Below are 46,857 nucleotides of genomic sequence, written 5' to 3'. Positions count from 1 at the left end.
GAGTCCACACCGGAGAGCAAAGAACGGGCGAGGGACACCTGATCATCGGAGAGCACAACGAATTTGATGGTGGTTGGCGAATTGGGAATTTCTCATTCAAGTTGGTTGCGCCAGATGGCACCGAGACCACTACGCACGACTTTTCGCTCGATCGCCATGGCCGCCTGATTTACACCGGCACCGGCAATCCCTGGGACATGGGCACACTCAAAATTGAGGTTCATATCTCAGATCCGAATTCTCCCGATGGCACCCGCGCCGTTACCCACACAGTCGTTTTGGGATATCGGGAGACACTTCCGCAAACACAGCAATCCGATGCAAGTCTGTCTGGTCCGCAGGAGTTGACCGTTAACGGCCAGGAAGCGAGTTCGGGAGGCGGCCGGGTCGTCGGAGAAGGTTTTCAGGTAACCGGTGCCGGCCAACAGATCACGATCACCAACACGCACAATGAGCAAGCGGAAGAACAAAGCAGCTACGGGTACTACCGCAAGGATGAAAACGGCAATCCCGTCGACGGCAAGATTATCTGGAACAATGTGCACACGACCCGCGGCCAAAAAATGGCGCTCGAAAATTTCGATCCCGACAAGTACGGGTTCTTTATCATACCGGATGGCGGCCGCCAAAACCCGGATGTTGAGAACCATACGGAAGTCAAGTTCGTCAAAGGCGAGAACGGCGAATGGGTGCCGGTCCTTGCCGACGGAACTCAGCTTAAATCCGCTGATCCGACAGGCGCAGCCTATTTTGACGATCCCAAGCTGAACCCGGAAGGCAAGGTGCATAATCGGGGAGGCAACTGGGAAGACCTGCCGCCCGAGAGCAGCGACGAAGATTACAACGACGTCCAGGTGACGATGCAAACTGGGCCCCAGCCCGTTACCTTCACTATCAAGGTCAAAGGTCCGGACGGCTCGCTGACCGTCACAAACGATTTCCACGTCAACGAAAAAGGCCAGCTCATCTACACCGGTGAGGGCAATGCCTGGGATCACGGCGAGCTTGTCATTGAAGCGACAACCGCCGACGGCCAGACCGTCAGCCGGAACGTCGATGTAAAGTACCAAGGGGCCACCCCCGCCGTTTCTGTCGACGAAAACACCTACGGAGCTTCCTTCGATGCTGCTAAGGTTCTAAATTCGGGCGGCACGGCCGGTTACACTTACCGCATCGTTTTCGGAAACGAGGACGGCAAATTCAAAATCGACCCACAAACCGGCGAAGTAACGGCCGAGGGCTTGGATTTTGAACAGGCCTCGTCGCGCACACTGGTTGTGGCGGCCACGAATGGTGGCAACACCAGAACGGGTACATTTACCGTCGCGGTCAATAACGAGAACGAAGGCATTCTCTTCTCCAATATCGGCGGTGTGGTATCGGCGAAAAAGGACGCCCCGGCAGGCACGACGCTGGGCCGCGTGGATGCCCAAAGCCTGGATGGCAACGAACTTACTTTCGGTCTGAAATCGCCGAGCGACGACTTCTCCATCGATCCGAAAACGGGTGAGATAACCAAGAAACGGTCCGGTGCCTACGAAGGTGGCTATCAGACCGTGGTGGTCGTCGTAAGTGATGGCACATCGAGCCGTGAGATCGCCTGGAAGGTCAAATTGGGCGACGAGGCTAGCCCGCTGTTCGACACCGACAGCAATTTCCAGGTCACCGAGAACGCGGCCTCGGGAACAAGGGTTGGTACGCTGACACCAAGGAACGGCGGCGATGGTACTGTAACGCCGCAATTCGCGATCACCGGCGGCAACCTGGATGGCGCATTTTCCATCGACAAGGACGGCAATATTCAAGTCTCTGGCGACGTTGACTTTGAACGGAGCCCGGATGGCAAGCGGGTTCTTGAAATAACCGTTTCCGACGGCTTCAACGCACAAAAGGTCAAGGTCACCGTCAATGTCCAAAATGTTGAAGAAGCTCCTGAAGTGGTTGTCGACCGGAGTTTCGAAGCAAAATCCGATGCTGCGGCCGGGGACAGCCTGTTCAAACTCGAAGCGCGCGGAGAAACTGGCAGGACGCTGACCTATTCGATCGAAGACAACAACTTTGATCCTCTTTTTGAGATTGGCGCGGATGGCACGATCAGGGCGAAGAGAGACTTCAAGGCATCGGATGCCGGCAGCCACTCTATCATTGTCGAAGTCTCTGATGGAACAACGAAGGTAACCCGAACGATCAACATTGAAGTTGGTTCAGGGCGGACGCTTTCTACCGACAAGCAGCAATTGCTCACAGGTCAAGGTTTTGATCAGGCAGGTGGAGCCGTCATCGGCAAGGTTGAGGCGTCGACTTCAGACAGTGCGTCAGGTCCGATCGACTATCAGATTGTCAGCGACACATATGGCGGTGCGTTTACGATCGACCCGAAGACCGGCGAACTTAGCTCAACCGGTTCAATCATACCTGGGCTGTTCAAACTTAAAGTCCGCGTCAAACAGGGCGACCAATTCCAGATCGTTACTGTTCTTGTCAAAATGAAGCCGCAAGAGGACCGGAAGCCGGACGTAATTGGATCGCAGGCGGTTCTGTTGGGCGCCGGCGATACCACCTCCGATGGCCAGGTCCTGGGGCAGGTCAGCGCGTTCAACTACGACGGAACACCACTGGAATTCGAAGTTACGAAGGGCGACGAAAGCAAGCTGACCGTCGACAAGAACACCGGTCAGATCATAGCCAAAGGGTCTGATGTCCCAGAAGGCGTTTACGAAATTACCGTTCGCAACCCGCGCAACGGACAGACACAGACAGTTTCGCTTTATGTAGGAAAAAAACGTGAGGCGGCCTGGAGCCATGTTTCTGAAAACGAAGGCAAGACCATAACCGGCAACCTGACCGGAACTGAAAACCTGTTCTTTGGCGCGGATGGCAAAGTCATCAAGGACGAATTGTCGACGAAAGCTTCCAAAGCGTTTGAAGCACTCGGCGCAGAAGAAAAACCGGAGCCGAGTACCGCGCGAAAACAATGGGACACCATGATTTCGTCGCTGACGACACTCGCCAAGGAAAATCCGCAGCAATTGCGGCAGATTCTGCAACAGGCCTATCCGAACGCAAAACCAGCTCAGATTGATGACCTGATCAAGCGGATCGCGTCTGGCGACGTGCCTGTGCCGGCAGCCTTGCATACGGTGAATTTCGCAGCCGGAAGCACCACTCAGGGCGCCTACACGAAAGAAGGCGGTGGCCAGATCTTCATCAGCCGCAAGCTCAAGGACCCGGATGAGATCAACAAGGTTCTGATGGAGGAACTCGGTCATCACTTCGACGCCTTGCTGGGCACTGACGACAGCCCGGGTGACGAAGGCGCCATCTTTGCGCGCGGCGTCGCCAATGGTGGACCGATCAGTCAGGGTCAGTTGAACCAGCTCAAAACGGAAAACGACCGGGGTACCTTGAACGCCTTCGGTCAGGAGCTTCCTGTTGAATTTGCAGGAGAAACAACGCTGCTGCTCGAAAGCATCGTGAATTCGGAACAGTTGTCACGGAGCGGCGCCGGGAAACTGGGTATTCGCGCTGCGCGTGGCTTGATGCGCGCGGGTAGCACCGTGAAAGACTTTTTCAGCAACCTCTTGAGCCGCGCCAGCTCGGCCAGCAACACCGCAAGTGCTGCTGAGGAAATCCCGTTGATCGAACAGGGCAGCAGCAGTGTTCTTGAAGGGTTTGAGGGAGCAGGTGCCGGACTGGAAGGTCTGGGAGCGGGTGCCGGTGGCGCTGGCGGGATCACCATCTTTGGCACGCAGGTACCAACTTGGGCGGCCGTCGGTGGAGGTGTCGTGGTCGTCGGTGGCGGTGGAACCGGACTGTTCTTCGGAATTCGCGAGGCTGTCAGAAAATCCTATGGCAATACACCGGCAGACTTCGGCAGCGCGCCATCCAGCGTCTCAATCAACCCCGCCGATATCGATGGCAGCACGGACATCGACGGCAGTTTCTCGGCGAGCAAACCATCCTACGCGAGCGGACCGGTCAGTTACCACTTGACCGGTCCGGATAAGGACAAGTTCACGTTCGAGGACGGCAAGCTGGTTTACATCGGCTCAAAAGACGATGTCGGCAAAACTCTGCATGTAACGATCGTTGCGGAGCATGATGGCTATGATGCGCCGCAAACAGCCTCTCACCCGGTAACCGTGAGCTTCTCCAACGCAGCTCCAGCCTTTTCCGGAAATCCGCCTTCATCCGTCGCCGTCTCGGTGGACGATATCAGGAAGGGCAACGTCAATATCGGCCAACCTTTCCAGGCAACCGATGCAGACGGAAACGTGGACGGCACAGTTACGTTCACGCTCAAGGGGCCAGATGCGAACAAGTTCAGCATCGTCAACGGGCAGTTGAAGTACATCGGCACGGAAGAACAGCTCAAGGATGGTCTTTCAGTTGCCGTGACCGCAAGCAGCGGCGAAGGCAGTAGGGCCACAAGCACTGACCATGTTGTGAAGGTTTCGCTGGGCAACACCGCACCGCAATTCGCCGACGACACGCCAACCGATGTTGGAATATCGGCACGTGACGTCCTGCGAGCGCCGGAAGGTGGCGTCAATGTCGGGGCACCGTTCCGCGCAAAGGACAAAGAAGCCGCAGAAGACAACCCCGTCACCTATTCGGTGAGCGGACCGGACAGCGACAAGTTCAAGATCGATCCTGCAACCGGGCAGTTGAAATACATCGGCACGCTAGAACAGCTTGAAGCTGGTCTAGCGGTCACCGTCACCGCCAGCAGCGGGGAAGGCGAACGAGCTGCCAGCACGGACTTTGTCGTAAATGTTTCCATTGCGAACACCGCACCAAGGTTCGCAGAGGGCACGCCGACACAAGTTGCGCTGACTGAGTCCCAGTTTGCAGGTTCGCCTTCAGGCGGCGTTAACGTCGGCTCACCGTTCCAGGCAACGGATGATGAAAATGACGAGGTGACGTATTCACTCACCGGCCGCGACGCCAATAAGTTCCAAATCGGGGCTGACGGGCAGCTGGTCTACATCGGAACCGAAGATGATCTGAAGGAGTCGCTTTCCGTAACTGTCAGAGCCAGCAGCGGCGAAGGTGAGCGGCTTAAAACCACCGACCATGTCGTTACCGTCACGCTCGGGAACACGGCGCCAAGATTTGCCGCCGGTACGCTGACCCAGCTCCCGATCTCTGCCCAGGAGATTTCCAAAACCGCGATTGGAGGCGTCACCGTCGGCGCACCGTTCCAGGCTTCGGACGCGGAATCTGAGGAAGACAACCCGGTCACCTATTCCGTCCATGGGCGGGACAGTGACAAATTTGAGATTGATCCCAAAACGGGTCAGCTCAGATACACCGGCTCCGTAGACGAATTGAGCGACTCCCTGTCGGTGACCGTTCGTGCCAGCAGTGGAGAAGGTGACCGTGTTCGTACGACCGATCAAACTGTGACCGTTGTGCTTTCAAATGCGGCACCCGTGGCAGTCGCCGACCCGCAATCCCCCAACTCGGCACTGGTCAAGGATCCGAGCATGGATCAGCGGATAACGTTGCCTAACGGGACAGAAGTTACCGTTCGATACAACGCCGCAACAGGCGACTGGGATGAGACAGGCGTAACCACCAACGCACGATCGTTCATGCTGCTCCCAAGTGGTCGGGCGTTCTCGATACCGGATCCGTCAGAACTCAACGATTCATTCAGTCTGCGCGAACTTACCGACGCCTTGAACGAGGATCCGCAGAAACTCGACGCCATGCAGGATGAGTTGCTTGTTGCACAGCGTCTCCGGAACGAGGCCGTGATCGTCAATCTAATCCATGACTTGCAACAAGGCGGCAACCCGGAAGCGATTCAGGCACTGAAGGACCAGCTGGTTGGTCCGTATGGTCTGACCGAAGAAGAGTTCGCCGAATTCGAACGGCAGGCGCGCGAACTCCAGAAAGAGAGCACGACCGAATGGCGCGGTGAAAACAACGAATTGTTGGGCTTCAAAACAGCATCAGGAAAATACTACAAGTATTATCCAGGGTTCGGTCCGAACTCGGCAGCGCAGCATTTCTACCAAACGGATTCTGACGGAAAACGTACAGACCATGCGGTTTATGAACGTGATGCGAACACCGGCGAGATGTCGGCTGTCGGTCAACCCGGCCTGGCGCCTGGAGGAGCCGCAGGCGGTTCTGGCGGAGGTGCCGGCGACGGTGGCGATGGCGACCGTCCAACGACACCAACCACCACCACGACTACAACAACAACAACGACCACCACAACGCCACCCACTGAGGACGGCGGTGAGCACAACGAAGCCTTCGAAATGGATGTCTTAGGCTTTGACCTTGAAACGGGCGAGATGCGAACCATTCAACGTTCCGAGAACCCCGGCAATCAACAACCTTCTTTACCGGAAGCTGTTCGAAATGCAGTGAGCTCTGTCGGTAACTATTTTGCCCGCCGCAGCAGAAGGTCTGAATTCGTAGGTCAGAGAACCCAGTTGGCGCAAGACTCTGCACACACGCTAATGCACAACATCGCGACCGATCCTGAATTCGACAGTATTGTCGCAGAGATCAGAAGCGGGTTGAGCGGTGCGGAGCTTGAAGAATTCGACAAGCTCGTGAAAGAACTGAAGGAAGCTGCGCAAGAAGACGTAACGGCAAACGACCGCGCGATGGCGTTCATGCACAGGTGGGCGGAATACGGGTGGCTCGACCCTAGATGGCTAACAGAGGTTCGATACAATCTGTGGGGTAGTCATACCACGGCCAATCTCGCACGATCCGCCTTGGCAAGTTTGGTCGTCGGTGGCGCTGGAGCAGCCATACAAACTGCTTCTCTCTACATCCTGCAGGCAATCTACAAAAATCGGACCGATGAAATTCCACAACGCTTGATAGATCAGGCGCTTGGAATCAATAGGGAGACGCCGTCAACGGAGCCAACCGATCCGCAAACGCTGGATTTGGATCAAATGGAAACCGACGCGACACAGCTGCTGGACGAAACCTTGCAAAGCAGCACGCCACCCATAACTCCGGAAACGTCAACTTTGACAGAGGAATGGGAGAATATGAGTGATGACGACCGCACGGTAATTGCCACAGTTGCTTCGTTGGATGAAGAGACAATGACCGATTTGGCGGCAACCTTTGCGATGTGGGACGATTTGACCCCAGAGCAGCAACAAGCGGTGATTTCATCGCTCGCCGTTCCCGGCAATACCTATGTTGACGAACGCACTGTCAGCCTTCTGGCCAACTATTTGGTCGAATTCTTCGTAGGTACAATCCGAGGAGTTGCTCTCTCGTGGGCCGACAGCAAAACTGAGGTTCAAAACAGAGCGGATAAGCTGAAAAAGGCGATCGAAGGTGTGAAAGCTGATGCCAAGTCCAACCTCACGCAAGGTTGGGAAGCTTTCAAGAAGTCTATTGTCAACCAGGTTAAGGGTGGAACTCTCTCAGTTATCGTTTCGCTCGCGGCAATTGCGATAGGCGATAGCCCGGCAAAAGTTCTGGCGGAAACTCCTAAAACAATAGGGTTCGCAGCACTCAGCGGCTTAGTCAATGCGATTGTCGACGGAATACGATCCAGCTCCGCATGGGCTCGTGGTTTGAGCGCTGAAGGATCACTCAAGTTCAAGGCATATCTCAAAGTCGTCGTGCGTACAGCGATACAGTATCTGAAGGAAGTGGTCTCCATTGGGTTTAACTCGCAGAGAAGCTGGAATGAGATGGCTACATTGGCGTTGCAGATGAAGGTCCTGTTGGCTGGGTTAATCAGTGGTGGATACAAAGAATTTAACAACTACGTCACTCAGAGGCTCACCCAGGGTAATCTTCCTGACACGGAGCAGGCTGGTCAAACGCTCGCCAAGGGGTTGAAACTTTTCTGGAAATTCCGGGACCATCCAGCGGTTCAAGGTAACGATCAGATGAATGCCTTTTTGGATCGGTTCGCTCAGCCAATGAACGACAATGTCAACGCTGAAGACAACGAGCAATTCAGGCAGGACTTCGATGCCTTCCAACAAAGGATCAGGGACTATCAACCAGCCGACAATGACAACCAAGCTGGCGATACAGAGACCCAGTTCGAAGGGACCATCAATGCCTTTAACAACGGAACCCAGGTTGTTCCGGGAGCCGTACCGGAGCTCGGACCGAACGACAGCGTCGAAGTTGAAGGAGCAGTAGGCGACGCTTTCTACGTAGAGTTTGGGCAGCTCATGTACCGACAGAACGAAAACTATGCGGACTTGCCAAGCGCAACGATCGTTCTCGTGATCACCAGACGAGACACACCTGACGGGCCTGCGCGCGAAGAACGGCGGACCGTCACCATTAATGTGGCGCAACAGGCGCCTCAACAAAGGAGGAGAGCGAATGATCAACAGCCGTAAGGCGAGATAAAACCACACAAAGTATCTAACAACTCCTGAGCAAAACTATCCCCGCCGGATTTCCGGCGGGGATTTCGGCGTTTCAGCTCCCTCGTTGTTGGTTTCTTATAGTGCGTGTGTCTCGCAACTTAGGGTCAGATCATTCGCTTTCCATCCCGCTCGAGGTCGCGCGCACCAACCGGTAGACAAAACAAGAGTGACTCTCGCGAGCCTGATCGGGCTTATCGATCGGGCACGATTGTTGGAGCGGCAATTATTCGGTCAAGGTGCGGGAGCAGCGTCCGCAAACACGAAGGGCTGGAGGATCAATTTCGGAGAATTGGTCGACAAAAGACCAGGCTTCGGAAAATTGCGCAGCTGTCGTGCCAGACGAAGCTGAGCGTTTTCTCGGGAAACGGGTGTTTTTCAAGGAAATCAGATCGGCAAAATGCGGTTATATTTGTGTGGCCGATCTGTACTTTTGAGCAATTTCAACAAGATCGCTAAGGCCCATTGCTTTCGTCTTGCGTTTGATATTTGCGCGATGGGCTTCAACTGTTCTTGCAGAAATATTGACGATTGGGGCGATCTGTTTCGAGCTCAGCCCTTTCGCAACCAGATGTAGAACTTCTAGCTCGCGCTGACTTAGTCCAAACTCGTTGTCGAATACGTTTTGGTCTTCGATGACCAATTCTTCCTGGTGTTGAACTTCTGTGCGCAGTGAAGGAAACTCCTTGCTCAATGCCATGGCTTCGGAAATTTCCCGCGAAACATAAAATCCCCCAAATCCCACGGCGCGGATGGCGACGCTGTATTCTCCGGAGGATGCGTTGTCACCAAGCACGGCGTCAACGTTCATGGAGAAAAGGTTTCTGGCAACGGCTCCGTCTGTCGGTGTCCTGGAACTGATAACCTTGATATCCGGGTACTGCAGCTTGGTTTCTTTCGGGAGCTGAAAACCCGACCCGACCATGACGTCGTAGGCTGCGACGATCACGTCCGGCATGACTCTGGGAACCTTGTTCAGCAAATCTTCAAATGTCGGGCAGCTGTACACCAAGAAAATGTGCGCTTCCGCGTCCATGAGGTCTTTGAATTGATTGGAAATTTGTTCAGACCCATCGCAGAGCGCAACAATGGTTGCACCTTGCTTGCGCAGATGCTGGGCTCTTTCGTTGGGCCCCTCTGTCAAAGGGGGATTTTTAACCAGAGTTGTCTGTGACATGAATCTTGCTTCGTTTCACCAACCTAAACTTTCACCGATTCAACCCGAAAGCGGGCCAGTCCTACCCTAAATTGAGCTGCCTTAGCATTTTCTGCGTACAGAGCATTGATTCCACAGGCTTGTTTCAACTTACAAAATAGCAAGGCTGAGTGAAATAAAAGAGCCGTATTTTTTACCTATTGACCTAGGGGCAGCATATTCAAAGACCAATTCCCGAGGTGAATTAGCAGCTGTCTCTGCCATTTTTTATTCAGCCGATTGTAAGTCTATGCCTCCCTGCAGATATGTTGCAGCGAGGTGGGATAGGTCGCATTGCAGTTCGGAAGCAGCTTGAAATCAGGTAGGTGTGGGGACTGAGACTGGAGCAAGGTGAAGCTTGAACTTCATGTTAAGATTGCACCTTTGGATCCGATTGCGGTTCGCGCCAGAACCGAATTGAAGTTCAAATCAAACAATCCGGTTCTGGCGCGAAACACCAAATTCTGCGGTTGACACCGAAGGTCACCGTTTTTGTCACTCAGGTTTCGTCCGCTTCATAGGCTGGATTGTCCTGACCTTGCATAGCGTTCATCTCGATATCTTGTTCAGGTGGGTTGGTTTGTCGTCGCGCTTGCAACATATTTCCACCCATTGAAGCGAGGTGTATCGAGCCAAACCATAGCGTCAGGAACGTTGCCATGCCGGCTGCCGCAACCTGATCTGCCGTATAGTAGTTCTCACCGTTCTCGCCTTCCGTGCCGGACATTTGTTTGGACACGGCGGTTGCTGCAACCATACCAAGCACACCACCGACGATTTTTCCAACCTGCTGTTTGAAGGCCTTGCGCACGTCGGACCTTACGTTCCAGATGTCCTTGAAAGCGTCGACAATTTTTCGGCCAAGAGATTCATTGGAGGGCACCGTGTCCTGCCTTTCGTATGACTCCGTCATAACAGCTTGTACAGCTTCAGTCATGGCTCCCTGCAACAATCCGCCCGCCCATGATTGGGCACCATTGAAGGCCTTCTGGACCCAGAGGTTGTTTGCATAGTCCGGTGGCAATTCAACGCGCACGGCCGATCCACCGGCATATGCGGCGATAAAAGCAGCAAAGACTGGAATATCGACGGCGGCTATTTCTGCAAGTTCAGCTGAGCCTCCTTGCCGGAGCGCGGCATTGGACGGTCCACCTAGCGCGGCCTTGATTTTCTTGCTGATTTCAGAGCCAACCGCTTGGTGAAAGAAGCCGACAGCTATTCCGCCGAAGACGCCAGAAACATAGTCGGCAATTTCCTTTTGGTCTTCTTCCGACATGTTCAGGTCCAGAGATTGGATAACTTGCGAAACAACGGCCTCGACCATTGGCTTGATGAACCCGAAGGTTGCGCCTGTTGCCAGCATTTGCGCCAGGGCTGAGATCAGCAGGTCTTTTGCTCTGAATTGCCTTGGGCCTTCCGCCGCAGCGGCAGCCCCGCCCGGCTGGGCAACCTCCACTTGCTGGTCGGTCTCGACCTGTTCACTTGAGCGGGTTTCATCCGGCGCATCCTGCAAAGACGGCACAGAACCTGAGGATGAGCCTGACTGGGAGTTCTCTCTCGTGGCGGCAGCAACTTCAACAAGTACCTTTAGACCGGCGAGCAGAGCTTTGGGGGCGTCAGTGAAACCGGAAATTGAGAGAAGGACCGAAAGTGACCATCCAAGATCGTCGTCCCGAACGAGTTTGAGATAGCTTGAAAAGGCCTGCCTTTCTTCGGGACTCAGTTTCTGAAAGACAGAATTGATCTTCGAACGATCCGCATCGGAAAGATGGTTGATTTCATTGAGGAACGGGGCCTGTTCCGCCGGTGCCTGCTGCGCGTCGTTCCTCACCTCTGGCTCAACCGAAGCCGGCTTTTCCAAAACGACTTCTTGCTGTTGTGATGTCCTTTTCGGCACCGCGCCAAGGTTTCTCGGCGGTTGTTGATCCTGTTGTTGGGTCGGCGAAGCAGCCCTCTGCTGCGCCACCGCAGGATTTGGAGGCGTCTGGGGCCTCGGAAAGGACCCCGGTTTGGATGTCTGAACCCTTGGGGGTGGGGGAGAGGGCCTCGGTTGGGGCCGAGGGGGAGAAGGTGTTCTGGTTCTAACTGGCCTGAGCATTTCAGATTCCTCCAATAGAGTGATCTGACCCAGAGGTTCTGCATATCGCTCGGGAATGAACAGTGTTGATTTGTACGAACGCGTGCGAAATACCTACCAAATTGAATTGAACACCAGATTTGTCAGGTATGGATACTAAGTAAAAAACACGAACGACCCAGCAACGACGAAGAGTATAGATGGGAAATTCAGGAAATATATTTTTGTATTGAAATAACTATTTGGTGATCTGGTAAAATTTTTGGTATTATCGGTATGTATAAATAATGTCTAATTCAGATTATATTAGGTAAATTTGTGTTTTATTGTTAAATTGAACAGTATAAATTGATGTAGATTCGAAAAAAAGATATAATTTTTGCTATTATACTATAAATCATTTTTGTGGTCTAGGTGAAATTTTCTCATTGCTCCAACGTCTGCGGCTGCGGCAGCGGCGTGAATTTCGACCTAAGTAATAAATACCAATTTTTACTTTTGGCCACTTAGTAGAGGCTCTCTACGTGGCATTTGCTTGTACAAAAAAATGCAGCGGACTCGAAATCGGATCTGCATGCATCGTAAGCAAGAGAGGATTGGACCGTGACAGCTATTGATCAGAAAAACATTGCTTTGCAGTTGGTGGTTTCGGTGCAAAGCGGAGGCGTGAACAGTCTTGCCAGAGATGCGCTTCTCAAATTGCTTCACCATAGCAGCCAGCCGCAACGCGAACGCAAGGAGAGATCCGGGTCTGATTGCTGGAAGGATTTTTGCCTAGGATCGCAAACGGGTCGTCTGCAATTGGGCGATAAAAAAGATAACGATCTCAAGGGGACCAAGTACGGCGACATTCAGTTCGGTCGTGCCGGCGACGACATAATGAGAGGGTTTGAGGACAAGGACATCCTGGTGCCCGGCAGCGGAAGCAATTATGTCGACGGCGGTGATGATTACGATATTGCGATCTTTTCCGGGGAGAAGGATGAGTATGAAATCCGGAAAACCAATTCGGGTTACATCGTTGCCCACAAAAAGACCGGCGATACGAACATCATTAAAAACATTGAGCGTCTAATGTTCGATGACGAGTCCGTCTCCTTGCCTCTGGATGACGATAAGCCGTCTCCGTGTGAGAAGCGGAAACCCAAAAAATGCTGATCCCGGCTGCGTTTGGGCGAGGGCAGGTCAATTGATTTGGCTTGCCTGTCCAGGGCGCAAGAACTTGGGCAAAGCGTTTCCTTCGCCAGCTGTTGACGAATATGAACCTTGCAGCTGCGAACAAAGATACCTTCAGGTCTTTGCTTGATACAGCGCTGATTTGCGCAGGTTTCCCAGGTTGTTCAATTGGCCGGGGATATGCGTGTTGAGACTGAGTTTCCATATTTTTGATTTGAAACAGCCGGGTGAATGGAAACCCAAAAAGGCGCTTCCGCGGCAATGGCAGACCTTTCCGACTGAGCCGGATTGCATTTGGCTTCCAGTTGCTCAACAATGTTGCCCATACCTTTGGAGGTCATCAAGAAACGCATCCTGCACTTTCGCTCCTGACACGAACTGACCGAATAATTGCTCACGTTGAGGCGACCATCATGTCGATGTCATTTTTGATAGAGAGTACGATCGCGTTGATAGTGGAAGTGTCAGTTCCAATTCTTGCTGTGGCAACGATCGTTGGTCTTGTAATTTCTATTTTTCAGGTATTGACCCAAATTCAAGAGCAAACGTTACCTCAAATCGCAAAAATAGTTGCTGTGATCGCGTTTATTCTACTGTTTGGCTCTGTCTCAGCAGTCAAGTTTGTTGTCTTTATGGAGACAATGCTTGAAGGTGTTGCAAGCGTTTGAAAACTGACGCCATTCGAATTTGGCGTATTTGCTGGTTTTTGAAAAAGGGTTGGTCGATTTGAAGCTTGGTCGCCGTAGTTATTCTTCTAGCTGAAGTCAAAAGGGGCGTTTTTCCGCAGAACCGAAACGGTCAAGGATCTTTTGCGCTCGCAATTCCAAAAGCCTTCACACCGTTTTTCCGTGCTTTCTGACCAATTTCAAAAATTTTCTGTTCGGTCGCGCTCGATATTGAAAATGCGGCGGCGTCGCGTTTGGTCAAGTCCCGCCTTCCCAGCAGAGCGCCGACAAGCAATAGATTGTGTCTGTGCCGCAACTGCGCATCTGGTGAGAACGCAACTTCCCTCATAATTTCATAGGCTTCAGATTTGCCTTGAAGCGCCATGGACAGCGCGAGGTTGTTTCTTGCCGCTAGATTTCGTGGGTGTTGCCGAATTATTTGCCTGTAGATGGTGTCCGATGACTGATAATCCTGCATTCCATCGGAGGCGATGCCCTTGATCAGGTAATTTTTGCTGGTTCTCTGATGTGTGATGCTGCGGTCTGCAAGAGACAAGGCGTCCTGATATTGACCCAACGCCAATAGCGAGTGTGCGTAACCAACAAGAGCGTAGGTGTTGTTGGGGGAAAGCCGTAAAGCCTCACGGAAACTGGCTGCAGACTCCGACCACTGCGTGGTCTCAACATACTTGTTTGCGAGTATGAGAAGGTAATTGATGTTATTTGGATCGTCGCGAATGGCCTTTTTGTAGAGAGCAATATCGACGACGTTTTCAAATTTCTGTTGACCGGATCGTTGTTGAAATCCCTCGCCATTCGAGCACGCGGAAACCAGCAATGCCAGACACGCAGCCAGTATCTTACAGAGAGGGAGACCGTTTGCCATGAACCGCTCCAGATAACTTACGGCAAGCAACAATACTCGACAACTTGACATTTTTTTATTGCTTGCTTTAGTGGTTGAAATAGAATCAACAGCAGCTGAACAAATATCATTGCAACGCAAAAAAACAAAGTTCTACATATCTATATCGTCTCTCTTTCCCCTGAGGAATTTAGTTCGGTGAGGATATCGCGTTTCGTTGCCAGAGGCCGAGGTCCGCAATTCCAGCTGTTGAGCCTAAAATCTACGCGCGGCACCCCATCAATTCTGCAGATGAATATAGAAACGCAAATAATACTCAATATAGGCGAAGTAAGACCGGATATATTTAATAGGAAAATTAGACTTAATGTCTTTGTTTGAGGTGTTTTATGGTTGATATCAATATCAAATTTTATGAAGAGATGTCTGGTATCTATGACAGTTTGTACGATGAGCGATTTGAGGAATTTAACTTCTACAGAGAGATCGTTTCTAGTGCCGACTCCGTCCTCGAAGTTGCATGTGGCTCCGGCACGTTGACTGAGGTTCTCACGCAGAACGCGGCTTCGGTGGTTGGGATTGACGCATCCGCTGAAATGTTGCGACGCGCGCTCCTGAAAATGCCTCAGTTGTCGACAGAAATTGCTGATATGCGTTCGTTTGATTTGCGCCGCAGGTTCGACCTTGTCGTCTGCTCTTTCAATTCCCTTCTGCATCTCGATGCCAAGGACATCCCATCTGCGTTGAAGCGTTTTGCGGCCCATGTTCGCAAATCAGGTCGCGTTATTGTCGATGTCTATAATTTGGACGAGAGGATACTGCCTGCAGGAGGGATTAATATTGAAAAGAACGTCGTCGATCAGCAAACGGGCAAGGAAGTTGCAACTTCACAGTTTCTATTGCTCGATTCATCCAGGGGAAAACTGATCGTTGCAGTCACCGTCAAAGACAGACGAAACGAGCAAATTTTGACGACCAGCCAGTATTCTTTAAGCGTAATTTCGCCAGAGACACTCGACTTGGCCTTTGAGACGGCAGGCCTCCGGATTGTCGAGAAATATGGAACTTACGACCGCGTTCCGTTCAACAACCGGCACCCGAAACAAATCATTGTCGCGGAGCGCGCGGCTGATTAACGAGGGTACAAGCGATCATCTTACCCTCCTAGCGGCGTCCGCAATACTGTCTTGTATTGTTTTCTGCAGGTCTCTTTCCTCGCTTCGAAGTTCGGCCTGCCGTTCCTTTATTTTGCCTCGCTCTTCGTCTGTTAGATGCGTTTGCTCGTCCGCATTTATTGCTAAAAACTCAGTATGGCCGAGATTATAAATTTGATCAAAAGTCATTTTTTTATCTTCGCCTTCGCCTTCGCCTTCGCCTTCGCCTTCGCCTTCGCCTTCGCCTTCGCCTTCGCCTTCGCCTTCGCCTTCGCCTTCGCCTTCGCCTTCGCCTTCGCCTTCGCCTTCGCCTTCGCCTTCGCCTTCGCCTTCGCCTTCGCCTTCGCCTTCGCCTTCGCCTTCGCCTTCGCCTTCGCCTTCGCCTTCGCCTTCGCCTTCGCCTTCGCCTTCGCCTTCGCCTTCGCCTTCGCCTTCGCCTTCGCCTTCGCCTTCGCCTTCGCCTTCGCCTTCGCCTTCGCCTTCGCCTTCGCCTTCGCCTTCGCCTTCGCCTTCGCCTTCGCCTTCGCCTTCGCCTTCGCCTTCGCCTTCGCCTTCGCCTTCAACTTCGCTTTCACCATCAACTTCGCCATCGACGTCGACGTCGACTTCGGTTCTGCCGTCCTCTTCTTCCACTTTTGGCTTTTCTTCTTGGTCGATCGGGTCAACGAGTTCTTCGTCGCTTTCGATCTTTTCTTCTTCTTTCACCATCTTGGGTGCACTAGGCGACACGCGCGTTCCTGAATCCTCGTTTCTCAGGAACTCACTTTTATAGGGCATGGGTTGTTTCGGGTCGGCCATCTCGGCAAAAATCAGATTGACAAGATGTTTTACCAAACGCGTCATCAGCTCAGGTGAAAGTTCATCTCCAAACAGCCGTTTCAGGACAGCTTCAACCACTCCGGTGATCACGCGAGCTTCGCGGCTCAGCTCTCGAGCTGGTGCCTCTTGTTCAACGGGTTGGCTCCTTTCTGCCTTAACAGGTGGGAGACTGACTGAGTAAGAGTTGGAACTGGATTCATAAGAGACCGGCGGAGTTGGTGCTGGTCGAGGCTGCTCTGTGTACGTGAACCGAATGGTTGGCACGCGGTTTTCGCTCGGTGCACTGGAGCGTGTGGTGACAGGTTGGGTTCTTGCCAGACCAGGTGCTGGCGTTTCGTACTGCTGTAGCAATTGCCTGAAAATAGATGAACCATTGTAAAAAGTTTCGATCGTTTTCCGGTCTGCTCGTTGGGATTGCGGATACTCGGTTCCTGTCAGAGTTGGAAAAAGAGTTCCCAAAACGTTCTTAGTTTCCGTGTCCGTTGGACCCTTGGCGCCCAGTTGAAATCCATCCGGAAAAAGCCTGTCTACCGCCCTGCGGGTGTCCTCCCGGATTGCATAGTTCAACGGGAAGTTCTGGATCAAATCGCCTATTCGGCTACGCTTCAGGTTGTTGCTTTCGGCGCTCGTCGTTGCAGGTTGTGTTGAACCTTGCTGGACTACTGGAGCGGAGCGCTGAGCTGATTGAGGGGACGTTCCGGCGATATTACCAACCATTTCGAGATCCAATCATGATGACGAGTTCATATCGGGCGCCGAAATTTCGCCATTTGCTGCCAGATGAATCTATTCGTATATTTTACCGATACAATCTCCTGTCCACGTTTAGGAAATAGAACTCCGGCGGGTTCCTAACGTTTATAAGCAGTTACAAGAATTCCCCTAAAAGTTGTTACTTTCAATTTTTGCGCTGCGCCAGGATCAGGTGTTCGGTCACCGGCATCAGATCTTCGTATCTTCCGACAATTTGTGTGATCAGATAAATACTGAACCCGCAGCGCTCGAGCACGTCTTCCAGGTAGGATTGGCTGTGCGCAAAACGCATTTTGGGGCCAAGCTCGTAGGGCACGCCGACACATTCGGCTTCATCCAGCGTTTCCGTGGAAAATGCGAAACAGCCACCGGGAACCAATCGGTTTGTAGCCGCAGTCAAAATCGGCTGCAGATCACCAAGGTAGGGAAAAACATCGGTGGCCGAAATCAGCGACCAATTCGGATGGTTCCCGTCGGTAGTATGGAACTCTTTTAAAAACTCTACTGCGTCGCCAACATAAAGTTCGTCATAGACCTGTCTGTTTGCGGCGACACTCAAGGACAACTCGGACAAATCAACACCGGTTCTGTGCTCGGTGTGGTCAACGAGTGCTTCTCCTCCAAGACCGGTTCCGCACCCAAGATCGAGGTAGCGCTCAAATGTCCCGATAGAACAGGAATTTAGAACTTCCTTGAGTTGATACGGTACACAGTACCCAAGATCGTCGACGAGAATTTTATCGAATTGGTCTGCGTAGTAATCAAACAGCGATGCGACATAGGCACTGGGCATCTCTTCAAATTGTTCATCGAGTCCCAGAGCCGCCAAACGCACACCAATTCCGTAGGAATCTTCAGGATCCAGTTCAAGCGCGCGGCGATAGGCTTTTTCGGCCAGCGCGATTTTGCCTTCCTTCTCAAAATCGAGTCCCTGACCATAGGCTTCGCTAACAGCCGCAGGGCATGCTTCGATCGCAGAAGAAGCGCGTTCAGGCATGAACACACGGTAAGAACAATCAAACGATGTGTTTGAGGGGGCAAGACGTTTGTCGACCGAGGGTAACTGAGGCAACTTTCTTCTCCAATTGAATAATAAATCAAAGAAGGAAGTGATTTTTACTTGAGAGAAAATTCGTAAATTATACGACAACGAAGATAAATTAGGTTTGATTTTAATTATATTTCGAAAAATTATTCTTTGAATATATATCATATAAATTCCTCTTTGAGGTATGACGGTATTTGGTTCGCGCTGAAAAACCCCTTAACTGATTGAAGAGTATGGATACCCATTGGGTTTTGGATGTGTGAATATGCCGGTTAGTTGATCCGAAGCACGCATTTTCTGGCATATTCTCATGAGACCTTCAAAACGCAACAAACGGTGTGGCGATCTGTTCAAGGAACGCCTGGCCGCAATCATCGATATGAACCATTCGTTGGTGCGGCTGTCTGGTCTGATGCCTTGGGATGAATTTGATGCGGAGTTCGGCAGGCATTATCGCCCCTTGGGACGACCGGCCAAACCAACGCGTCTGATGGCCGGGCTGCACTTTCTCAAGCACATGTACGATCTTTCCGATGAAGAGACGGTTGAGCGTTGGGTTGAAAACCCCTACTGGCAGTCTTTCTGCGGTTTTGAGTTTTTCCAGCACCAATTCCCCATTGATCCCTCAACCATGACCCGCTGGCGCAAACGGATTGGTCCTGAGGGAATGGAAAAGCTTCTTTCTGCTACGGTAGGTGTTGCGATTGAGAGCGGGACGATCAAGAAGAGCAGCCTTGAGCGGGTCTTGGTTGATACGACCGTTCAACCCAAAGCCATTGCCCATCCCACCGATAGCCGTCTTTATCACAAGGCCTTGCAGCTTCTGGTGCGCCAGGCCAAGAGGGCCGGCATCATCTTGCGTCGCAGCCATACCAGAGTTGCCAAAAAGGCGGCCTTGATGGCGGGCCGTTATGCCCATGCCAAACAGTTCAAGCGGATGCGCCGGGAACTCAAAAAGCTGAAGACCTATCTGGGCCGGGTCTATCGCGACATCTCCCGCAAGATCGCAGGCAACGAAGGTCTTGAGCACCGGTTCTCCCGTCTGCTGGGACTGGTGGAGCGGCTTCTGGCCCAGACCCCCAAGGACAAAAACAAGATTTATTCCATGCATGCGCCGGAAGTGGCCTGTATTGCCAAGGGCAAGGCGCGAACACCTTACGAGTTCGGGGCCAAGGTTGGCATTGCCACGACCAATCGGGAAGGATTGGTTCTTGCGGCGAGGGCTTTTGAGGGCAATCCCTATGATGGGCACACCTTGAATGACACCATCAGTCAGGCTGAGAAAGTCTGCGGCACCAAAGCTGAGCGTGTCTATGTGGACCGTGGCTATCGGGGGCATGATTATGAGGGCGACGCCAAGGTCATGATCTCCGGCCAGAAGCGCGGGCTGACGGCACAGATGAAGCGTGAGCTGAAACGACGATCAGCGATCGAGGCCACCATCGGCCACATGAAAACAGATGGACGACTTGACCGGAACTTCCTCAATGGCAAAAATGGCGATGCCATCAACGCCCTGCTGGCCGCAGCCGGTCATAACCTGCGTCTGATCCTCAATGCACTGATCATTTTGCTGCTCTGGATCACAAACCCCATCCCCAAACCGGTCAAATCGAATATTTGCGTATTGCTTCGGCCACGCGCAACATCAATGGCTTAGACGTTGTTCAGGGCGGACTATTTGTGGTTCTTGAGCGAGCACGGGCCTGATTTCGTGAGACCTTGTTCTGACCCGCAGTCGGGCTGCTTTTGAGATTTGGAGGGTCAATAGTTCGCGCTGAAAAACCCCTTAACTGATTGAAGAGTATGGATACCCATTGGGTTTTGGATGTGTGAATATGCCGGTTAGTTGATCCGAAGCACGCATTTTCTGGCATATTCTCATGAGACCTTCAAAACGCAACAAACGGTGTGGCGATCTGTTCAAGGAACGCCTGGCCGCAATCATCGATATGAACCATTCGTTGGTGCGGCTGTCTGGTCTGATGCCTTGGGATGAATTTGATGCGGAGTTCGGCAGGCATTATCGCCCCTTGGGACGACCGGCCAAACCAACGCGTCTGATGGCCGGGCTGCACTTTCTCAAGCACATGTACGATCTTTCCGATGAAGAGACGGTTGAGCGTTGGGTTGAAAACCCCTACTGGCAGTCTTTCTGCGGTTTTGAGTTTTTCCAGCACCAATTCCCCATTGATCCCTCAACCATGACCCGCTGGCGCAAACGGATTGGTCCTGAGGGAATGGAAAAGCTTCTTTCTGCTACGGTAGGTGTTGCGATTGAGAGCGGGACGATCAAGAAGAGCAGCCTTGAGCGGGTCTTGGTTGATACGACCGTTCAACCCAAAGCCATTGCCCATCCCACCGATAGCCGTCTTTATCACAAGGCCTTGCAGCTTCTGGTGCGCCAGGCCAAGAGGGCCGGCATCATCTTGCGTCGCAGCCATACCAGAGTTGCCAAAAAGGCGGCCTTGATGGCGGGCCGTTATGCCCATGCCAAACAGTTCAAGCGGATGCGCCGGGAACTCAAAAGCTGAAGACTATCTGGGCCGGGTCTATCGCGACATCTCCCGCAAGATCGCAGGCAACGAAGGTCTTGAGCACGGGTCTCCGTCTGCTGGGACTGGTGGAGCGGCTTCTGGCCCAGACCCCCAAGGACAAAAACAAGATTTATTCCATGCATGCGCCGGAAGTGGCCTGTATTGCCAAGGGCAAGGCGCGAACACCTTACGAGTTCGGGGCCAAGGTTGGCATTGCCACGACCAATCGGGAAGGATTGGTTCTTGCGGCGAGGGCTTTTGAGGGCAATCCCTATGATGGGCACACCTTGAATGACACCATCAGTCAGGCTGAGAAAGTCTGCGGCACCAAAGCTGAGCGTGTCTATGTGGACCGTGGCTATCGGGGGCATGATTATGAGGGCGACGCCAAGGTCATGATCTCCGGCCAGAAGCGCGGGCTGACGGCACAGATGAAGCGTGAGCTGAAACGACGATCAGCGATCGAGGCCACCATCGGCCACATGAAAACAGATGGACGACTTGACCGGAACTTCCTCAATGGCAAAAATGGCGATGCCATCAACGCCCTGCTGGCCGCAGCCGGTCATAACCTGCGTCTGATCCTCAATGCACTGATCATTTTGCTGCTCTGGATCACAAACCCCATCCCCAAACCGGTCAAATCGAATATTTGCGTATTGCTTCGGCCACGCGCAACATCAATGGCTTAGACGTTGTTCAGGGCGGACTCAATAGAACTCCGGGTTGGCGTTCTGGACCGCGCTGGAATCGCACTGATTGCATTTTTGTTGTACAAAAAAGCGCTGCACTTTTTTGAGTGCAGCGCGAAGTGGAGACTTAAACTACGCTTGATCAAGGTGGGGAGGATGTGTTGAGCATTCTCTTGCATCTCGTGGTGGGGAACAATGTCGCAAATCGGCAGCGCCAGAGACATTGTTGAAATTCTCTTAGTATTGTTCCGCAGATAGTTGCCAACGCAATTGAGTGTTTAGAAGTCTGGCGCGCGGAACAGGCATCGGGTTCAAGCAAGTACTCCAGATTGCGTCTGAACAAATGCAGAACACTATTGGAGGAGACAATGCCAATAGGGATTAGCAGCGAATTCAAGTTTCACCGATTTGAAGAATTTGATACCGACCGGGGAGGTGAGTTGAAGCCAGTTGCTTCCTCGGATCTAATTGTCAAATCTCCGCCGGAGCATTTCTGTGAAAATTGCTTCGGAGAGGACCTCAGCGGCAGAAAACAAAAAGCTCTCGAAATTCTGGAATCGTCGCTACGCCGAATAGACTTGAGCAAACGCATTTAGAGTTGCTCATTGTTTCTTTCGATTTACGAGAGAAAACAATTTTCGAGAAGGCCGGGAGCTGAAACTCTTGTTTCTGCAGCAGCATATTTGCGACGGCCTGCCAACGCAATCTCAAGGTGAACCGGTCTCTTCCGTTACAATCCTTGCGGCGGAAAGATCAAAACGGATCGAGACGTCATCGCCTGGGGCGAAAGGATCTTTGGTCACATCGCAAACCACAAAAAGCTCTCCAAGTTCACCCGCCACCGTGTATTGAATTTTGTTTCCCAGGTATGCGGCATAAGAGACAGACCCGGTAAAATCCTGAGCACCGTTCGGAGGGCTCAATGAGATGTCATGAGGCCTGACCACAAGCTTGGAAGGCCCAGTGTTTTTGGCTTTGCAGGCAACCGACAACGGTCTGGATGAAACTACAATGTTGGATTGTTCGTCGTTTGCCGAACGGACCTCACAATCAATCAAATTGGCGTCGCCAATAAAGTCGGCAATAAAGCAGGAATTCGGCATTTCATAGAGGTCGCGTGGGGTGCCTTGTTGCGCGATTTCTGCGTTTTGCATCACGATTATGTGGTCAGAAACGGCCATGGCCTCTTCCTGATCATGGGTCACGTAAACGGCCGTGAGACCCAGTTCCTGCTGGATCTGCCGAATTTCTTCGCGAACGAGACGGCGGAGTTTTGCGTCCAGGTTCGAAAGTGGTTCGTCCAGCAACAAAACTTCCGGTTCCAGAACGATTGCACGGGCAACGGCCACTCTTTGCTGTTGTCCCCCCGACAGCTCGCTTGGCAAACGGGCACCAAATCCACCTAGGCCAACCAATTCCAGACCGTGTTCTGCTTTCTCATGTGCGATTTTTTTGGGCAGGGATTTTACCGTCAAACCGTAGGCAACGTTTTCCAGCACGCTCATGTGCGGAAACAGCGCATAGGATTGAAATACCATTGAAACCGCGCGATAGGTTGCGGACAGATGGGTCACATCCCGACCACCGATAAAGATCCTGCCACTTGTCGCGCTTTCCAGACGTGCAATCAGCCGCAACGTTGTTGTTTTACCGCAGCCACTTGGCCCGAGCAGGGTAACAAGCTTTCCAGGTTCAATCGTCAGGTCCAGTTTTTTCAATGCGGTGACTTCACCGTATTTTTTTACCACACCCTCGAAATGCACCGAGCCTTTGTCATTGTTCTTCATCATCAAACTCCTGAAGATAACAGATTTCAACCAACGGGCTGGAGGCGGTTGGCACGGCGCAGCTTTCGGGTGCCTATCGCTGCCTGGAGCAGCAGGATTGCCGTAAGCATGGTCACGATCAAAACCGCGGAATATGCAATGGCCAGGCCGAATTCGCCGTTTTCGACTCGCCCGACAATGAACGAGGTCGCCATGTTGTGTTTGGCACTCACCAGGAATATGACCGCGCTGACAGATGTAATGGCTCTGACGAAACTGTAGGTTAGGGCAGCCAGAATGGCAGGTCCCAACAGCGGTGCGATCACGCGCCGAACCGTTGTAAAACTGTTGGCGCCAAGTGTGATGGAGGCCTCATCCAGGCTTTTGTCGAGTTGAGACATGGCAGCAACGCCTCCGCGCACTCCAACCGGCATATTGCGGAACACAAATACGACGATCAAAATGATGCTCGTCCCCGTCAGCTCAATGGGGGGGAAATTGAACGCCATGATGTAACTGACGCCAATGACAGTTCCCGGAATTGCGAAACTGAGCATCGTACTGAATTCAAAAGCGTCTTTTCCGGCGAACTTCTGACGCACCAGCAAATACGCTGTTGCTAGACCGACCAGAGCGGTCAATGGCGCCGCGATTGTCGAAATGGTGAGGGTGGTAAAGTAGCTGTCCCAGGCAACGCCAGTCCACCGAATTCCGTTCGTGAAATCGATAGAAAATGCGCGCCTGTAATGATCGAATGTGAAGCTGTGATTGTAGCCCCAGAGTTTCACGAAACTGCCGAAAAGGATCATGCTGTAGACAACGACAGTGAATACCGCCCAAGGCAACGCTGTCGCGTAACAAGCGGTGCTAACCAGCGGGCTGAGCGTCGCATGCTGGCCTGAATCGGCTTTCCCTGTGACGGTAGCGTAGGACTTCTTTCCAAGCCATTTCCGTTGAACAAAGAAGGCTCCCAGCGTCAGGCTGAGGAGGGCTATCGACAGGATCGCAGCCTTTGCGGGATCAGCGACAGTGCCGATGATTGCGAAGTAGATTTCGGTTGAAAGGACGTTGAAATTCCCCCCGAGCACAAGCGGATTTCCAAAGTCGGCAATGCTTTCGATGAAGCCCAAGAGAAAAGCATTGGCCAGACCTGGTCTCATGAGTGGCAACGAAACATAGCGAAAGGTTTGCCAGCAGTCGGCGTCCAGCGTTTGCGAAGCCTCTTCCATGGATGGGCTGACGCCTTCAACAACCCCGATGAGGACAAGAAATGCAATTGGTGTGAACGACAGCATCTGCGCCAGATAGACACCACCAAAGCCGTAGATCCAACGGGTCCGCTCAACACCGAACAGGTCAGCAAAAACGTTGGTTATGGTTCCCGTTCGCCCGAATAAAAGAATAAGCGCGAGGCCAATCACAAATGGAGGTGTGATGATTGGAATGACGGTCAGAACACGCAGGAGCCTTTTGGCCCGAAAACGCGTTCTGGTGAAAATCAATGCGAACGCTAGACCCAGCAGTGTCGTACCCGTGCCGGTCATAATGCCCAGGATCACGGAGTTTATCGCAGCGCCGCAAGAACCCCCGACAAAACAACCAAGTCCCCAGATATCGGCGGAAAAGAAGCCGAGCAGGAAGTTGGAAAGCGCGTAACCGCCACCTTCGATTTCGAACGCGCGGATCAGGATATGGGCGACTGGAAAAAATACAAAGATACCGACCAGAGCAACGATCAGTCCGATTGTGCCGATGATGAATGCATCGCCTCTTCCCTTGCCTAAAAATGAGAGGCCGGTTGTCAGCACGAATAACAGCGAAAGGCAGGATACGAATGCACCTGCGCCCAATCCTGCCTGTCCACCACCTGCACCTAAGTTGGTGAACATGCCGGCCAGAAGCCTTGGCCCGTCACGCACTATCACCAGGCCCTGCAATGCCGTGTAGGCCAGGAGCAGACTGGCGACAGCCACCAGCAATCGTGCCGCTGAAACCTGATGGATCGGCAATACCTGAATTGCTGCGAGAGCAGCGAATCCGAGAAATATAGGTAACAGCCAGGTTTTGCCGTGGAGCGTGCCCATAAGCAGTGCCGATCCGTTGTCATCGGCAGTGAAATCGAAAACCCACGAGAATGACCAGAAACCACTGTCTGTCATGTACCAAGGCGGCAGACAATATCCAGCCAGCCCCACAAGCAGCCAAAGGCTCGCGGTGCGCTTCATCTAAATGAACCTCAAATGTTTCGGCGGAAGAATTTCAAGTGCTGGAAGCGCGGCGAAAAACAGAAATCGCCGCGCTTCAGGCGAAAAATCGCTACGCTCAGTTCCGTGAGGGTTTCACTTCCGCATCCCACCGGCTGAGCAGGCGTTCACGGGTATCCGAAGCGCCGTAAGTCGCAAAGTCATAGTCAATCAGCTTGATCGACTCCAGGGCAGGAGACTCAGGTGGCACCGTCGCATTACTGTTGGACGGGACGTTGTAAACGCCAACTTCAGGCCCGCGCGATTGAGCTTCGGCACTCAGCACGAATTCAACCCATTTTTTGGCGCCATCAAGGTTGCGCGCACCTTCGATGATGCTGACGCCTCCCACTTCGTAGCCGGTACCCTCACAAGGGGAGACAATCTTCAATGGGAAACCGGCTTTTGCCAGCTTGACCATGTCGTGCATGAATCCGATGGAAATTCCGGTTTCGCCACGTGCGGCTGCTTTGGATGGAGCTGAACCGGATTTTGTGTAGGAATTCACGTTGTTGCCAATTTCGGCCAGCAGCTTGAAGGCGTCGTCTTCCCCAAAAAGCTGCACGAATGTAGCAAGCTCCGTATAGGCTGTTCCTGAACTGTTCGGATTGGCAACCTGAATTTCGCCCTCAAAACGCGGATCGGCAAGATCTCTCCAGCAAGCAGGGGGGGCTATTTCTTTTGCAGCCAGAAGTTCCGAATTGTAGGCGATCCCCAGCGCTCCAGCGTGTATCCCGACTGTACGACCCTTTGAGATGTTATACATGTTCACAGCCCAACCCAACAGCTCGTCGGTGTCGGCGCCTGAGGGCTGCGTGAGGTTTTCGGAGGCGGCAATCAGATGGGGATCTCCGGTTCCTCCCCACCAGACATCGATTTTCGGGTTGCCTGCCTCTGCGCGTACCTGCGCCAATGTCTCGCCGGTGCTTTTTCTGACCATGGAGACATCGATCCCGGTTTTTTCTTCGAAGGCGCCGGCCATTAGATCGCACCAATCCTGCTCGTTGCTGCAGATGACGCTGAGTTCGTCAGCGGCGGCGCTGGTTGAAAGCACTGCGGCGAATGCAAGTGCGCACGCTGAAGCGAGCTTTTTCATGTTTTCCTCCCAAACACTTCAACCTTGGATCAGCCCTTTAAATGCAGGCTCCAAGGCTTCGTGCATGGTATTGGCCACAGCGCGAGATTTACGAGGAAAGACAAATTAACAGTCCTACGAAACCTGCGGCAATTTGTTAACAATATTACAAATGTTACGAATTGAACTCGAAATTCAAACAAAAAACCCCGGGCTCTGTCTTTGTGTGTGTGCACAATGGGGTCGGGTAGGAGTTCTCGAGAGGGACCGTCGCGAGGTTGGGGGATGCGGCTTTTGGAGACAAGCGTCGACAGAAGGGCACGAGTTGCCATAATTGATGATGACAAAAATGTCCGTCAATCGCTGTGTGATCTTTTGCATGAAAATGGATTTGATCCAATCGAGCTTGCGTGTAGCCGCGAGTTCTTTTCCTTGGGAAGCGACGCACCGGTCGACCTTGCCTTGATCGACTTACGTCTGGACGGAGAATCCGGACTTTCGCTCGCGATCCGCATCCGTGAAACCCAGGACCTTCCGAATGTCATGCTGACCGGTGTTGGCGACGAAGTGGATAAGATTGTCGGTCTTGAAACCGGCGCCGACGATTTTCTGATGAAGCCGTTCAATCCACGCGAGTTGATCGCAAGAATAAGAGCGGTCTTGCGGCGATATGGTGTTGCCTACGCACGCGAGACAAAACAAGCTGAAAAGATGGGGACCGCGTTCAGGTTTGGTGATTTAATCCTCGATGTTGAGCGACGAGAACTGCGATATGTGTCGGGGGAGGAGGTTTCTGTCACCAACGCGGAGTATCGGCTGCTGGAGTACTTTTTGCGGCACCCGAACGAGACCATTCCGCGAAAAAGACTGCTGGAAGAGCTGGGCAGCGATCTCACTCACTACGTTGACAGAACAATAGACGTCTTGATCCTCCGTCTCAGACGCAAAATCGAACGGGTTCCGTCTAAACCCGCTCATCTGCAAACACGTCGAGGGTTGGGGTATGTGTTTGTCGTTGATATCGGACGTGGGGAACCGAAGTGAATGGTGCCCCAAAACTGAACATCCGGCAACGTCTTTGGATTGCTTTGGGGCTGCTCGCATCATCAACGCTGTTTGTTGGGGGCGTTGCGTGGTTTTCGTTGGATCGAGCAAACATCGGTCTGGAAACGCTTCATCAACAGACACTTTCTGAAGTTGCGCGCGTTTTAAGGTTGTCCCGGCAATCCTCGGATATAGCAGCCTCCGCCCCATTTTTGCTCAGCTACCCGTCTGCCTATCTCATTGAGAAAGAGGGCAAGTCGCTGGCCCAAACGCTGCAGCAGGTTGCAGACGATTGGCATTCGGTGGGCGCGGAGCCAAATTTCGAAGTCGCAGCTTTTCACGATGAGATAAACGCCGCGATTTCGGCAATGAAAACCGCAATTGAAGAACTGGCGGTATCCGCGGAAGCCCTGACGGTAGAAAGGGAGGCAACCGAGACGCTCGCCAAGCGGTTGGGGGGGGGGAAATGCCTATTACAGCCGGGCAATCAAACCCTCAATCGGAGATGCGGAACGTCGTGAATGGCTTTCCTTGCAGGCAATGGCCAATGAACTGGTCGGGGCCGCACACGCAGAAAATCTGTTGGGTGTCGGAGAGCATCGCCGTAATTTTCAACGCCTTTCCCGGTTGTTCGATGAAGGCGCAGTTGAGCTGAGCAAAGCACGGGAGGTCGTCGACATGATGGACCTTGCCTACGGTCGGGAGGGGTTGTTTGAAAGCAGACGCCGCGAACTGAGCAAACAGCTGGCGGCACAAAATGCATTGTTCCGCATCCGTTCAAACGCATCCCTGATCAACAACCTGTCTGGCTCGTTTGCCGGGAATGCAGAGCGTATTCTGTCAGCCGAACGTGACAAGACAACTTCCGCGATCGGTTTTGCAAAGATCGTTATCCTGGCGACAGGGGTTGGCGCAGTGTTGATCGCACTCGCGTCTGCCATGTTTGTCGCGCGCTATGTCACCGCCAATATAACTTCGATTTCAAACGCAATGATGCGCTTGGCCCAGGGAGATAGGGCAACGCGTCTACCGCAGAAACTGGCAGCAAACGATGAGATTGGAATTTTACAACGCTCTTTCCGGGTCTTTCGAGCCAATGCGCTGCGGCTCGACCGAATGAACCAGAGGCTAAATCGACAAAATGCACTGTTTGAGCGCGTTTTTTTGAACATTACCGATGGCGTTGCAATCACGGACCCGGAAGGCCGCCTGACCGCAGTAAACCCAAGCTTTTCCAAAACGCTCAGACTGGATCCGAGCCTCAACCCAGTAGGTGCGGAAATACAAGTCGTGCTTAGAAGTTCGATACTTGCGGAAAACAAGAGCAACTGGCGTTTTGACGAGAGTTTTGCGGGATTTAGTGAAATCCACGGCGACAACGGTCTCGTGATCGAAATTCGACGCAACGCTCTCCCTGAAGGGGGCGGGGTTTGGTTGTTTTCCGATGCAACAGAGCGCCGACAGGTTCAGGATCGGTTACGCCAAATTCAACACATCGAAGGACTTGGAAAAGTCGCCGGTGAAGTTGCGCACGATTTCGGAAATATATTGTCCAGCATCGCGTCCAACGTTCATCTTGTTGAACAGAGTCGAACTAATGCGCAAACGGATACCTATTTTTATCGAATGCGCAACGCCCTTGAGATAGGGACATCATTGGTCCAGCGACTGCTTGCATTTGCGAAAAAGCAGGCACTTATGCCTGAAGTTATCGATTTAAATGAGCTTATTGCAGGTTTGATAGACCTAATTGAGGTTAGCCTCAAAGACGGCGTTGCATTGGAAACCCAACCCGGTGTTGGGCCAAACTATGTGCTTGCCGATCCCGGGCAACTGGAAAGTGCGATCCTCAATCTCTGTCTAAACGCCGATCAATCGATCAAGAGCGCTGGCCGCATAAGAGTGTCCATCAGGCGTCCAGATAAATCTACAACGGTAGTGAGCGTGACCGACACGGGTTCGGGCATGGACAAGGCAACTCAGCTGCGGGCCTTCGAACCCTTTTTCTCGACCCGATCTGGTGAAAACGGAACGGGCCTAGGGTTGGCCATGGTCTATGGGTTTATGAAGCAATCGGGCGGCGACGCAGCAATTTGCAGCAAATGCGGAATTGGCACAAAAGTCAGCTTGAGTTTCCCAACCGCTCAGGTTGCTTCCGAGACTCCCAGGGAAATCGCCAGCGGCCAAACTGCTCTTCTTGTTGAAGATGACCCCGACACAATGCGCCAAACAGCGTCCTGTTTGGAAAATGAGGGATTTAGCGTAACACCAGCAAGCACCCTTGAAGGCGCGATGACCCATCTGGATAAAATTGAGCACCTCGACTTATTGGTGACAGACCTAAACCTTGACGACGGAAAAACGGGTTGGCCCCTCGTCAAGCAGTGTGAAGATAAATTTGCGGACTGTCAGATCATTGTCGTTTCCGGACGCCTGCCAGAACGGTTTTTCGACGGTTGCGAACAATTGAAGGCGCGGACTGTTGCATTGGTGGAAAAGCCGTTTTCGCAGGAAAAACTAGAAAGCGCACTGCAAGGACGTCGTTGCGGAGCTTGCGCCTAGTCCAAAAAATGGCGGATTGGTTAGGTTGCCTTTAGCACATGCTCGTTTAGGCAACTGCTCGCCTCAAGAGGAGGGGACGCAAAACTCTAAAGTGCCATCTACGCAATCACCACAGCATTCATTGTGTTCGAATCTCTCCACTCGGACTAACTGTTTCCCGAATGCGCCGTTTATGTTTATTGATTTCGGTTCCCGGTCTGCATCACAGTAGTCTAGGCTTCGGTCAGAGCGGGCAGATCCATGTAACCCCAAGGGATCTACACCGCCTAGCTCTGCAATTACAGATCTGAAACCTAGTCTTACATTAACCGTTTACGTTTTTGCCCCACTGGGGCAATGGGGATGCCGGGAGGCTCTGCCTCCTCTCGTCCCCACAAGGACAATCAACACCGGCCGTGGCTCGGTTGCTGGCGCCCCCTGCGCCCGCACCACCCGGCATGGATTGACCTTGTCCCCTCCCATCTCCGTCCCCTTCGGAAGGCAAGGGTTGCATGTGCAACCCCTTTCCAACGGAGGATTTCAAGATGGAGAACCAAAACAAAGACCAACCACAAACAACAACACTGACGTAAGCCTCGCGCTTCTACGCCCAGCCCTATGACTGTTCAGCAGTGGGGTTCTTCTTTGAAGGCGAGACGGACTACCGCACCAACCGGGAGACCTGCCGTAATTGCTTGGGCGATCTTGTCGAGGAATTCGAAATCCAGTTCATAGACGGGGATGATCTGGATGCGGCCCTGTTTGAAGCCCTTGCCGTCAATCAGGCTACAATCCTGCCGTTTATTGAGAAACTGGATGAATGGGATGAAGACGAAAAGCTTCGTCTGATTATCGCGGTTAGTGAAGTCGGCTACAGCTTTGATATTGCCAAGGATGATCCATTGTCCATCGTCAGGGATTTTTGGACAGATACGGGCGTTGTTTAAGGGAGTATCTGGCTCATCTGTTTGTCGATATTAGGCGGCCTGTTTGCGGTGTTGCAAGCGGCGTTGTTCGATGGTGCTTTGTTTGGTCCTTTCTCGTTTGCGCAGGATTTGTTCGCCGCGCCCGAAGTAGACGTCAGCGGGTGTGAGGTTCTTCAAGCTCTCGTGATATCGGTGATGATTGTAGTGGCTGATGAACTTGCTTATTTGGGCTTTGAGGTCACCGGGCAGGAAGTAGTTCTCCAGAAGGATCCGGTTTTTCAAGGTCTGATGCCATCTTTCGATCTTGCCCTGCGTTTGGGGGTGGTATGGGGCTCCACGCACATGGTCCATGCCTTTGTCGTCGAGCCAGTCGGCCAGCTCACCGGCGAAGTAACTTGACCCATTGTCCGACAACAGTCTTGGCCGGTGGCGGACACTGGCCTGATTACAGCCTGAAGCCTGTAAGGCCAGTTCCAACGTATCCGTGACATCACTGGCCAACATCGTCGTACACAGCTTCCACGCGATGACATAGCGGCTGTAATCATCAAGGATTGTTGACAGGTAAAACCAACCCCAGCCAATAACCTTCAGATAGGTGAAGTCTGTCTGCCACAGCTCATTGGGCGCTGTGGTCTTGTTCTTGAACTCGTCAGCTGCCTTGACCACGATAAAGGCCGGACTGGTGATGAGGTCATGGGCTTTCAGCAACCGGTAAACACTGGCCTCAGACACGAAGTACTGCTTTGTGTCCGTAAACTGGACAGCCAGCTCCCGAGGTGAGAGTTCCGGTTCTTCCAGGGCCAGATCAATGACCTGTTGGCGGATATCATCGGGGATCCGGTTCCAGACCCGTGCAGGCATGGGGGCCGTGTCCTGCAAGGCATCTATGCCACCGGTTTGATATTTGTCATACCAGACGTAGAAGGTTGACCTTGGAATACCCAGCCGATCCAGCGTCTGTCTGACTGGAAGATGGGACTGCTCCACCAGTCGAATGATTTCAAGTTTCTCGGAGGCGGGATATCTCATTCGTCGTCGACCCCATCCCCGATCATGCTTTTTTTGAGAAGGCGAAGTTCCAGAGCCTGTTCTGCAACCACTTCCTTCAAGTCCCTCGTCTCTTTGCGAAGAGACTTTACTTCATCAGAACTGGCTTCACGAGCTGCGTCCCCAGCAAGCCGTTTCTTGCCCGCTTCCATGAAGTCCTTGGACCAGGAATAATACTGGCTCTGGGCGATACCTTCCTGGCGGCAAAGTTCTGCAATGCTGTCTTCGCCTCGAAGACCAGAAACCACTATGCGGATCTTCTCTTCAGCGGAAAACCGACGGCGGGTCTGGCGTTTGATGTCTTTTACGATCCGATCCGCATCGTCGGTCACTCGGTCCTTCTTTCGTCTCATCATTTGCTCCTGAGTTAGCAATGATGAGCCAAAATCACTCCCTTACGAAATCAAACCAATTTGTCCATTAAGCGCTGACGGAGGACACATCAAAGAGCGTGACATGATCGTTCTCATGATCATTCATCAGATGACTGGCTAGCTCATATGCGCCGCTGCGCTGTGAGCCTTTGAGGATCATAGGACTAGTCCTCCTCACCGCTGATGTCAGGATCGACCTGTGCTGCTTGTGTGAAGGTCTGCCGCAGGGATTGCGACAACTCTGCCTCGTCAATCCGAAAGCCGAGTGCTTTCATCAACAACAGGCGCATGGTAACGATATCTTCGCAGGCCTTTTGAACGGCGAGAGGAGCCTCTTCATCCCATTGCAGAACACTGGTCTCAGCTGCCCTCGACAACCGATCCAGGCTCTCCCGCAAACCACTTGATCCTAGACAGGCAAGTACCTTTGCCAGAGTCTGGTGATCCTTGATTGGAGATCGCGCAGCACGGCGGCGATGTTTTACACCATCGGCAAACAATACGGCCTTGATATAAGTGCCCATTGCCATTTCACCGGCGCGGCGTTTCAGTTTCCGCTTTTCATCTTCGGTCAGGCGGATGCCGAACGTTTGGGTCTTCGGAGATTTCTGTTTCGTTTGAGGTCCGGTCATGGTCGCGGCCCTCCATGGCGAGAGGATCGCTTTGATTGCACTGTTGAATTATGATTGATGTTATCGACTTCATTCGGGGTATCGGCAGAACCAGACAGGATGGCTTTAAGTGCGCGAACAACAGCCGGATCGCTCTGAATTTGGATTGACCAGTCTTCCAGTTCTTCAAGCAGCTCGACGGTGTTTTCGGGTTCTAGTTTGTTCCCATCAGCTCCACCATTATCTTCTTTCCCTCTTAGTTTTCCGTTTGTGCGGTGGTCTTGCGTCAGTCGCGCGACTGAATACGCGCGGGCTTTTAGCTTGCGAAATCAGAGCGGTAGGCGCTGGGCGTTGTGCCGACGGACCTTGTGAAAGTGCGTGTAAAATGGGGCTGGTCAGCAAACCCGGCCAAAAACCCGATTTCTGCTAGACCTGGGCCACTTCGATTGCAGAGCATTTCAGCGGATGTTTCTAAGCGCGCAGCAGTTAGCAGCTGTGAGAAGGATGTCTCGTGTTCTTTCAGCTTTCGTTGCAGAGATCTCGTTGAAATGCCTTCAAGACGGGCAACTTCTTCCAAAGTCCATTTTTTAACCGGGTCCTTCTTGATGCGATGACGCAGTGCTTTGGGCGCATCCAAAAAGTCGTTGCCTTCCGGTTCTGACTCTTCAATAACAGCCTTCTCACTTGTCATGGTAACCGAGCCGAGAGCAGCGTCGTCTCGAAAATCGAGTTTCCAGACACCATTGGTACGCGAAAGAAGACCCGTTTCTGTGACAAGGTTGACTGAGCCTCTTGTGATCTTTTCAGCGAGGCATGTGATCACACCAAGAATTAAAAGGGTTTCGATTGTTGACGGGCGAGGCCCGCCCACCTTGTTTCTGTGCTGCAGTTTGAATGTGTGGGGGGCGTCTTCCGCAAATCTGACTTCATGTCTTGAATGACTGAACCGGCTGAGGCGAAACCAACGTTCCAGCAGGTCTTTAAGGGATGATGCTTTTAAAAGAGCAAGGGCTACGGGTTCTGCGGGAAGGTCGTCAATTCCTTCGCCAATGCGCAACACTGTCAGTGGTCCGTGGGCCTGTACGACAAATTCGAGAGCAGACTGTTTCGCTGATCTTGGAACGTGAGGTCCCCTTGCTGCTGGGACCATCAATTCAATTCCTTGCCTAGCAAGCCCACATTTGATGATCCTCATCATCGTGGCAGATGCGAAGTCTTCTATTTCCGGTTTGTGTTTCACCCGGCGCAATCCTTTTGGATCAAGGTATAGACCGAGGCCGGGGGGATGTTCAAAGGCACGAACGCGACACGATGTGTGGAAAGGGAGAGGCGTGTTCGAATGGACCTTGGAACCGGGCATTGCCAACCATAGGTGAAGAGCCGAAGTTCTGCGTTTGGCTTCAGAAGGGTAAAACTGTTCTTCAATATTATCAGTACCACCGCATTTGGCATTGAAAGCAAGGGCAGACCGCAGATTGCTGCCCCATAGGTCCGATTTGTCAGCTTGTGAACTCTCGCTGCGTTTCCATGAGTAAGTCCGAGCGTGGGAAACTCTTCCTTCAGTAGGTCCGCAAATCGGCCGTTGGCTTCAACAGCCGTAATGTCCTGAGGCAGAACTCCATTTGCAATAAGCGCGCTGGTGAATACCCCTGTACCAGCGCCAAGTGCCAGAATTGGACCACTTTTGTTTGTGAGGCCCTTTGTGATCGCGTGAGCCAAGTGTTTGCTTGAGGGGGTGATTGCGCCTGTGCGGAATGGTTGCTTCAGCCACTCTCTGCTGAATTGCAGGATGTATGATGAATTTATTTTGGCTCCGCTGGAATTTTGAAAGTCTGTCGTCATAGTGCCAGCTCTTTTGGTTCCAGAGGAAAACGGCTGGCGCGTATACCTGTTGCGCTGCGAACCGCATTGGCAATTGCAGCTGGCCCGGACATCAATGCGGTTTCACCCGCTCCAACCGGTTTTTCTGAACTCTCAATGAGATCAATTGTCATTTCGGGAAACTGACTCATAATGGGAACGGGGCTGTCAGAGAAGCCTTCTGCGACGACCCGTCCGTCTTTAACCGGCAGTCCTGCACAAAGGACCATTCCTATGCTCCAGGCAAGGTTACCCTCGCACTGCGCCTTAACCTGATCGGCGTTGAACACCCGCCCGCAATCGTGGGTACACCACATATGCGTGATTGTGATTTCCCCATCATCATCCAAGATGATGTCCGCGACGGTTGCGACATAACTCACTTGTTTATAGATGCCGCACGCGATTCCGCGACCGAACCGTTTTCTACCCATTGTGCGCTGGGCGGAACCTCTCCAGTTGGCAATAGAACCGACACGCTCCAAAACGGTTTTCAAACGTGGATCTGAAATATGGGCCAGACGGAAATCGAGTGGGTCCATGCCTGCAATTCGTGCCGCTTCGTCCATTGCTGTTTCGGCGGCCAACATATTTGGACCAGCACCGAGCCCACGCCAGGCGCCCGTATGAACGGAGAGGCGTTCAAGCTGATATTGCGCTCGCGACCGAGCAAACTGATAGGCGGTTTCCATGCCGCGTGCTGTTCCGGGGTCGCCGACGGCAAGATCTGTTCCGCTTTGCAGCCATTTGGGAATGGCAAAGGGCGTGAATATGACGTGGCTGGAGACTTGTTGGTGGTCCCAAGCCGATACCCGCCCATTATCGAGCCGAGCTTTTACCCGGTGAGAGGAAGGCGGGCGATGATAAGCTTGGGTGAGTTCCTGTTCCCGGGTCCACTGAACTTTGACCGGTCTTTGAACAGCTCTCGCCAGAGCCGCCGCTTCAGCTTCAACAGAACAGGGAACCTTGCCACCAAACGCACCGCCGATCCGGCAGCTTTGAACGGTTACGTCTCCTTTAGGCACCCCAAAATGATCTGCCAGAAAATCCCGATGGAAAAATGCGTCCTGCGTCCCGGCCCAGACCTTCAATTGTCCGTCTATCCATTCGGCAACGGCTGCTCTTGGTTCGATCTGTCCATGGGAAGCAAAGGACAGATCGACCCGTAAGTTGATATCCCAGTCGCTGTCTTGCAGTGGGCCTTCCAGAACAGTGTGAGGTAAGGAGCCATTATTCAGGTGTCGATCAACGTTGATCAAAGTTTGAATGTCTGATTGGGGGGAGTGGGTGTCAATCTCCCATTCAACATCAAGGGCGTCTGCAATTAGGCTCAATGCACCGGGGCGACTGGCAACAATTCCGAGGCCTGTTGCTTTTCCAATTGCCGGGCCGCAATCCTCAATAACTCCGAAAAAGCCTGGTACTACGTGGGCGGCGTTTATGTTCCAGCTTTTCGGCTTGGACGTCACCTCGCTGGAACTGGGAGCGCGAAGAACGCGTCCGTAAACCAAGCCTGGACGATGGATATCGGCGGCATAAAGTGGTTTGCCCGTAACGATCTCTCGTCCGTGGACGAGTTCAGGGCTTTGGCGGTCAAATGCACTTCTTTGAAAAGACTTGAGTTCACCGACCGGGCGAGGGTCGATCCTTTCGCCATCGCGAACAGTTTTGCCGTTGGTCAAAGCGTCTCGTAAGGCTGCGCAGGCTTGCGCCAACGGTTCGGCAAAGTATTGAATGGACTCACTACCCACGGTCGAACGAACCTTTTGCATGGATGTGTTATGCAGTTTGACCTCAACCGCATTCCAAGCCGCTCCTAGCTCCGTACAGGCGATTTGCTTCAGGCTTGTGGTTATGTTTTGTCCCATTTCTATGCGGGGAAGGGTTAGGATGTATTTTCCGTCCTTGTGGGAAATCCAGCCCGCAGCGGCTTGGGCATCAGGAGCAGGTCGTGTTGGTAGAACCGGCATTTGCGACCAGATAGCTGCGCCTGTGCCGAATAAGGCAACCAAGCTCCCGCCAGTAACTTTCAGAAAGGTTCTGCGTTTCATGCGGAGGCCTCCGCTGCGCGTTGAATGGCTTTGCGAATGCGCTGATAAGTTCCACAGCGGCAAAGGTTGCCGTCCATTGCTGCGGTTATGTCGTCGTCACTCGGAGCTGGGTTTTCTTCCAAAAGGGCGACTGCGGACATGATTTGCCCAGCTTGGCAATAGCCACATTGCGGCACGGCTTCTTCCAGCCAGGCCGATTGCACCGGGTGGAGTGTTTCTCTGTCTGCCAAGCCTTCAATCGTGCGAACCTCGCTGTCTTCGACATCTGCGGCACTGGTTATGCAAGACCGCATCGCCACACCGTCGATAATCACCGTACAGGCGCCGCATTCACCGCGTCCGCAGCCAAACTTGGCGCCGACCAATCCGTGGTGCTCTCGTAAAAAATGAAGCAGGGGCTCATCAGCCCACTCAGCGGGGATGCTGTGTTTTTCACCGTTTAGAACAAATGACATGACTATTCTCCTGTCCTCTTTCGCAAAGAGGTAGGAGCTGGCTGTTGCGTGGTCTTGAACAATCGCGCCAAAAAGAACACGGCCATCCGGATTAAACTAGAAATCCAGATGAAGGCCTTTGAATTCCTTCACTGTGCTGAGGCTCAGGAGGGTTTTCATCTGTGAGACGGATGGAATTTGGGACAGCCGGTTCCGGTAAAGTTCTTCATAGGCGGCGGTGTTTTTGGTGATCAGCCGAATGAGGTAATCAAACTCACCTGATATCAGATGGCACTCCAGAACCTCTGGCATGAACGCGATTGCGCGTTCAAACGCATTGATGTCGTCTTTGCGCTGGCTGGTCAGCTTCACCTCGATAAAAACCTGAATTTCCAAGTTCAGCGCGTTGCGATCCAGGCGCACGGTGTAACCGGAAACAATTCCATTGGCCTCGAGAATTTTGACCCTGCGGTGGCAGGCCGACAAGGACAGTCCGACCTGTTCGGAGAGCTTTGCCATCGAAATTCGACTGTCATTTTGAAGTGCATCAAGAATTTTTAAATCGAGGCTATCCATAGGAAAATTTCCGAACTTTGCGTCACTTTTCGATAAATATTCATAAACTATTCGAATATGGCTGAAAATAGGGAAGCTCTCTTTTAATTATCAGGGTAAGTTTTCTCTACGGCAAAATGCCGCATGACAGGGGAGTACAAAATGTCAAAGAAGATAGCCGTCGGCTACGATGGCAGTGACAGTGCGGGGGGAGCGCTTGAGTTTGCGGTCACGCTTGCCAAGGCAAGTGGAGCGGAGCTTGTGATTGCTCATGTTCTGGAATGGTCGCCCTATTCATTCCTGACGCCAACGGAAATTGAAGAACGTCACAAGCGTCGTACTGAAGAGCTGGAACGGGCTGAATCCGCAGTGATCAAGCCGGTTATGGGCAAGTTGGAAGAAGAAGGCGTGACAGCAAAATGCGTTCTGAAATACGGCCACATTGCTGAAACTCTCAACATGATCGCCACCGATGAGGGCGTGGACCAGATCGTGATTGGCCGAAATGGACACTCACAACTGTCATCCCGCCTATTTGGATCGGTTGCCGGCAGCCTTGCTCAAGCCGCATCCGTTCCCGTCACCATAGTCCCGTAACGTTCCAGAAGCGACACAAAAATGAAAAAGTTCCATGCTGCGGCTCTGGCCGCAACGGGCATGCTGGTTGCGTCTGCACCGGCGATGGCCCAATCCGTCGATGAAACAGTCAACAGCCTGTTTGCCAGCTCTACCGGTTGGTTTGTCAGTTTTATTTTTAGCCCGTTTCCCGGTACGTCCTTTCCCTGGATCGTTGCTTGGTTGGTGATCGCGGCAACCGTGTTCACTCTTTATTTCGGCTTCATTCAGTTCCGCGCATTTCCGCATTCCATCTCGCTTGTGAAGGGAGATTACTCTGATCCGAATGATGCGGGTGAAGTCAGCCACTTTCAGGCGCTTGCAACTGCGCTTTCAGGTACGGTTGGTCTCGGTAACATCGCCGGTGTGGCCGTTGCGGTCAGCATTGGCGGTCCGGGCGCAACTTTCTGGATGATCTTGGCTGGCCTTATGGGCATGGCGTCCAAGTTCACAGAGTGTACGCTCGGCGTGAAATACCGGAACGAGTATGAAGACGGCACGGTCTCCGGTGGTCCGATGTACTACCTCACAAAAGGGTTTGAAGAGCGTGGGCTTCCGGCTGGCAAGATCCTTGCGGTTCTATTCTCCATCTTCTGTATTCTTGGCGCTCTTGGTGGCGGCAACATGTTCCAAGCGAACCAGGCCCACGCTCAGATCAGCAATGTGGTTGGCGACTATCCGGGCTGGATTACGGGTGTCATCTTCGCCGGGATCGTGTTTGCGGTGATCGTTGGTGGTCTGAAGTCCATTGCCAGTGTTACGGAAAAAGTCGTTCCGTTCATGGGTGTGCTCTACGTCCTGACAGCTCTGGTCATCCTGCTGATGAATGCTGACAAGATCGGTTGGGCCTTTGGCCAGATCTTTGCTGGTGCTTTCACAGGCCTTGGTGTTGCTGGTGGTATGGTCGGCGCGCTGATCCAGGGTTTCAAACGGGCAGCATTCTCCAACGAAGCTGGTGTTGGTTCTGCAGCGATTGCCCACTCCGCCGTTCGGACAAAAGAGCCGATCACGGAAGGGTTCGTTTCCCTGCTTGAGCCGTTCATCGACACGGTTGTCATCTGCACCATGACCGCTCTGGTGATCATCATCACTGGTCAGCTGATCAGCGATCCGGCAACCGGTTCCTATCTGCTGAGTGAAGGCAGCACTGTCATTCAAACAGTTGATGGCAACACAGGTGTGGCTCTGACATCTGCAGCGTTCTCGTCATCCTTTGGCTGGTTTAAGTACATTCTGGCCATCGCGGTTGTTCTGTTTGCCTTCTCCACCATGATCAGCTGGTCCTACTATGGCCTCAAGGCTTGGACCTTCCTGTTTGGTGAAGGCAAAACGAAGGAACTGGTGTTCAAGATCATCTTCTGCATCTTTGTTGTCATCGGCGCTGCGGCCAGCCTTGGTCCGGTTATTGACTTCTCCGATGCTGCGATCTTTGCAATGGCCGTCGTCAACATCATTGGCCTCTACTTCCTGATGCCAGTGGTGAAGGCAGAGCTCGACAGCTACCTGTCCCGCTTGAAAACCGGCGAGATCAAGAAGTTCAAATAAGCTCTAGGCGCTTTGAAAATGGAGGGCTGCGCTCGAATGGCGCAGCCCTTTTTCGTTGTGGCTGTTGTTTCGCAGGACCTGATCGCTCAAAATGGGCAGTATCTTTTCATGACCCTGCAAAGTCTTTTCGCATCTGGCAGGGTACTTTGATTTCAAAAGACCGACCAATTCCATGACGATCCAAATTCAACCCTGCACAGGTATGCCCATCGACCGTTTGGCAAAGGCCATGAATGATGCTTTTTCTGATTATGTTGTGCCATTGCAGCTGACAGACGCGCAGTTTCGGGAAATTACCAGCCGCCGCGGCTACTCAGAAGCTCACTCCTTTCTCGCGATGGATGGAAATCAGGTCGCAGGCTTTTGGTTTTCTTCGGCCCCAGAAACCGCTATGGAGTATCGGGCCTACTGCCTGTCAGCGGGCGTTTTGCCCGAATTCCGTAGGCGAGGGTTACTGCGGCATTTGTTTGAAGCGATGTTGGAAAAGCATCGTCATGATGGGGGAGCAGGTATTCACCTGGAAGTCATATCTTCCAACGAGGTTGCCCTTCGAGGCTATCAAAGCTTCGGTTTCCAGATCATCCGGAACTTGAACGTCTATAAGCTTGAGCAGCTCAAGCCGATTGAAACAGCGCCAACAAATATTAAGATCCGCGAGATCGCTTTGCACCGGCTACCGGACGACGTCAGCCGGTTTTTTGACACACATCCAACCCGGCAAAATCAGCGATCAGCGATGCACGCGTTACCCGGAACTGTCCGGGTCTTTGCCGCTTATTACGGTAACGATCTCGTCGGTTGGCAGGCCGTTTTTGAGGATGGAGCAACGCCTGAATTGGCCGTTCACCGGGATTGGCGACGCAAGGGCATTGGTTCTGCACTGTTGGCTCGTGCGCTGGCCAGTCACCCTGAAAAACTGATGTTCGTGAATGTTGATGCCGGTTGTGTTTCGATCAATGAGTTTTTGATTGCCCGAGACGCTGTGCGGCTCCTCGTGCAGCACGATATGTTCTTGTCTGTCTGAGTTTAGATTGATGTGTGTATCAAAAAGCCCGCAATCCAGCGGGTTTTTGCGTCAGTAGAGCCAGCAAGGCAGCCAGGTGGCGATTGTCGGGAACAGCCACAGAATTGCGACGGCTGCGATTTGCAGGACGATAAATGGCACCACACCGCGATAGATCTGGCCTGTCGTGATTTCCTTTGGTGCCGCGCCGCGCAAGTAAAACAGCGAAAAGCCAAAGGGAGGCGTCAGGAACGATGTCTGCAGATTGATGGCAATCAGCACCGTCAGCCAGATCGGGTCAATGCCTATCAGGATGAGGGGCGGGATCAGGACGGGCAGCAGGATCACCGAGATCTCCACGAAATCGAGGAAGAAGCCTAGAACGAAGACGAACAGCATCGCGAAAATCAGCGCACCGGTCGCGCCGCCCGGCATTTCCTTGAGGATTTCATGAACCCGGTCCTCGCCGCCAAGGCCAACAAATACGAGGCTGAAGAAGCTAGCCATGAGGATCGTTGCGAAGATCATCGAAGTGACCGTCATGGTCGATAGAAGAGCCGCCTTCAAGAGGCCGTCCTTGATGGCCACCAAAAGAATGCGCAGCACGATATCAAACGCGAACAGCGCCGAACCGGCGTAGAGCACCGCCAGTATGTAACCGCCAGCCGTGACATCCGAACGCTGCAGGCGCACGGGCATAAGCGTTGCGGCGATGGCAAGGATGAGAAGTGCTGCGGTCGCCAGAATGATGATATTCGTGGAAACGCCAAGTCGGCGACCGGCAAGAAGGATCGCTCCAATTGCGCCAACGGAAGCAGCTTCATTCGGCGAGGCAATGCCGCCCAGAATAGAACCGAGAACCGCAACAATCAGCAGGATCGGCGGGATGACTGCGCTGACAACTTCCTGAAAGGTTGGTTTTTCGACCTGCTCGGTCATTGCCGGAGCATCGGACGGCGATATCCAGGCGCGCCCAAGGATGTAGAGGCAGTAGATCAGAACCAGCAGCAGTCCGGGCACCATGGCTGCGGCAAAGGTCTGACCAACTGAAATGGTTTCGATGGAGAATTTCCCTTGCGCATATTGCGCCTGCTGGAATGCGTTGGACATAACGTCCGCCAGGATGATCAGCAGGGTGGATGGCGGGATGATCTGGCCGAGGGTGCCTGCCGTGCAGACCATGCCGGAGGCGAGTTTCGGATCATATCCGTTGCGCAGCATGGTTGGTAGGGCGATCAGGCCCATGGCAACGACCGTTGCGCCTACGATGCCAGTAGAGGCGGCCAAAAGTGCGCCGACCAGAATAACGGAGACGCCAAGGCCGCCGTTCATGCGCCCGAACAGCCGTCCCATCGTTTCGAGCAGGTCTTCAGCGATCCGGCTTTTTTCGAGGATGATCCCCATCAGGACAAAAAGTGGAATTGCGGTCAGGACCGGGTTGGTCAACACGCCAAAAAAGCGTTGGCCCATGGCGCCCATGAATTGCAGATCGAACTGTCCGAGCGCAAAGCCGAGAACGGCAAAGCCGGTGGCGACACCTGCAATTGTGAAGGCGACGGGATATCCAAGAAGAATGAAGGCGACCAATGCGCCGAACATCAGGAGGTCGAGGGGCAGGGTCATGCCTTTGTCTCCTTCAGGTGGAGAATGTCACGGAGCAAGACGGCAAGTCCCTGCACAAGCAGCAGGACGCAATAGGCGGGAATGAGGCTTTTTAGCAGGAAAGAGGCCGGAATGCCGCCAACCGAAATCGGTCCTTCCAAAATGGCCCAACTGCCACGCACAGACGGCCACGAATACCAGATCAGTACGAGGAGGGCCGGGGCCAGCAGAAACAGGTGTCCGAAGATGTCGACCAGTGCCTTATTGCGGGGTGTCATGCCGGAATAGAAGATGTCGACCCGAACATGGCCGTTGACCAAAAACGTGTATCCGGCTCCCAGCATGAATATGGCCGCGTGGAAGTAGAGAACGCCTTCATCGAGGAAAATGAAGCTGTAGCCGAAGACATAGCGCAACAGCACAATGACAAACTGCAGAAGCAGCATAGCCAGAGCGGCCCAGCATAGTCCGTGCCCGATGATCCGATTGATGCGCTCCAGCGCGTCGGCCAGTTTTTCCATCGCAAATAGGCTTTCTCAGAAGAAATAGCGAAAGGGTCAGCGCGCCGCGCCGACCCTCGCTCTGGCGTGAGGGAACAATCAGTCGTATTTGTAGTCGAGCAAACGGGCGTTCATCTGTCCGTTGTCGGCATACGGCATGTAGTCCTTCATCAGCTTGCGATAGGCAAGGAAGCTGTCGGTGATCCGGCGGACCAGCTCGTCCTCATCGGACTTGAGATCTGCGATCACTTCGCCAGCGGCATTCCCCATGGCCACGATCACGTCGTCCGGGAGCTTGCGAACCTTGACGTCGTGCTCAGCAACCAACTGGTTCAGAGCCTGAGCGTGTTTGGTATTGTACTCGGTCAGCACGTCATTGTAGAGGCTGGAGCAAGCCTGCGTGACAGCTGCCTTCAGATCGTCTGGAAGAGCGTTGAATGTATCCAGATTGACCGCGCATTCTTCTGCAGAAGAAGGTTCCCCAACACCTGGCCAGTAGTAGTTCTTGGCGATCTGGTAGTAGCCGAGAGCACTGTCTGTCCACGGACCAATGAACTCGCCCGCATCCAATGCGCCGGACTGCAGGGCTTGGAACATGGCCGGACCGCTCATGGCCTGAACGGCCATGCCAAGCTTGGCACACATTTCAGACGCAAGCCCCGTTGAGCGGAACTTCAGGCCCTTGAGGTCGTCGACCGAGTTGATCTCGTTGCGGAACCAGCCAGCCCATTGCGGACCGGAGTTACCGCACAAGAATGGCTTCAGGTTGAAGCGCGCGTAGATCTCGTCATAGAGCGCCTGACCACCGCCATGGATCAGCCAGCCAGCTTGTTCCGGTGCTGTCAGACCAAAGGGCTGTGAACCGAACAGCAAGATGCCTTTGGATTTGGACCCCCAATAGGCCGGAACGGCGTGATAGAGATCGGCCGTTCCCTGACCGACCGCATCAAAGACACCGTTGCCGGGAACGATTTCGCCAGCGGCGAAGAGTTTTACCTCAATGCGACCACCAGACAGAACCGAGATCCGGTCTGCCAGCATTTGAGCTGCTACACCTGGTCCCGGCAGGTTCTTCGGCCACGCAGTGACCATCTTCCACTGGCGAATGTCCTGCGCGATTGCTGGAGCCGTCAAAGTGGTCGCTGCTGCACCAATGGCACCAGCTTTCAGAAAATCACGTCTTTTCATTTCAACCTCCCATTTTATTTCAAGAAGATACTCAGTTTCCGAGGATGCCAGGCAATTTCAGGCCCTGCTCGCGGGCACACTCGAGGGCGATGTCGTAGCCTGCATCGGCATGGCGCATCACGCCCGTTGCCGGGTCATTCCAGAGAACGCGCTCCACGCGGCGGGCCGCATCGTCCGTGCCATCACAGCAGATCACCATGCCGGAATGCTGCGAGAAGCCCATGCCGACGCCGCCGCCATGATGGAGCGAGACCCATGTCGCTCCGGAGGCGGTGTTCAGCAGTGCGTTCAGCAGCGGCCAGTCGGAAACGGCATCTGATCCGTCCTTCATTGCTTCCGTCTCGCGGTTCGGCGAGGCAACGGAGCCGCTGTCCAGATGGTCGCGACCGATCACGATCGGTGCTTTCAGTTCGCCGTTCTTGACCATTTCATTGAACGCAAGGCCGAGCCGGTGCCGCAAGCCAAGGCCGACCCAACAAATGCGGGCTGGGAGCCCCTGAAAGGCAATGCGCTCGCGGGCCATATCCAGCCAGTTGTGCAGGTGCTGGTCGTCGGGAATGAGTTCCTTCACCTTGGCGTCTGTTTTGTAGATATCCTCCGGGTCTCCAGAGAGCGCGCACCAGCGGAACGGGCCGATGCCGCGGCAGAAAAGCGGACGGATATAGGCCGGAACAAATCCGGGGAAGGCAAAGGCGCTTTCCAAGCCTTCTTCCAACGCGACCTGACGGATGTTGTTGCCATAATCGAGGGTTGGAACGCCTGCGTTCCAGAAATCGACCATCGCCTGAACATGAACCTTCATTGAGGCGCGGGCAGCCTTTTCGACCACTTTCGGATCAGTTTCAGCCTTGGCGCGCCATTCGGCAACCGACCAGCCAATTGGCAGATAACCGTTGACCGGGTCATGGGCGGACGTTTGATCGGTGACGATATCCGGCTTCACGCCGCGTTTGACGAGTTCAGCGAACACTTCGGCTGCATTGCCGATCAGGGCAACGGACTTTGCTTCGCCCGCCTTGGTCCAGCGCTCGATCAGCGCCAGGGCCTCGTCAAGGGAGTGGGTTTTTTCATCGACATAACGGGTGCGCAGGCGGAAATCGGCGCTCTTTTCGTCGCATTCAACGGCAAGACAGCAAGCCCCGGCCATGACAGCGGCCAGAGGCTGGGCACCGCCCATGCCGCCAAGGCCACCGGTCAGGATCCAGCGGCCCTTCAGGTTGCCTTCATAGTGCTGGCGTCCAGCTTCCATGAAGGTTTCATACGTGCCCTGAACAATGCCCTGCGTGCCGATATAGATCCACGACCCGGCTGTCATCTGGCCATACATGGCCAGACCCTTCTTATCCAGTTCGTGGAAATGGTCCCAGTTTGCCCAGTTCGGCACCAGATTGGAGTTGGCGATCAAAACGCGCGGGGCATCCTGGTGGGTCTTGAAGACGCCGACTGGTTTGCCGGACTGAACCATCAAGGTTTCGTCTTCGTTGAGCTCTTTCAGTGCCGCGACGATGCGATCGAAGTCCTCCCACGTGCGGGCTGCGCGGCCAATGCCGCCATAAACAACCAGTTCATGCGGGTTTTCAGCTACATCCGGATGCAGGTTGTTCATCAGCATGCGCAACGGTGCTTCGGTCAGCCAGGACTTGGTGTTGAGTTCCGTGCCGGTTGGCGGAAAAACGTCTCGTGCGTTATGGCGGCGGTCTACCATGGTTGGATCCTTGGTCTGTCGGTCTAGCGCGGGAGCGCTGCAGCGAGTTTGTTGAGATTGGTGAGGATGGTGGCGACATGCTGGCGCAATTTCGCGGCCTTCTCTTCGTCATAGGCAAATGGGGGAGACTGGCTTTCCAGATGTGTGGACTGGGCCAGTTCCATCTGGATAGCGTGCGTTCCGGTCTCTGGCTTGCCATAGTGGCGCGTGGTCCAGCCGCCTTTGAAACGACCATTTAGGACAGAACTGTAGCCTTCAGCAGCCTCGGTCACGTCGACCACAGCCGTCTCGATCTGCTTGTCGCAAGTTGTGCCGTTGTTGGTGCCGGTGTTGAAATCCGGCAAGATGCCCTCGAAAAGGTAAGGCACGACAGAGCGGATGGAATGGCAGTCATAGAGAAGGGCAACGCCATTCTGTTCGCGAACGCGGCCCAGTTCAGCTTCCAGCGCGGCGTGATAGGGCGCATGCCACGCCAATCGACGGCTTTCGATTTCCTCTGCATCTGGCTCCTCGCCATCGTGATAGATGGCCAGCCCGTCAAAGTCGGTTGTCGGGCAGAGCGTCGTTGTATTCTGACCCGGATAAAGGCTCACCCCTTCGGGATCGCGATTGGCGTCGATCACATAGCGATGGAAATTTGCCCGCACCATGGTGGCTCCGGGCAGAAGATCCGAATAAAGCCGATCTACATGCCAGTCTGTGTCGGCGAGCAGCTTCCCGTTGTGATTCAGCTTCACCCAGATGTCTTCGGGTATAAAGGTCCCCGAATGGGGAACGCCGAGCACGATCGGGCTGTCGCCACGG

General features: G+C 53.3%; 32 protein-coding genes and 1 pseudogene (1 of these 33 cut by a window edge). 13 read left to right on the top strand and 20 right to left on the bottom strand.

The genetic code is table 11. From position 1 onward, the window contains the following. The first annotated feature begins 101 nt into the window (after positions 1-101). On the top strand, positions 102-8,357 hold the full coding sequence (locus TRICHSKD4_RS16230) for a cadherin repeat domain-containing protein (protein ID WP_208993110.1): 8,256 nt from the start codon (positions 102-104) through the stop codon (positions 8,355-8,357). Positions 8,358-8,790: 433 nt separating this feature from the next. Here TRICHSKD4_RS16230 and TRICHSKD4_RS16225 read toward each other — a convergent pair whose 3' ends face one another. Further along, the gene (locus TRICHSKD4_RS16225) at positions 8,791-9,561 is read right to left on the bottom strand and encodes a response regulator transcription factor (RefSeq protein WP_009467976.1); all 771 of its coding nucleotides are present in this window, start codon (positions 9,559-9,561) and stop codon (positions 8,791-8,793) included. Between the two features lie 517 nt (positions 9,562-10,078). Beyond that, a complete protein-coding gene (locus TRICHSKD4_RS16220; RefSeq protein WP_040617023.1) occupies positions 10,079-11,410 on the bottom strand; it encodes a hypothetical protein in 1,332 nt (443 codons plus the stop codon). Between the two features lie 849 nt (positions 11,411-12,259). Here TRICHSKD4_RS16220 and TRICHSKD4_RS16210 point away from each other — a divergent pair. Together TRICHSKD4_RS16210 and TRICHSKD4_RS31730 are read left to right on the top strand one after the other, a co-directional pair. Continuing rightward, positions 12,260-12,814: a hypothetical protein gene (locus TRICHSKD4_RS16210; protein ID WP_009467973.1), complete on the top strand. Its 555-nt coding sequence runs from the start codon at positions 12,260-12,262 to the stop codon at positions 12,812-12,814. A 245-nt stretch (positions 12,815-13,059) separates the two neighbouring features. Further along, positions 13,060-13,500, top strand: a complete 441-nt coding sequence (locus TRICHSKD4_RS31730; protein ID WP_009467970.1) for a flagellar biosynthetic protein FliQ — start codon at positions 13,060-13,062, stop codon at positions 13,498-13,500. A 130-nt stretch (positions 13,501-13,630) separates the two neighbouring features. Here TRICHSKD4_RS31730 and TRICHSKD4_RS16195 read toward each other — a convergent pair whose 3' ends face one another. Continuing rightward, positions 13,631-14,383 carry a tetratricopeptide repeat protein gene (locus TRICHSKD4_RS16195; protein ID WP_009467969.1) on the bottom strand — a complete coding sequence of 251 codons (753 nt, stop codon included), beginning with the start codon at positions 14,381-14,383 and terminating at the stop codon, positions 13,631-13,633. Between the two features lie 368 nt (positions 14,384-14,751). Between TRICHSKD4_RS16195 and TRICHSKD4_RS16190 the strand changes: the two genes are divergently transcribed. Beyond that, positions 14,752-15,498 (top strand): trans-aconitate 2-methyltransferase, encoded by a 747-nt coding sequence (locus TRICHSKD4_RS16190; protein WP_009467968.1) that lies wholly within the window; start codon positions 14,752-14,754, stop codon positions 15,496-15,498. Between the two features lie 15 nt (positions 15,499-15,513). On the opposite strand, the gene TRICHSKD4_RS30845 is transcribed toward TRICHSKD4_RS16190, so the two are convergent. Both TRICHSKD4_RS30845 and TRICHSKD4_RS16180 read right to left on the bottom strand, forming a co-directional pair. Then, positions 15,514-17,052 carry a hypothetical protein gene (locus TRICHSKD4_RS30845; protein WP_168157040.1) on the bottom strand — a complete coding sequence of 513 codons (1,539 nt, stop codon included), beginning with the start codon at positions 17,050-17,052 and terminating at the stop codon, positions 15,514-15,516. A 181-nt stretch (positions 17,053-17,233) separates the two neighbouring features. Next, positions 17,234-18,301 carry a methyltransferase gene (locus TRICHSKD4_RS16180; RefSeq protein WP_208993109.1) on the bottom strand — a complete coding sequence of 356 codons (1,068 nt, stop codon included), beginning with the start codon at positions 18,299-18,301 and terminating at the stop codon, positions 17,234-17,236. A 145-nt stretch (positions 18,302-18,446) separates the two neighbouring features. Between TRICHSKD4_RS16180 and TRICHSKD4_RS16175 the strand changes: the two genes are divergently transcribed. Further along, positions 18,447-19,796 (top strand): IS5 family transposase, encoded by a 1,350-nt coding sequence (locus TRICHSKD4_RS16175; RefSeq protein WP_009465529.1) that lies wholly within the window; start codon positions 18,447-18,449, stop codon positions 19,794-19,796. A gap of 223 nt (positions 19,797-20,019) precedes the next feature. Then, positions 20,020-21,365, top strand: a pseudogene (locus tag TRICHSKD4_RS16170) (IS5 family transposase). A gap of 707 nt (positions 21,366-22,072) precedes the next feature. Here TRICHSKD4_RS16170 and TRICHSKD4_RS16155 read toward each other — a convergent pair. The 3 genes from TRICHSKD4_RS16155 to TRICHSKD4_RS16145 form a co-directional block, all read right to left on the bottom strand. Beyond that, positions 22,073-23,152: an ABC transporter ATP-binding protein gene (locus TRICHSKD4_RS16155; RefSeq protein ID WP_009467960.1), complete on the bottom strand. Its 1,080-nt coding sequence runs from the start codon at positions 23,150-23,152 to the stop codon at positions 22,073-22,075. A gap of 26 nt (positions 23,153-23,178) precedes the next feature. After that, on the bottom strand, positions 23,179-25,356 hold the full coding sequence (locus TRICHSKD4_RS16150; protein WP_009467959.1) for an iron ABC transporter permease: 2,178 nt from the start codon (positions 25,354-25,356) through the stop codon (positions 23,179-23,181). Between the two features lie 97 nt (positions 25,357-25,453). Further along, positions 25,454-26,470, bottom strand: coding sequence for an ABC transporter substrate-binding protein (locus TRICHSKD4_RS16145; protein WP_009467958.1), 1,017 nt, complete (start codon positions 26,468-26,470; stop codon positions 25,454-25,456). A gap of 264 nt (positions 26,471-26,734) precedes the next feature. On the opposite strand from TRICHSKD4_RS16145, the gene TRICHSKD4_RS16140 reads away from it, so the two are divergent. The 4 genes from TRICHSKD4_RS16140 to TRICHSKD4_RS16125 all read left to right on the top strand — a co-directional run bounded on the left by TRICHSKD4_RS16140 (position 26,735) and on the right by TRICHSKD4_RS16125 (position 30,981). Beyond that, entirely contained in the window at positions 26,735-27,493 is a 759-nt protein-coding gene (locus TRICHSKD4_RS16140) for a response regulator (RefSeq protein WP_009467957.1), read from the top strand. Beyond that, complete coding sequence (locus TRICHSKD4_RS16135) at positions 27,490-28,014, top strand: sensor histidine kinase (RefSeq protein ID WP_009467956.1); 525 nt, start codon at positions 27,490-27,492, stop codon at positions 28,012-28,014. The genes TRICHSKD4_RS16140 and TRICHSKD4_RS16135 overlap by 4 nt, the downstream gene beginning before the upstream one ends. Before the next feature lie 19 nt (positions 28,015-28,033). Further along, on the top strand, positions 28,034-30,055 hold the full coding sequence (locus tag TRICHSKD4_RS16130; protein ID WP_050763450.1) for an ATP-binding protein: 2,022 nt from the start codon (positions 28,034-28,036) through the stop codon (positions 30,053-30,055). Between the two features lie 611 nt (positions 30,056-30,666). Further along, positions 30,667-30,981 (top strand): hypothetical protein, encoded by a 315-nt coding sequence (locus TRICHSKD4_RS16125; RefSeq protein ID WP_050763449.1) that lies wholly within the window; start codon positions 30,667-30,669, stop codon positions 30,979-30,981. Between the two features lie 30 nt (positions 30,982-31,011). Here the strand turns inward: TRICHSKD4_RS16125 and TRICHSKD4_RS16120 are convergent. The 7 genes from TRICHSKD4_RS16120 to TRICHSKD4_RS16085 form a co-directional block, all read right to left on the bottom strand. Next, positions 31,012-32,363 (bottom strand): IS3 family transposase gene (locus tag TRICHSKD4_RS16120; RefSeq protein ID WP_371256819.1). Its coding sequence is split into 2 segments (ribosomal slippage): positions 31,012-32,025 and positions 32,028-32,363, totalling 1,350 coding nucleotides; the frame shifts between segments, so codons are not numbered across the junction. A gap of 185 nt (positions 32,364-32,548) precedes the next feature. After that, positions 32,549-33,016, bottom strand: coding sequence for a hypothetical protein (locus TRICHSKD4_RS16110; protein ID WP_009467951.1), 468 nt, complete (start codon positions 33,014-33,016; stop codon positions 32,549-32,551). Positions 33,017-33,311: 295 nt separating this feature from the next. After that, positions 33,312-34,145, bottom strand: coding sequence for a helix-turn-helix transcriptional regulator (locus TRICHSKD4_RS28275; protein ID WP_168157039.1), 834 nt, complete (start codon positions 34,143-34,145; stop codon positions 33,312-33,314). Positions 34,146-34,231: 86 nt separating this feature from the next. Continuing rightward, complete coding sequence (locus tag TRICHSKD4_RS30840) at positions 34,232-34,837, bottom strand: class I SAM-dependent methyltransferase (protein WP_009467949.1); 606 nt, start codon at positions 34,835-34,837, stop codon at positions 34,232-34,234. After that, positions 34,834-36,906: a xanthine dehydrogenase family protein molybdopterin-binding subunit gene (locus TRICHSKD4_RS16095; RefSeq protein ID WP_009467948.1), complete on the bottom strand. Its 2,073-nt coding sequence runs from the start codon at positions 36,904-36,906 to the stop codon at positions 34,834-34,836. Before TRICHSKD4_RS16095 ends, TRICHSKD4_RS30840 begins: the two co-directional genes overlap by 4 nt. Then, positions 36,903-37,361, bottom strand: coding sequence for a (2Fe-2S)-binding protein (locus tag TRICHSKD4_RS16090; protein ID WP_009467947.1), 459 nt, complete (start codon positions 37,359-37,361; stop codon positions 36,903-36,905). Before TRICHSKD4_RS16090 ends, TRICHSKD4_RS16095 begins: the two co-directional genes overlap by 4 nt. A gap of 96 nt (positions 37,362-37,457) precedes the next feature. After that, positions 37,458-37,916: an Lrp/AsnC family transcriptional regulator gene (locus TRICHSKD4_RS16085; RefSeq protein ID WP_009467946.1), complete on the bottom strand. Its 459-nt coding sequence runs from the start codon at positions 37,914-37,916 to the stop codon at positions 37,458-37,460. A 141-nt stretch (positions 37,917-38,057) separates the two neighbouring features. Between TRICHSKD4_RS16085 and TRICHSKD4_RS16080 the strand changes: the two genes are divergently transcribed. From TRICHSKD4_RS16080 to TRICHSKD4_RS16070, 3 genes are all read left to right on the top strand, one after another. Then, positions 38,058-38,492 carry a universal stress protein gene (locus TRICHSKD4_RS16080; protein WP_009467945.1) on the top strand — a complete coding sequence of 145 codons (435 nt, stop codon included), beginning with the start codon at positions 38,058-38,060 and terminating at the stop codon, positions 38,490-38,492. A gap of 21 nt (positions 38,493-38,513) precedes the next feature. After that, positions 38,514-40,055 (top strand): sodium:alanine symporter family protein, encoded by a 1,542-nt coding sequence (locus tag TRICHSKD4_RS16075; protein ID WP_009467944.1) that lies wholly within the window; start codon positions 38,514-38,516, stop codon positions 40,053-40,055. A gap of 172 nt (positions 40,056-40,227) precedes the next feature. Continuing rightward, on the top strand, positions 40,228-41,079 hold the full coding sequence (locus tag TRICHSKD4_RS16070) for a GNAT family N-acetyltransferase (protein WP_040617019.1): 852 nt from the start codon (positions 40,228-40,230) through the stop codon (positions 41,077-41,079). Between the two features lie 51 nt (positions 41,080-41,130). On the opposite strand, the gene TRICHSKD4_RS16065 is transcribed toward TRICHSKD4_RS16070, so the two are convergent. The 5 genes from TRICHSKD4_RS16065 to hutG form a co-directional block, all read right to left on the bottom strand. After that, positions 41,131-42,681 carry a TRAP transporter large permease subunit gene (locus TRICHSKD4_RS16065; RefSeq protein WP_009467941.1) on the bottom strand — a complete coding sequence of 517 codons (1,551 nt, stop codon included), beginning with the start codon at positions 42,679-42,681 and terminating at the stop codon, positions 41,131-41,133. Beyond that, positions 42,678-43,181 carry a TRAP transporter small permease subunit gene (locus tag TRICHSKD4_RS16060; protein ID WP_009467940.1) on the bottom strand — a complete coding sequence of 168 codons (504 nt, stop codon included), beginning with the start codon at positions 43,179-43,181 and terminating at the stop codon, positions 42,678-42,680. The genes TRICHSKD4_RS16065 and TRICHSKD4_RS16060 overlap by 4 nt, the downstream gene beginning before the upstream one ends. Before the next feature lie 78 nt (positions 43,182-43,259). Further along, positions 43,260-44,348, bottom strand: a complete 1,089-nt coding sequence (locus TRICHSKD4_RS16055) for a TRAP transporter substrate-binding protein (RefSeq protein WP_009467939.1) — start codon at positions 44,346-44,348, stop codon at positions 43,260-43,262. 31 nt (positions 44,349-44,379) lie between these two features. Beyond that, the gene (gene hutU, locus TRICHSKD4_RS16050) at positions 44,380-46,053 is read right to left on the bottom strand and encodes a urocanate hydratase (RefSeq protein ID WP_009467938.1); all 1,674 of its coding nucleotides are present in this window, start codon (positions 46,051-46,053) and stop codon (positions 44,380-44,382) included. A 23-nt stretch (positions 46,054-46,076) separates the two neighbouring features. Then, on the bottom strand, positions 46,077-46,857 hold the 3' portion of the coding sequence (gene hutG / locus TRICHSKD4_RS16045) for an N-formylglutamate deformylase (protein WP_009467937.1). 20 nt of this gene lie beyond the right edge of the window; only the last 781 of its 801 coding nucleotides appear in the window; its start codon lies beyond the right edge, outside the window — the gene reads right to left on this strand; it ends in the stop codon at positions 46,077-46,079.

The sequence above is a fragment of the Roseibium sp. TrichSKD4 genome, assembly GCF_000148725.1.
Classification (GTDB): domain Bacteria; phylum Pseudomonadota; class Alphaproteobacteria; order Rhizobiales; family Stappiaceae; genus Roseibium.
The sequence above is the reverse complement of the archived record's forward strand: the minus strand, read 5'-3'. Positions and strand labels throughout refer to the sequence as shown.

Coding starts and splice junctions, on each gene's coding strand:
- TRICHSKD4_RS16225 (WP_009467976.1), bottom strand. CDS start 9,561: ATGTCACAGACAACTCTGGTTAAAAATCCCCCTTTGACAGAGGGGCCC.
- TRICHSKD4_RS16195 (WP_009467969.1), bottom strand. CDS start 14,383: ATGGCAAACGGTCTCCCTCTCTGTAAGATACTGGCTGCGTGTCTGGCA.
- TRICHSKD4_RS16190 (WP_009467968.1), top strand. CDS start 14,752: ATGGTTGATATCAATATCAAATTTTATGAAGAGATGTCTGGTATCTAT.
- TRICHSKD4_RS30845 (WP_168157040.1), bottom strand. CDS start 17,052: ATGGTTGGTAATATCGCCGGAACGTCCCCTCAATCAGCTCAGCGCTCC.
- TRICHSKD4_RS16180 (WP_208993109.1), bottom strand. CDS start 18,301: ATGATATATATTCAAAGAATAATTTTTCGAAATATAATTAAAATCAAA.
- TRICHSKD4_RS16175 (WP_009465529.1), top strand. CDS start 18,447: ATGAGACCTTCAAAACGCAACAAACGGTGTGGCGATCTGTTCAAGGAA.
- TRICHSKD4_RS16155 (WP_009467960.1), bottom strand. CDS start 23,152: ATGAAGAACAATGACAAAGGCTCGGTGCATTTCGAGGGTGTGGTAAAA.
- TRICHSKD4_RS16150 (WP_009467959.1), bottom strand. CDS start 25,356: ATGAAGCGCACCGCGAGCCTTTGGCTGCTTGTGGGGCTGGCTGGATAT.
- TRICHSKD4_RS16145 (WP_009467958.1), bottom strand. CDS start 26,470: ATGAAAAAGCTCGCTTCAGCGTGCGCACTTGCATTCGCCGCAGTGCTT.
- TRICHSKD4_RS16140 (WP_009467957.1), top strand. CDS start 26,735: ATGCGGCTTTTGGAGACAAGCGTCGACAGAAGGGCACGAGTTGCCATA.
- TRICHSKD4_RS16130 (WP_050763450.1), top strand. CDS start 28,034: ATGGCCAATGAACTGGTCGGGGCCGCACACGCAGAAAATCTGTTGGGT.
- TRICHSKD4_RS16110 (WP_009467951.1), bottom strand. CDS start 33,016: ATGACCGGACCTCAAACGAAACAGAAATCTCCGAAGACCCAAACGTTC.
- TRICHSKD4_RS28275 (WP_168157039.1), bottom strand. CDS start 34,145: ATGGTCCCAGCAGCAAGGGGACCTCACGTTCCAAGATCAGCGAAACAG.
- TRICHSKD4_RS30840 (WP_009467949.1), bottom strand. CDS start 34,837: ATGACGACAGACTTTCAAAATTCCAGCGGAGCCAAAATAAATTCATCA.
- TRICHSKD4_RS16095 (WP_009467948.1), bottom strand. CDS start 36,906: ATGAAACGCAGAACCTTTCTGAAAGTTACTGGCGGGAGCTTGGTTGCC.
- TRICHSKD4_RS16090 (WP_009467947.1), bottom strand. CDS start 37,361: ATGTCATTTGTTCTAAACGGTGAAAAACACAGCATCCCCGCTGAGTGG.
- TRICHSKD4_RS16085 (WP_009467946.1), bottom strand. CDS start 37,916: ATGGATAGCCTCGATTTAAAAATTCTTGATGCACTTCAAAATGACAGT.
- TRICHSKD4_RS16080 (WP_009467945.1), top strand. CDS start 38,058: ATGTCAAAGAAGATAGCCGTCGGCTACGATGGCAGTGACAGTGCGGGG.
- TRICHSKD4_RS16075 (WP_009467944.1), top strand. CDS start 38,514: ATGAAAAAGTTCCATGCTGCGGCTCTGGCCGCAACGGGCATGCTGGTT.
- TRICHSKD4_RS16070 (WP_040617019.1), top strand. CDS start 40,228: ATGACGATCCAAATTCAACCCTGCACAGGTATGCCCATCGACCGTTTG.
- TRICHSKD4_RS16065 (WP_009467941.1), bottom strand. CDS start 42,681: ATGACCCTGCCCCTCGACCTCCTGATGTTCGGCGCATTGGTCGCCTTC.
- TRICHSKD4_RS16060 (WP_009467940.1), bottom strand. CDS start 43,181: ATGGAAAAACTGGCCGACGCGCTGGAGCGCATCAATCGGATCATCGGG.
- TRICHSKD4_RS16055 (WP_009467939.1), bottom strand. CDS start 44,348: ATGAAAAGACGTGATTTTCTGAAAGCTGGTGCCATTGGTGCAGCAGCG.
- hutU (WP_009467938.1), bottom strand. CDS start 46,053: ATGGTAGACCGCCGCCATAACGCACGAGACGTTTTTCCGCCAACCGGC.